The 57,095-nt window shown below is 69.9% G+C and carries 47 protein-coding genes and 10 pseudogenes (2 of these 57 running past the window's edge); 32 read left to right on the top strand and 25 right to left on the bottom strand.

From position 1 onward, the window contains the following. On the bottom strand, positions 1-12 hold the 5' portion of the coding sequence (locus OG802_RS00625; RefSeq protein WP_329406063.1) for a glycoside hydrolase family 127 protein. The gene continues 2,004 nt to the left of window position 1, outside the view; 12 of the gene's 2,016 nt are visible here — the first part of the coding sequence; the start codon lies at positions 10-12; its stop codon lies off the left edge, out of view. Between the two features lie 259 nt (positions 13-271). Between OG802_RS00625 and OG802_RS00620 the strand changes: the two genes are divergently transcribed. Then, positions 272-1,291, top strand: a complete 1,020-nt coding sequence (locus OG802_RS00620; RefSeq protein WP_329406062.1) for a LacI family DNA-binding transcriptional regulator — start codon at positions 272-274, stop codon at positions 1,289-1,291. Between the two features lie 163 nt (positions 1,292-1,454). On the opposite strand, the gene OG802_RS00615 is transcribed toward OG802_RS00620, so the two are convergent. The 3 genes from OG802_RS00615 to OG802_RS00605 all read right to left on the bottom strand — a co-directional run bounded on the left by OG802_RS00615 (position 1,455) and on the right by OG802_RS00605 (position 4,187). Further along, entirely contained in the window at positions 1,455-1,880 is a 426-nt protein-coding gene (locus OG802_RS00615; protein WP_329406061.1) for a hypothetical protein, read from the bottom strand. A gap of 144 nt (positions 1,881-2,024) precedes the next feature. Beyond that, complete coding sequence (locus OG802_RS00610; RefSeq protein WP_329406059.1) at positions 2,025-2,456, bottom strand: cupin domain-containing protein; 432 nt, start codon at positions 2,454-2,456, stop codon at positions 2,025-2,027. 189 nt (positions 2,457-2,645) lie between these two features. Next, the gene (locus OG802_RS00605) at positions 2,646-4,187 is read right to left on the bottom strand and encodes an NlpC/P60 family protein (RefSeq protein WP_329406058.1); all 1,542 of its coding nucleotides are present in this window, start codon (positions 4,185-4,187) and stop codon (positions 2,646-2,648) included. Between the two features lie 374 nt (positions 4,188-4,561). Between OG802_RS00605 and OG802_RS00600 the strand changes: the two genes are divergently transcribed. Both OG802_RS00600 and OG802_RS00595 read left to right on the top strand, forming a co-directional pair. Next, positions 4,562-4,789: a DUF2945 domain-containing protein gene (locus OG802_RS00600; RefSeq protein WP_329406057.1), complete on the top strand. Its 228-nt coding sequence runs from the start codon at positions 4,562-4,564 to the stop codon at positions 4,787-4,789. Beyond that, a complete protein-coding gene (locus tag OG802_RS00595; protein ID WP_329406056.1) occupies positions 4,789-5,130 on the top strand; it encodes a DUF3140 domain-containing protein in 342 nt (113 codons plus the stop codon). The genes OG802_RS00600 and OG802_RS00595 overlap by 1 nt, the downstream gene beginning before the upstream one ends. A 345-nt stretch (positions 5,131-5,475) precedes the next feature. Here OG802_RS00595 and OG802_RS00590 read toward each other — a convergent pair whose 3' ends face one another. Continuing rightward, positions 5,476-6,390, bottom strand: a complete 915-nt coding sequence (locus OG802_RS00590) for an NADP-dependent oxidoreductase (protein WP_329416872.1) — start codon at positions 6,388-6,390, stop codon at positions 5,476-5,478. A 307-nt stretch (positions 6,391-6,697) separates the two neighbouring features. Between OG802_RS00590 and OG802_RS00585 the strand changes: the two genes are divergently transcribed. Together OG802_RS00585 and OG802_RS00580 are read left to right on the top strand one after the other, a co-directional pair. After that, positions 6,698-7,093 carry a hypothetical protein gene (locus OG802_RS00585; protein ID WP_329406055.1) on the top strand — a complete coding sequence of 132 codons (396 nt, stop codon included), beginning with the start codon at positions 6,698-6,700 and terminating at the stop codon, positions 7,091-7,093. A gap of 82 nt (positions 7,094-7,175) precedes the next feature. Continuing rightward, positions 7,176-7,400, top strand: coding sequence for a hypothetical protein (locus OG802_RS00580; RefSeq protein WP_329406053.1), 225 nt, complete (start codon positions 7,176-7,178; stop codon positions 7,398-7,400). 150 nt (positions 7,401-7,550) lie between these two features. On the opposite strand, the gene OG802_RS00575 is transcribed toward OG802_RS00580, so the two are convergent. The 4 genes from OG802_RS00575 to OG802_RS00560 all read right to left on the bottom strand — a co-directional run bounded on the left by OG802_RS00575 (position 7,551) and on the right by OG802_RS00560 (position 13,690). Next, positions 7,551-10,721 carry an NACHT domain-containing protein gene (locus OG802_RS00575; RefSeq protein WP_329406052.1) on the bottom strand — a complete coding sequence of 1,057 codons (3,171 nt, stop codon included), beginning with the start codon at positions 10,719-10,721 and terminating at the stop codon, positions 7,551-7,553. A 434-nt stretch (positions 10,722-11,155) separates the two neighbouring features. Beyond that, positions 11,156-11,635, bottom strand: coding sequence for a MarR family winged helix-turn-helix transcriptional regulator (locus OG802_RS00570; protein WP_329406050.1), 480 nt, complete (start codon positions 11,633-11,635; stop codon positions 11,156-11,158). A gap of 11 nt (positions 11,636-11,646) precedes the next feature. Then, the gene (locus OG802_RS00565) at positions 11,647-12,708 is read right to left on the bottom strand and encodes an alkene reductase (RefSeq protein ID WP_329406048.1); all 1,062 of its coding nucleotides are present in this window, start codon (positions 12,706-12,708) and stop codon (positions 11,647-11,649) included. A gap of 76 nt (positions 12,709-12,784) precedes the next feature. After that, positions 12,785-13,690, bottom strand: a complete 906-nt coding sequence (locus tag OG802_RS00560) for an NADP-dependent oxidoreductase (protein ID WP_329406047.1) — start codon at positions 13,688-13,690, stop codon at positions 12,785-12,787. Between the two features lie 235 nt (positions 13,691-13,925). Here OG802_RS00560 and OG802_RS00555 point away from each other — a divergent pair. The 5 genes and pseudogenes from OG802_RS00555 to OG802_RS00535 form a co-directional block, all read left to right on the top strand. Beyond that, positions 13,926-14,072: pseudogene (locus OG802_RS00555) on the top strand (mycothiol transferase); the annotation flags it as partial. A gap of 119 nt (positions 14,073-14,191) precedes the next feature. Beyond that, a complete protein-coding gene (locus tag OG802_RS00550; RefSeq protein WP_329406045.1) occupies positions 14,192-14,842 on the top strand; it encodes a hypothetical protein in 651 nt (216 codons plus the stop codon). 222 nt (positions 14,843-15,064) lie between these two features. After that, positions 15,065-15,302: pseudogene (locus OG802_RS00545) on the top strand (hypothetical protein); the annotation flags it as partial. 600 nt (positions 15,303-15,902) lie between these two features. Continuing rightward, positions 15,903-17,336 (top strand): glycoside hydrolase family 43 protein, encoded by a 1,434-nt coding sequence (locus OG802_RS00540; RefSeq protein ID WP_329416870.1) that lies wholly within the window; start codon positions 15,903-15,905, stop codon positions 17,334-17,336. A gap of 321 nt (positions 17,337-17,657) precedes the next feature. Further along, on the top strand, positions 17,658-19,214 hold the full coding sequence (locus OG802_RS00535; RefSeq protein WP_329406044.1) for an alpha-L-arabinofuranosidase B: 1,557 nt from the start codon (positions 17,658-17,660) through the stop codon (positions 19,212-19,214). 161 nt (positions 19,215-19,375) lie between these two features. Here the strand turns inward: OG802_RS00535 and OG802_RS00530 are convergent, their stop codons facing one another. After that, on the bottom strand, positions 19,376-19,768 hold the full coding sequence (locus tag OG802_RS00530) for a hypothetical protein (protein WP_329406043.1): 393 nt from the start codon (positions 19,766-19,768) through the stop codon (positions 19,376-19,378). 454 nt (positions 19,769-20,222) lie between these two features. Here OG802_RS00530 and uppS point away from each other — a divergent pair, with 454 nt between their 5' ends. Further along, positions 20,223-21,029, top strand: coding sequence for a polyprenyl diphosphate synthase (uppS, locus tag OG802_RS00525; protein ID WP_443055150.1), 807 nt, complete (start codon positions 20,223-20,225; stop codon positions 21,027-21,029). Further along, a complete protein-coding gene (locus tag OG802_RS00520; protein WP_329406041.1) occupies positions 21,026-22,462 on the top strand; it encodes an oxygenase MpaB family protein in 1,437 nt (478 codons plus the stop codon). Before uppS ends, OG802_RS00520 begins: the two co-directional genes overlap by 4 nt. Positions 22,463-22,512: 50 nt before the next feature. Here the strand turns inward: OG802_RS00520 and OG802_RS00515 are convergent, their stop codons facing one another. After that, entirely contained in the window at positions 22,513-23,253 is a 741-nt protein-coding gene (locus OG802_RS00515) for a class I SAM-dependent DNA methyltransferase (protein ID WP_329406040.1), read from the bottom strand. Between the two features lie 291 nt (positions 23,254-23,544). On the opposite strand from OG802_RS00515, the gene OG802_RS00510 reads away from it, so the two are divergent. Beyond that, on the top strand, positions 23,545-24,150 hold the full coding sequence (locus tag OG802_RS00510; protein WP_329406039.1) for a dihydrofolate reductase family protein: 606 nt from the start codon (positions 23,545-23,547) through the stop codon (positions 24,148-24,150). A gap of 523 nt (positions 24,151-24,673) precedes the next feature. Here the strand turns inward: OG802_RS00510 and OG802_RS00505 are convergent. Both OG802_RS00505 and OG802_RS00500 read right to left on the bottom strand, forming a co-directional pair. Then, positions 24,674-24,805 (bottom strand): annotated as a pseudogene (locus tag OG802_RS00505) (ADP-ribosylglycohydrolase family protein); the annotation flags it as partial. 207 nt (positions 24,806-25,012) lie between these two features. Beyond that, a complete protein-coding gene (locus tag OG802_RS00500; protein ID WP_329406038.1) occupies positions 25,013-25,396 on the bottom strand; it encodes a hypothetical protein in 384 nt (127 codons plus the stop codon). A gap of 72 nt (positions 25,397-25,468) precedes the next feature. Here OG802_RS00500 and OG802_RS00495 point away from each other — a divergent pair. Continuing rightward, positions 25,469-25,863, top strand: a pseudogene (locus tag OG802_RS00495) (transposase); the annotation flags it as partial. A 171-nt stretch (positions 25,864-26,034) separates the two neighbouring features. On the opposite strand, the gene OG802_RS00490 reads toward OG802_RS00495, so the two are convergent. Then, positions 26,035-26,568, bottom strand: coding sequence for a MarR family winged helix-turn-helix transcriptional regulator (locus tag OG802_RS00490; protein WP_329406037.1), 534 nt, complete (start codon positions 26,566-26,568; stop codon positions 26,035-26,037). A 137-nt stretch (positions 26,569-26,705) separates the two neighbouring features. Between OG802_RS00490 and OG802_RS00485 the strand changes: the two genes are divergently transcribed. Beyond that, complete coding sequence (locus tag OG802_RS00485; protein ID WP_329406036.1) at positions 26,706-27,056, top strand: DoxX family protein; 351 nt, start codon at positions 26,706-26,708, stop codon at positions 27,054-27,056. A gap of 302 nt (positions 27,057-27,358) precedes the next feature. Here OG802_RS00485 and OG802_RS00480 read toward each other — a convergent pair whose 3' ends face one another. Together OG802_RS00480 and OG802_RS00475 are read right to left on the bottom strand one after the other, a co-directional pair. Further along, positions 27,359-28,051 (bottom strand): response regulator transcription factor, encoded by a 693-nt coding sequence (locus OG802_RS00480; RefSeq protein WP_329406034.1) that lies wholly within the window; start codon positions 28,049-28,051, stop codon positions 27,359-27,361. Then, a complete protein-coding gene (locus OG802_RS00475) occupies positions 28,048-29,358 on the bottom strand; it encodes a sensor histidine kinase (RefSeq protein ID WP_329406033.1) in 1,311 nt (436 codons plus the stop codon). Before OG802_RS00475 ends, OG802_RS00480 begins: the two co-directional genes overlap by 4 nt. Before the next feature lie 228 nt (positions 29,359-29,586). On the opposite strand from OG802_RS00475, the gene OG802_RS00470 reads away from it, so the two are divergent. The 8 genes and pseudogenes from OG802_RS00470 to OG802_RS00435 form a co-directional block, all read left to right on the top strand. Beyond that, entirely contained in the window at positions 29,587-30,294 is a 708-nt protein-coding gene (locus OG802_RS00470) for an ABC transporter ATP-binding protein (RefSeq protein WP_329406032.1), read from the top strand. Then, entirely contained in the window at positions 30,291-32,639 is a 2,349-nt protein-coding gene (locus OG802_RS00465; RefSeq protein WP_329406030.1) for an ABC transporter permease, read from the top strand. Before OG802_RS00470 ends, OG802_RS00465 begins: the two co-directional genes overlap by 4 nt. A 231-nt stretch (positions 32,640-32,870) precedes the next feature. Beyond that, on the top strand, positions 32,871-33,464 hold the full coding sequence (locus OG802_RS00460; protein ID WP_329406029.1) for a TetR/AcrR family transcriptional regulator: 594 nt from the start codon (positions 32,871-32,873) through the stop codon (positions 33,462-33,464). 107 nt (positions 33,465-33,571) lie between these two features. Further along, the gene (locus OG802_RS00455) at positions 33,572-34,309 is read left to right on the top strand and encodes an NADPH-dependent F420 reductase (protein WP_329406028.1); all 738 of its coding nucleotides are present in this window, start codon (positions 33,572-33,574) and stop codon (positions 34,307-34,309) included. Beyond that, positions 34,306-34,830 (top strand): annotated as a pseudogene (locus OG802_RS00450) (NADPH-dependent F420 reductase); the annotation flags it as partial. The gene OG802_RS00455 and the pseudogene OG802_RS00450, both read left to right, overlap by 4 nt. 503 nt (positions 34,831-35,333) lie before the next feature. Beyond that, positions 35,334-36,314, top strand: coding sequence for a GlxA family transcriptional regulator (locus OG802_RS00445; RefSeq protein WP_329406027.1), 981 nt, complete (start codon positions 35,334-35,336; stop codon positions 36,312-36,314). A 765-nt stretch (positions 36,315-37,079) separates the two neighbouring features. Beyond that, positions 37,080-38,549: a non-reducing end alpha-L-arabinofuranosidase family hydrolase gene (locus OG802_RS00440; RefSeq protein WP_329406026.1), complete on the top strand. Its 1,470-nt coding sequence runs from the start codon at positions 37,080-37,082 to the stop codon at positions 38,547-38,549. Positions 38,550-38,586: 37 nt separating this feature from the next. After that, positions 38,587-38,760: pseudogene (locus OG802_RS00435) on the top strand (transposase); the annotation flags it as partial. Between the two features lie 56 nt (positions 38,761-38,816). On the opposite strand, the gene OG802_RS00430 reads toward OG802_RS00435, so the two are convergent. From OG802_RS00430 to OG802_RS00405, 6 genes and pseudogenes are all read right to left on the bottom strand, one after another. Further along, positions 38,817-39,113 carry a barstar family protein gene (locus OG802_RS00430; RefSeq protein ID WP_329406025.1) on the bottom strand — a complete coding sequence of 99 codons (297 nt, stop codon included), beginning with the start codon at positions 39,111-39,113 and terminating at the stop codon, positions 38,817-38,819. Positions 39,114-39,147: 34 nt separating this feature from the next. Then, on the bottom strand, positions 39,148-39,780 hold the full coding sequence (locus tag OG802_RS00425) for an NAD(P)/FAD-dependent oxidoreductase (RefSeq protein WP_329416868.1): 633 nt from the start codon (positions 39,778-39,780) through the stop codon (positions 39,148-39,150). Between the two features lie 49 nt (positions 39,781-39,829). Then, positions 39,830-39,979: pseudogene (locus OG802_RS00420) on the bottom strand (NAD(P)/FAD-dependent oxidoreductase); the annotation flags it as partial. Positions 39,980-40,001: 22 nt separating this feature from the next. Further along, positions 40,002-40,175 (bottom strand): rubredoxin, encoded by a 174-nt coding sequence (locus OG802_RS00415; protein ID WP_329406024.1) that lies wholly within the window; start codon positions 40,173-40,175, stop codon positions 40,002-40,004. Then, positions 40,172-40,333 carry a rubredoxin gene (locus tag OG802_RS00410; protein WP_329406023.1) on the bottom strand — a complete coding sequence of 54 codons (162 nt, stop codon included), beginning with the start codon at positions 40,331-40,333 and terminating at the stop codon, positions 40,172-40,174. The genes OG802_RS00415 and OG802_RS00410 overlap by 4 nt, the downstream gene beginning before the upstream one ends. 200 nt (positions 40,334-40,533) lie before the next feature. After that, a pseudogene (locus tag OG802_RS00405) lies at positions 40,534-41,022 on the bottom strand (alkane 1-monooxygenase); the annotation flags it as partial. Between the two features lie 363 nt (positions 41,023-41,385). On the opposite strand from OG802_RS00405, the gene OG802_RS00400 reads away from it, so the two are divergent. The 5 genes and pseudogenes from OG802_RS00400 to OG802_RS00380 all read left to right on the top strand — a co-directional run bounded on the left by OG802_RS00400 (position 41,386) and on the right by OG802_RS00380 (position 45,492). Then, positions 41,386-42,384, top strand: a complete 999-nt coding sequence (locus tag OG802_RS00400) for a YdcF family protein (RefSeq protein ID WP_329406022.1) — start codon at positions 41,386-41,388, stop codon at positions 42,382-42,384. A gap of 44 nt (positions 42,385-42,428) precedes the next feature. Then, a pseudogene (locus OG802_RS00395) lies at positions 42,429-42,677 on the top strand (ACR3 family arsenite efflux transporter); the annotation flags it as partial. 360 nt (positions 42,678-43,037) lie between these two features. Then, positions 43,038-43,733: a GAF and ANTAR domain-containing protein gene (locus OG802_RS00390; RefSeq protein ID WP_329416867.1), complete on the top strand. Its 696-nt coding sequence runs from the start codon at positions 43,038-43,040 to the stop codon at positions 43,731-43,733. A gap of 414 nt (positions 43,734-44,147) precedes the next feature. Further along, positions 44,148-44,936 (top strand): ArsR/SmtB family transcription factor, encoded by a 789-nt coding sequence (locus OG802_RS00385; RefSeq protein WP_329416866.1) that lies wholly within the window; start codon positions 44,148-44,150, stop codon positions 44,934-44,936. Between the two features lie 58 nt (positions 44,937-44,994). After that, positions 44,995-45,492 (top strand): hypothetical protein, encoded by a 498-nt coding sequence (locus OG802_RS00380; RefSeq protein ID WP_329406021.1) that lies wholly within the window; start codon positions 44,995-44,997, stop codon positions 45,490-45,492. Positions 45,493-45,528: 36 nt separating this feature from the next. Here the strand turns inward: OG802_RS00380 and OG802_RS00375 are convergent, their stop codons facing one another. The 3 genes and pseudogenes from OG802_RS00375 to OG802_RS00365 all read right to left on the bottom strand — a co-directional run. After that, entirely contained in the window at positions 45,529-46,098 is a 570-nt protein-coding gene (locus OG802_RS00375) for a hypothetical protein (protein ID WP_329406020.1), read from the bottom strand. Next, the gene (locus tag OG802_RS00370) at positions 46,095-46,340 is read right to left on the bottom strand and encodes a hypothetical protein (protein WP_329406019.1); all 246 of its coding nucleotides are present in this window, start codon (positions 46,338-46,340) and stop codon (positions 46,095-46,097) included. The genes OG802_RS00375 and OG802_RS00370 overlap by 4 nt, the downstream gene beginning before the upstream one ends. A 204-nt stretch (positions 46,341-46,544) precedes the next feature. After that, positions 46,545-46,754, bottom strand: a pseudogene (locus tag OG802_RS00365) (urease accessory UreF family protein); the annotation flags it as partial. 490 nt (positions 46,755-47,244) lie between these two features. On the opposite strand from OG802_RS00365, the gene OG802_RS00360 reads away from it, so the two are divergent. The 4 genes from OG802_RS00360 to OG802_RS00345 form a co-directional block, all read left to right on the top strand. Next, a complete protein-coding gene (locus tag OG802_RS00360) occupies positions 47,245-48,507 on the top strand; it encodes a glycosyltransferase (RefSeq protein ID WP_329406018.1) in 1,263 nt (420 codons plus the stop codon). 369 nt (positions 48,508-48,876) lie between these two features. After that, a complete protein-coding gene (locus OG802_RS00355; RefSeq protein WP_329406017.1) occupies positions 48,877-49,950 on the top strand; it encodes an NAD-dependent epimerase/dehydratase family protein in 1,074 nt (357 codons plus the stop codon). Between the two features lie 306 nt (positions 49,951-50,256). Then, entirely contained in the window at positions 50,257-51,588 is a 1,332-nt protein-coding gene (locus OG802_RS00350) for an SDR family oxidoreductase (protein ID WP_329406016.1), read from the top strand. A 95-nt stretch (positions 51,589-51,683) separates the two neighbouring features. Next, positions 51,684-57,095, top strand: the 5' portion of a protein-coding gene (locus OG802_RS00345) for an SDR family NAD(P)-dependent oxidoreductase (RefSeq protein ID WP_329406015.1). 2,034 nt of this gene lie beyond the right edge of the window; the window shows 5,412 of its 7,446 coding nt (coding positions 1-5,412); it begins with the start codon at positions 51,684-51,686; its stop codon lies off the right edge, out of view.

Below are 57,095 nucleotides of genomic sequence, written 5' to 3'. Positions count from 1 at the left end.
TGGGCGGGGCATGGCTCTCCGAAGAGGTAGAGGGGGAAGCGGGCGGGGCCGGCTCACGGGGGTGTCGTGGCGTCCCGGGCAGACCGGGCGGGCGGTGTTCGCCTCTCGGACCCACTTGGGAAATCGTTTTTCTGCCGGAAACGTAAGGAGCGGACGGGTGTGAGTCAAGGGGGCTGCGCCAAGTATTTGCTGTTTCCCCGTCAGGGCTGTTCAGGGGGCGCGAACAGTGCCACTATGTGCGCCCCGACGTCATCTAGGAAAAGGATTGCGCGTGACCGCCGTTCCAGAGTCTCCTCCAGCCGGGCGGGCGAAGCTCGCCGACGTCGCCCAGCTGGCCGGCGTCAGCCTCGGAACGGCCTCCAAAGCGCTGAACGGCAACGGCAGGATGCGGCCCGAGACACGGCAGCGTGTGCTGGCCGCCGTCAAGGCGCTCGACTTCCGCCCCAACCAGCATGCGCAGAGCCTGCACACCGGCCGCAGCTGGACCGTGGGGCTGATGACCACCGACGGCATCGGCCGGTTCAGCACCCCGGTGCTCCTCGGCGCCGAGGACGCGCTCGGCGCCGGGAAGATCTCCGTGCTCCTGTGCGACACCCGCGGCGACGCGATCCGCGAGGAGCACCACCTGCGCAACCTCACGGACCGGCGGGTCGACGGCATCATCGTGACCGGCCGGCGCACCGACCCGAGGCCGCCCCTCACCGGCATCGATCCGGTCCCGACGGTCTACGCCCTCTCGCCGTCCACCGACCCGGACGACATCTCCGTCGTCTCCGACGACCTGAGCGGGGCCCGGCTGGCCGTCGAGCATCTGCTGGCCACCGGCCGCACACGGATCGCGCACATCACCGGCCCGGCACACCACGCGGCCGCCCGCGACCGCGCCCGCCACACCGTCGAACTGCTCGAACGCGCCTCGCTCGCACTCTCCTCCGGCCGTGTCCACTTCGGCGAGTGGAGCGAGGCATGGGGGCGCCGCGCCGCCGAGGCGGTCCTGCGCACGGCACCGGACACGGACGCCTTCTTCTGCGGCAACGACCAGATCGCCAGGGGCGTCGCCGACACCCTGCGCGAGCACGGCCTGGACGTGCCCGGCCGGATCGCCATCGTGGGCTACGACAACTGGGACGTCATGGCCCTGGCCTGCCGACCGCCCCTCACCACCATCGACACCGACCTCACCGAGATCGGCCGGCAGGCCGCCCTGCGGTTGCTGGACGCCATCGGCTCCCACCCGGAACCGGGCCTGCACACCGTGCCCTGCCGCCTCGTCGTACGCGAATCCAGCTGACCGCCACCGCCGCCCACCCCACACACCGGGCCGCACGCGCGCCGTGCGGTCCCGGCCGGACGGCGGGAGCCGCCGCTGACGGGCCCCGGAGCCGCCCCGGCGGCGGGAAAGCCGGTGAGATCTCGACGGAGACCGCACTTGACCGAGGGCTTTCCGACCCGCCCTATTCGTCCAGGAACTGACAGGCCCCGCTCGGAGCGCCGATCGACACGGTCCCGTCGTGGATTCGCCACTCGCTCATGCCGTCGCACTCGTGGCTGACGAGGAACGACCCGGTGATCAGGTCACCGTCGGCGTCAGAAGCCGGAAGCCCTGCCACACGGTGCAGGCGCTCCAGGAGCCAGTCGACGGACGGCGCACGCATCTCCGCCCCGAAGAAGACCCAGTTGGTGAAGTTGTACTGCCTGGCGGGAAAGGCCCAGCCACCGCTGTACGTCCGATCGGGATCGTCTGCCTCGACGATCTTCTTGACCTGGACGAGCTGGAGGTCGTCGCACTCCAGCCAGCCCCTGATCCGGACGAACACACCCACGACGACCGCCTCCCGCCCCCGCTCCAGGCGCCGTTCGCCGCACGCCGACTCCGGCACCGTCGAACCGTGGACGCGGTCGGATCGATCAAGCAAAGCGTTTCACGGGCATCGTTTCGCTGGCCAATAGGTGGGCGCCGAGGCCGTCGGGGGGACGGCGGGCGTTCGTGGTGTTGCGAGCCTCGGGGAGTCAGGGCCGTGGCGTCACAGCATCTCGAAGTCCTGGTACTCGAATCCCGGAGCGACGATGCAGGACACCAGGACCGGCTCGTCAGCGGCTGGTTGTGCGGTCTGCCAGACCCCGGCGGGCACGAGGAGCTGCGGTTGCTGCCCGCTTGCGACGTCCGGGCCCAGCGACGCGACGGTCGCCTCCTGCGGAGCGGCCGCGTTTCCGCCGAGTCGCAGGGTCAGCGGGCCGCCCCGGTGCCACAGCCACAGTTCGTCCGACCGCACCCGGTGCCAACGGGAGACTTCGCCGGGGTGCAGGAGGAAGTAGATGCCGGTGGCGAAGGCGCGGGGTCCCGCGTAGCCGTCCGGGACCGCCGTGGGTCCGGTCCGCCAGGTCTGCCGGAACCATCCGCCTTCGACATGCGGCTCCAAGCCCAGCAGGCCGACCAGCTCGGAAATCTCGTCCATGAGCAGCCATCATGCCCGCAAGGCCCGAGACCGGTGTCGAAATCCTCGCAACGGGCTGTGGTTCCGCTGCGCCTGCGGGGAGGGCGGAGTGGCAGGCGGACCGCCGATGGTTGGCCTTCGGCCTTCGGCCTTCGGCCTTCGGCCTCGATGCCGGCGGTCCGCTGGGTGTCGTCTACTGCTGCCGGTGGGTCAGAACCAGTCGGTGCAGACGACGGTGTCGCTGTCTCCCGGGCTGCCGCAGGCCCGCATGACCACGTTGTGGTCGTTCCATTCGGTGGTGAACACGTCCGAACCGCCCGTGATCTTGGTGAAGCCGAGCTGGTCCCAGGACTGCCCGCCGGTGAGGCTGCGGTCGACCCACACCTCGTCGCCGGACGTGCCGCCGGTGATCCGTCCCCAGGCGCACTCGGTGGTGTCGCTGTAGCGCAGTTCGATCAGCCGGCCCGCGATCGACACCGAGCGCGGTGAGCGGGCGCCCGTGCCGTCGGGAGCGCCCCCGTCGGTGCAGCCCGCGGTGGTGGTGCCTCCGCCGAGCGCGCCGCCGGCGCAGTCGGGAATTCCCGGCAGTACCGCCGGGCCCTTGAGGTAGATGTTGGTGATCCAGCCGTTGTAGTCGGGCAGGTAGGACCAGACCGTGTTGACCAGGCCCTCCGCGTTGACGGTGTCGCCGTGCTGCTGGCAGGAGACGCGAACCGTGGTCTCGCCGCCGATCGTCTGACGCACGGCGGCGGCGAGCGTGGGCTGGGACCGCACGTTCACTCCGTCGCCCCAGGTGGTGAACTGCCCGTTGGAGCCGCCCCCGCCGACCGGGCCTCCACTCAGGCAGTCGGGCACGCCGGGCAGCGCGGCCGGCCCACGCACGTAGATGTTGGTGATCCAGGCGTCGTACCCGGGCAGATAGGACCACAGGTCGTTCGTGATCCCCTCGGCGGTGACGGACTCGCCGTGGATCTGGCAGGAGATCTTCACCTGGGTCGGGCCCGGGAAGGTGTGCTGCACCGTCGATCCCCGACGCGGCTCGTTCCCGGCCCGGACCCATTCGCCCCACGTGCTGAAGAGCTGGCCGGGAAGGCCTGAGTTGTCCGGCGTGGCCGAGTCCGAGCTCTCGCTCGGCCTGATCGCTCCGACGTAGATGCTGCTGGAGTGCGAGCTGAAGTCGGCGACCTGGAGCGGGTGCTGGGACTCCGCCGCTTCCACGATCTTCCCGTCGCCGAGGTAGATCGCGGTGTGGGTGGTGCTCATCCACACGAGGACCCGGCTGGCCTTCCAGAACAGCACGTCGCCGGGCTTGAGGTGGGCGGTGCCGTCGCTGCCCCCGAAGCGGACCGGCCAGTAGCGGTCGAACACGTCGGACGTCGTTCCGGGACCGAGGACGTCGCGTCCGGTGGCCACCGACCATGCCCAGCGGGTCAGGCCCGAGCAGTCGAAGCCGACGACATTGCCGTCGTTCCACGCCTCGTCACCGCCGCCGTCGGGGGTTCCGTGCGTCTTGCCGGGGACGGGACCGTGTCCGCCTCCCCACGAGTACATGGTGCCGGCCGCCACCTCGTCGCAGGCCGCTTTCACGGCGAGCGCCCCCTGGACGCTGGTCTCCCCGTACGCCCGGCAGTCGCCCGCGGCGTGCGCGGGGGCCGCGGGCAGGACCGCCAGTCCCAGGGCCAGCAACGCGCAGGCCAGCAGCGACCGAAGCAGCCCCGGCCAGGCCGGCCCGGCGCGCAAATGTCCGTTCATGGTCTTCTCCCCCTTCGGCGGGAAACCCGCCGCCGTGCGTGCGGAGTTGCTCCGCACCGCCGACGTCAAAACTAGCCGATGGTCGGGACATGCCAACCCGGGAAGGCGACGGCAATCCGCGGCCCGCGCCGGAAGGGTGGCCGTCGACCGGGTCCGCCGGGGCCCGGTCGTGTCGCGCGCCCGGCATGACGGGGACGCAGCCGGTCTCCCGACGACCGCAGCCCTACCCCGCCCCATCCCACCTCGGCCGTCCGCAGATGCGGGAAGAGGGCGTCGGCGCGAGTCTGGGGACCAGGACATCGCCGGACGGTCGCCCTGCGGGCACCCCCTGTCCGTGCCCGAGCGCCGTCGGCATCCCTTGCGAGGAGGACGCCATGCCCGAGAAGGACGACCTGAGCAAAGGCGACGAGGTGACGTGGAGAAGCCACGGCCAGAACGTCACCGGAAAGATCAAGAAGAAGATCACCGGTCGCACGGAGGCCGCGGGCCGTACCGTCGACGCGTCGCCCGAGGAGCCGCAGTACGAGGTCGAGAGCGACAAGTCCGGCCGCTCGGCCGTGCACAAGCCCGGTGCGCTGCGCAAGAAGGGCCGTCGCTCCTGATGGCCGGCGGCGAGCGCAAGGACGACCGTGACGGTACGGTCCGCGAGTTCCATGAGGCCGTCAACATGACCGCCGGTGAGCTGGAGAAGTGGCTGGCGACCGACGAGTCCGCGAGCGTAGGGCAGAGCGACGGCGGTGAAAGCGTCGGACACTCCTCCGGACGCCGCATCGTCGGACTCCTGCGCACCCGGAAAGCGGACCTCACCGACGACGACCTCGCGCACATGCGCAAGGTCGTCGGCTACGTCCACCGCCACGTCGCGCAGCGGCCCGCCGGAGACGTCACCGCCACCCGCTGGCGCTACTCCCTCATGAACTGGGGCCACGACCCCGAGAAGTGAGGGCGTCGAACGACGGCGGCAAGCGATCCGCGGCCCACCGGACCGGACCGGACCGGACCGGACCGGACCGTGAGCCGCGTACCGGGCCCGACCGGGCCAAAGGACGGATGACCGGACGCCGGGGGGTCGGACGCGCCGGGCAGCTGCGCACACCGCTGAGGCCCGACGGGCTGGTTCGCGGTCACCCGGCGGGTGCCTGCCGGCTCTGCTCCTTGCCGGGGTCCCCACGGTGTGCGCGCACGCGACGAACAGCTCGGGCGTCCGTCGCGGACGGTGCTCGGCGGTTGCGACGCGGTGGGGTCGGGCATGGTGTCGCTCCCTGGCCCGGAGGTCGAGGGCGACCGGTCAGCCGACGGTGAGGACGATCTTGCCGCGGTTGTGGCCGGCGTCGCTGGCCTGCTGCGCCTTGGCGGCGTCGGCCAGCGGATAGGCGGCGCTGATCGTGGTCACCAGTGTGCCGTCGGCGACCTTGCGGGCCAGCTCGGCCAGTCGCGCGGCGGAGCGGCGCTGTGGGCCCTCCGCGAAGACGACGCCGAGTTCGCGGGCGCGGAAGTCGGCGGTGGTGACGATGCGGTCGGTGCCGCCGCGCAGGGTGATGGAGTCCTCCAGTGCACCCTTGCCCGCGGCGTCGAAGACGGCGTCGACGCCTCGGGGGGCGAGTTCGCGGACCCGCTGGACCAGGTTGTCGCCGTAGACCAGCGCGGTCGCGCCGAGCGAGGTGACGTACTCCTGGTTCGCGGCCGAGGCGGTGCCGATGACGCGGGCGCCGCGTGCGACGGCGAGCTGGACGGCGATGGTGCCGAGTGCGCCGGACGCTCCGTGGATCAGCAGGGTTTCACCGGAGGTGACGCCGAGCAGGTCCAGCACACGTTCGGCGCCGTCGCTCGCCACCGGCAGGACGGCGGCGTGCGTCCAGTCCAGCCCGGCCGGCTTGGGAGCGAGGACGGCTGCGGAGGCAAGGGCGTACTGGGCGTAGGAGCCGGTGTCCGACCAGCCCAGGACCTCGTCGCCCGCCTTGAGGTGGTCGACGCCCTCACCGACGGCGTCGACGACACCCGCGATCTCGCCGCCGGGGACGGCGGGCAGCGTGGTGGGGAAGATGGCCTGCATGGCGCCGGAGCGGATCTTGCCGTCCACCGGGTTGACGCCGACGGCCCGTACGCGCACGCGGACCTGGCCGGAGCCGGGCTGGGGAACGTCGATCTGCGCCTCGTGCAGGACCTCGGTACCGCCGAACGCGTCGAAGACGATGGCCTTCATCACGGTGCTCTCCTGGGGTGGGATGCCGCGCCGGCCACTTCTGTGGCCAGCCACATAAAAGTAGCACCGATTGTGTGGCTAGCCAAGTAATTGCGTCGGTGGCCCTCGCGCACACGCAGCCAATGTGGACGCCTGCCCGCCGGCAGCCGCGCGGCGAGGGCGGCGGCCCACGGTCGGGACCCGGCCGGCTGGGGAGCCCCGACCGGGCCCTGACCAGGCCGGATGCCGATGCCGCGGGCAGGGTGCGATGATCCTTTCCTCTCCGGTATGCCTGCCGGGCCGCACTGACGAGGACTGCGAGGGACCGATGACGCTGAGTGTGGGCCAGCGGGTACGCCTGGCCGCGGAGCTGCGGCTGGCCGGCACGGTGAGCTCGACGGAGGACGTTCCCGCCGAATCAGGTGTCGCGGGCACCTCGGTCGCCCTGGCGGCAGGCGTCGAGGGCACGGTCGAGCGGGTGGACGAGCATCACCGCCGGCAGAGCCACGAGGTCCGCGAGTACCTGCGCCTCAAGTCGCTCCTCGACGACTTCGGCTCCCAGATGCCGCCGGAGAGCAGAAGACAACTGCGGGATCAGGTGGGCGCCTTGGAGGAGCACTGGATCGCCCATCAGCGGCGGATGTTCCGCGTCACGGTCCGTGTCCGCCTCGACAACGGATTCGTCCTCGACGACGCCCCCGAGGAAGCTTTCGCCTCGGTCTGACGATGATCAAACACAAGCCGGCCAGGGGCGGCGCGGCAGCTGACGACTCAGCCGCGCGCCGAGCCTGACAAGGAGGATGCACATGGCAAAAGCGGTACGGGCCTCACTGGGCGAGATGCAGATCACCTGCCAGGTCTGCAAGAGCGATCTCTTCCGCGAACGGGGGGTGAAACTCAACAGCACGGGAGGGGAGTTGTTCAACCTGGCCTGGGCGGACGAAACCGCCACCGGATTGATCTGTCTGCGCTGCGGTTTCGTGCACCTCTTCGTCAACCGGAACATACAGCTGCATCACGTCAAGGTCTGAAACGGCGCCGCGGCCGGCCGGGCGCTGGGGAGAGGTCCTCGCGTGCGCGTGGGAAACGCGCGGGGCATGGCCGTTCCCGGCTCCACGGGCCGGGCTCCCGAGGTCGCCGACCGACTCTCTCGCCGGCCGCAGGCCCGCCGGCCCGACGGCTCACTCCGGTGGCCCGGCGGCCGGATCGTGGTGGCGCGCGATCAGGGCCCGGTCCTCCGCCGACAGGAGAGCGTGCACCCAGGGCCGGTGGGATGCCAGCGTGTGGGAAAGCGCATCGAAGACGGTCACCGGCAAGGGGTGTGTCCTCCCGCTGTCACCGGACATGAGCTGGATGAGCTGTCCCAGAAACCGCAAGGCGTCGTCGTATGCGTCGCCGGGGACTCGTCCCCTGTCGAGGCCGAAGGCCGTGAGGAGGGCGTGCACGGCGGACACCAACTGGGGGTGGCGCATGTCCATCAGCAGTCGCGTTCCCCGGAGCGCCCGCGCGTACAGATCGCCGAGTTCCCCGTCGCTCATGGCCGTGCGGTCGGCCAGCAGCAGTTCGAGCAGGTCGTGGGCGAGCGACGAGGCCGGAGCACCGTCGACCGGACTGAACACGGTCACGGCCTGGCCGAGCCACCGGAACACCGGGTCCAGGGCATGCCGCATCACCGAGTCGTTGGTCCCGCCGGACACGGCCGTTTTGTGCCACAGCTCGTCCCAGTACGACCGTGACCAGCCTGTGCCTCCGCTGCCTCGCGGGTAGCGGAAGTGCCAGTTCATGTCGAGGGGCTGCGGTGGGGCGCCCGGCCCGGAGCGAAGCGACATCTCCAGGGACCGGCGCTCGCCGTCCCACGTGTGACGCACGTCGAAGGACAGAGCGAAGTCCGTCCACTGGCTCTCGTTCATCGCCGAACGCCACAGCAGGCAGTGCCGGTGCCAGGCGCCCGGCGGGTCCGCGGAGCCCGGGAACAGCTCGGCGGCGGAGCAGCGCTCGGCGAGCAGCACCGTCAGGAGCACGAGGTTGGAACCGTACAGGCCGTGGCGTGTCGTGGTGCGCAGCAGGGCGGGCCGGTAGGCCGGGTGCTGGTCACCGGTACGCGTGCTGTGCTGGGTCAGGACCTGGACGAGAATCCGAGTGAGCCGGTGCCGTTCGGCCATGGGCAGCTTGCCGGTCAGCGACCGGGCGAAGCGCAGCATCTGCCGGGACGCCAGGGAGGTGTAGGAAAGCAGTGCGTAGGCGAGGTCGTCGTCGATGCGGGTGTCCCCGAGGGAGAGCGCGGGGCGGGGTGCGAGCAGGTCGGTGAGCAGGTGCAGGGTGAGGCGTACGGCCAGATACTCGCCGAAGGTCGCGTGCAGGAACTCGTAGCTGGCGAGTACCTGGCCGTCCCGCACCGACTGGGCTCGCTGGACGAAGAAGAAGCGGCCGAGCGCCGTTTCGGCGGCGGTGAGCGGGGTGCGGAACCCCGAGGGTGGCACCGGCTGCCTGCCGAGTACGGCGGTGAGGTCCTGCTCGAGTTCGTCCGCCGACACCCACTGGCGGCCCCGGTTCAGCTGGGCGAAGGCCACGAGCGACAGGCGTTGCAGTTCCTGCTCGACGAGGGCGGCCGTGTCCTCGTCGGAGACGGCGTGGAGTGTCGTCTTGCCGATCTCGCGCCGGGCGAAGGAGGACAGCAGTTGCTCGTACAGCTCGGTGACGTCGAAGTCGTCGTCGCCACGCCGCAGAGCACCCTCGGCAGCGTCGTACAGCGCGAGCATCGTCAACAGCAGTGGCTGAGAGGCGAGTTCGGCGTGCCGTTCGAGGTGCTGCCAGGTGAGCGGGCCGCGGCCGTGCGCCGAGAGCCCGGCCGTGTTGGCCTCGTTCCACACGGTCAGCCAGGTCGTGGTCTGCTCGGCGCGGAAGGGCTCCAGGCGCAGGACGACCATGCCGGCGGGGTATCGGGCGCGGTCGGCCACGGAGGTCCGGCTGGTCACCAGGGCCAGCACGGGCCGCCCCTGATCCGCCTCACGCCGCTGGAACTGGGACACGCGCTCCAGGAAGTTGGTCTGGTGGACGCCGGTCGTCTGCAACAACTCGTCGAAGCCGTCCAGGAGCAGAACAGGAGTACTGCCGCCTGCCGCGCGCACCAGTTCCGGCCAGCTGACGCGTTCGCCGGTGGAAGCACGGATCGCCTGTTCGATCTGGTCCTGCAGTTCGTCCTCCACCCGGACGTCCCGCAACGGCACCCGCACGGGGAGATAACCGACGGAGGGGAGCCGTGCGGCGAGCACCCGGGTCAGGGCGGATTTGCCGGCGCCGGGCTGGCCCAGGATCAGCAGGGGCGCCTCGGCGAGCTGAGGAGAGGTGAGCGCCCCGGCCAGGTAGCGGGTGAGGTCCCGGCGGAGGGGCAGTCGCCTCCACCACTCGTGGTCGGCCGGTGCGGCCTGCGCGGAGACGGCACTGACGCGGAAGTCCGGGTCGAGGTAGAGGTCCTGAAGGCTGGGGATCCTGATGCCGTCCGGCGCCGACGCGGCGTCCAGCACCGGGTGGGCGAGCGCCGCCCGGTGAGCGCGCGCCAGCGCGGAGGCCACGTCGACCGGCGGGCGCAGCGCCTCGGCCGTGCGGCTGAGGAGAGTCTCGATTCCCGACAGGGCACGGCTGACGTCCGTGTGGATCGCCTGCTGCGCCACATGCGTGACCCAGAATCCGAATTCGGGCGCCTCTTTGGCTAGCTCGACGTACAGGCTCCGGTACCGGTCATGAGCCGCGCGCGGCAGGTCGTCCATGAGAGCCGCATGGGCCCGAAGACGCCGCGACGCGTCCATGTGCTCCCAAAGAGCAAGGCCTTCCACGAAGGCGTGGAACCTGCGGGCGTAGTCCGCGTAACTCGCGAGCAGCATCGCGGTGAGCGCCGAGTCCGGTAGGTGCGGTGCCGGACAGGGCAGGTCCGTGGCGAGCAGCAGCGACACCAGGTCCGACGTCTGCGGGACCGAGCCCGACTCGGCCCGGACGAGCGCGAGTTGCTCGTCCCGGGTCAAGCGCACCTCGGCAAGGGCGAACGGAAGCTCCACCTCCTCCATCGCCTCGAAGAAGGCCACCACGACGATGACCGTGTGCGCCGCGCGCAGCACGTCGGTCCGCTCCGCACGCCCCTGGGTACGGTCCAGACGGGCGCCGACGCCGCGGATCGCGTCGCGTCCGAGGCCGAGGAGGCGTCCGTTGGCGTCGGCCATGCCGATCACCGTGCCGCTGACCCCGCCGGTCGCCAGATTCAACGCCCCACCGAGCGCCCGATCCAACGCCGCCAGCCGCGGCGGCTCGGCGCCGAGAAGCACCAGAGCGTCGGCGAACGCCAGGAGTCTGCGTGCCACGATGTCCCTCACTCCGCATCTCTACAGGCCCGGCCGAGGCCGACGCTACCGCGCGCCGGCAGTCCCGTCAGATGATTCGAAGGATGCGGAGGACCGCGCAGCGGGGTGATCGGCATCGGCTGTGGCGACGCGCGCTCCCGCGAGTGACGACCGCCGAGCCGGTGCCTCCGGGCGCGCTTCCACCGGGACAGCTCGCGCCGGCCCCTGTCCCTGAGGCCGCCCTCCCCCCGGTCTCGCCGACGTACCGGGGTGAGCGGCGGGGCCCCGACACATCCGGCGAGGTCGGCTCACCGGACTCCTCCGACAGGCGGGGAGCCTGGCTCCGCTCAGCACCGGTCTTCGTCAGCCGAGTGCTCTGCTGCACTGTCCCCTTCGCAGGAAGGCCGGAAACCATGCGCACTCCAGGCCGGAACCGGGGTGCGAGCCCGGGGCAGTTACTCGGACTCTTCTTGCGGAAGAGCGCGGCCGTTGATCGCGTCGGCGATGGCGTAGGCGGTGCGGACGAAGGATTGCGCCTGCTGCGCCGACAGGTTCAGCGCGGAGATCTCCTCCAGGGCCCGCCACATGGCTGCCAGGGGCTCTCGCAGGGCACGGCCCTTGTCGGTGAGGTGGACGACCATGACGCGCCGGTCGTGTTCGGCCGGCTCGCGGACGAGCAGGCCGGCGTCCTGCATGCGGCGCAGGGACTTGGAGACGGTGGAGTGGTCCAGGCCGACGCTTTCGAGCAGCTCGGACTGGGTCTGGCCGTCCCGGTCCAGCAGTTGCATCAGCAGCAGTTCCTGTCCGGGGTGCAGGTCCATCTCGCGGAGCATGGCGGCGGCGCGGGCGCGGTGAGCGCGGGCGAGCTGGAAGATCGCGTAGCTCATCGGCCCCTCGCTGGCCGTGGTGGGGGTGCGGGGTGTGGGGGCGGGCATGGTTCGGCTCCTCAGACGGAGTAGGTGGGGTAGTCGGTGTAGCCGGCCACTCCGCCGCCGTAGAAGGTCGCCGGGTCGGGGGTGTTCAGCGGCGCGTCAGAGCGTAGCCGCTCGACCAGGTCCGGGTTGGCGAGCGCGAGGGCGCCGACGGAGACGAGGTCGGCCGTGCCGTGGTCGACGTCCTTGGCGCGGGTGGGCAGGTCGGTGCCGGCCCGGTTGAGGATCAGCGTGGTCGGCCACAGCTCACGCAGGGTGCCCAGCAGCTCCTCGTCGCCCGCGTGCATCACGTGGAGATAGGCGAGGCCGAGCGGGCTGAGGGCGCGCAGGAGCGCCGGATACAGCTCGGCGGTGTCGGACTCGGCCATGTCGTTGTACGGATTGCCGGGGGAGATGCGCAGGCCGGTGCGCTCGGCGCCGATCTCGTCGGCCACGGCGGCGGCCACCTCGACGGCGAAGCGGACGCGGCCCTCGAGGGAACCGCCGTAGTGGTCGGTGCGTTGGTTGGTGCTGTCGGACAGGAACTGGTGCACCAGGTAGCCGTTGGCGCCGTGGATCTCCGCGCCGTCGGCGCCTGCCGCGACGGCAGCCGCCGCGGCGCGGCGGAAGTCGTCGACGGTCGCCCCGACCTCCTGCGTCGACAGAGCCCGGGGTGTCGGCATCTCCTGGGGCCCGGACGCGGTGAACATCTGGCCCTGCGGCCGGATCGCCGAGGGGGCGACCGGCTGGCGCCCGTGGGGGGTGTTGTCGGGGTGGGCGATGCGTCCGGTGTGCATCAGCTGGATGACGATCCGGCCGTCGGCCGCGTGCACGGCGTCGGTGACCTTGCGCCACCCGGCGATCTGCTCGTCATTGTGGATGCCGGGGGTCAGGAGGTAGCCCTGGCCGTCGGCGTTCGGCTGGGTTCCCTCGGTGATGATGAGCGCGTGCGAGGCCCGCTGGGCGTAGTACTCGGCGTTCAGCTCGGTCGGTACTCCTTCGGGTGTGGAGCGGTCACGGGTCATGGGGGCCATGACCAGGCGGTGCGGCAGGGAGAGGGCACCGACGGTGGTCGGCGTCCACAGGGCGTTCAGCATGAATGGTCCTTCGATGCGGTGATGAAGAGGTGATGATCGGGAAAGGGCGGCGTGGCGGGAGGAGAGGCGGGTGCGATCAGTCGAGGGTGAGGACGAGCTTGCCCCGGACGTGCCCGGCGTCGCTGACCTGCTGGGCCGTGGCGGCCTGGCCGAGCGGGTAGGCGGTGACGGTGGTGACGAGCTTGCCGGTCGCGGCATCCTGCGCCAGGGCGGTCAGGCGGGTGGCCGAGCGTTCCTGGCCACCGCTGGAGAAGGTGACGCCGAGCTGGTGCGCGCGGAAGTCGGCGATGGTGACGATGCGCTCGGTGCCGCCGCGCAGGGCGATGGAGTCCTCCAGGGCTCCCTTTCCGGCCAGGTCGAACACCGCGTCCACGCCGTCGGGGGCGAGTGCCCGGACCCGCTCGACCAGGCCCTCGCCGTAGACGGTCGCGGTGGCGCCGAGCGAGGTGAGGTAGTCCTGGTTGGCGGGGCCGGCGGTGGCGATGACGCGCGCTCCACGGGCCGTGGCGAGCTGGACCGCCAGGGTTCCGACCGCTCCGGCCGCGCCGTGCATCAGCACCGTCTCCCCTGCGGCGACGCCCAGCAGGTTCAGGACCCGCTCGGCCGTCTCGCCCGCCACCGGCAGCGCGACCGCATGCCGCCAGTCGAGGCCGGCGGGCTTGGGGGCCACGGTGGTGGCCAGCGCGTACTCGGCGTACGAGCCGGTGTCCGACCAGCCCAGCACCTCATCGCCCACCTGCACGTCCCGCACGCCCTCACCCAGGGCGTCCACCACGCCGGTGAGCTCGGCACCGGGTACGGAGGGCAGCGGTGTGGGGAACGCGGCCTGCATCGCCCCGGAGCGGATCTTGCCGTCCAGCGCGTTCAGCCCGGCCGCCTCGACGCGGACGCGGACCTGCCCGGGGCCGGGCTGCGGGATCTCGATGTCCGCCTCGTGCAGCACTTCCGTGCCGCCGAAGCGGTCGAACAGGATGGCTTTCATGACGACTCCTCTCGTGCCCCCACCCGTTTAGGTGGCTGGACACATAACTACCGTAACAGCGAACAGGTGGCTAGCCAAGTATTTGCCGCGGTGCGGGCCGCGCAAGATCGGCAGTGCGGGATCGTCCGCCGGAGTTCCTCACTGTCGGCGGGGCGCCGGGGCCGGCCTGAACCTCGGCCAGGGCGTTCCCGTCCCTCGGGGTGTGCCGTAGTTCTCCGCCGACGTCGAGGGGTGGTCGGTGCGGTGGGTGCTGCTGCACCGGATCGAGGAGACCGCACGCCACGGCGGCCCGCCCAGCCACGCCGACATCATCCGCGAGAGCCTGGACGGCGCCATCCTGCACCCGCTGGTGGCCGCCGCCGAGCAGCGGTCCGACCCGTAGTTCGAGTTCTGGAAGCCCGCCGCGCCCGCCGGCTGGGGGATTACGGCCCGTCAGAAGCAGTGCCGCATCGGTCCGGATATGGTCGAGGCGCCCTTGCGGACCGGTTCTACGCTGGAGGCATGGCCACCGATCCCTTGCTGAGACAAGGCCCGGACTCGACGGATCTGGTCCTGCGCGCCGGCCCGGTCGGGCCGGCGTGGAACGCGCTGACCTCGGCGGGGCCGGCGCTGTTCACTCCGCTCGTCCTGGGCGTGCCGACTCTGCTCGTGGCCTTCTGGATGGCGCTGGCCGGGGCGCGGGCGTCGACCGTGTTGGTGGTGGTGGGGGTGATCGTCGGGCTGGAGTACCTGATCGGCTGGCCGGCGCTGGCCTTTTCGCGGGCCCGGGACATCCTCCGGGTGGAGTTCGCGCCGGCCGGGGTGCCCGCGTCCCTGCGGTTGGTCCGGGCCGCCGGACCGGACGACTGGCTGCCCGTCGACACCTTGCGCGAGGTGCGGCTGACGCACAAGGTGGTGGAGCCGTACCAGGGGGACTACAAGCCGGCCGTCTCCACGCTCGCCCTGGAACTCGTCTTGCAGGCGGCCCGGGAGCGGCTCGAGCTCCCCTTCGGCGGCGACCCGCAGCGGCTCGTCGACGCGCTGGAGGCCCTGCTCGGCCCGGCTGGGGTCGCGGTGGAGCTGCGCACCGAGCGCAGCACGCGCGCTCGTCCGCAGCCCAACTCCACCTGGACCTCCGGCGGTTCGGCCTCGGCCGGCTCGGGTGGCGGCTGATCGCGGGCTGCCCGTGGCCGCCTCCCGGCCGGGGAGCGTCCGTCGATGCGGCCGGCCGGCAGGCGGTGCTGGGCAGCCTCCCGCACGTCGTTCGAACCCGGCGGGTGCCCCTTTATCGGCCCGGATCCCGCTGACCCCTCCGGCTACTTCGCCGGTACGCAGCTCCTCCGACCCTGAACTCCCGCAGCAACGTGCGCAGCTGCGCGGCGTGCCGGGCGGCCCACCGGGCTGGTCGTCCCGCACCGCCGCGAATGCGGTCAGACCGACTCCCGGCCTGGGAGGAGGAACGCAACGCCTCTCACGGCAAGATCCGTGACCGCATCGTGCACGTCTTCGCCCGGCTGGCGGGCTGGAGATCCTCCGCCACTGCCGCCTGAAAGGTGACGGCGTCCATCGCGCCGTGCGCGGCGGCGCCCGTCTGCCGGTCAGGTTCGATGATCCTGAGCGTCGGATGTATTGACGCGTCGCGTTTCCCGGACTTAACCTCTGCCCGATCTTACGAACAGTGTTCGATATGTCGCACAGCGTGCTCACTCGGAGAGCAGGTTGGCTACGAAACCTCCCCCCGGCCGGACACCGGGACGGAACGCCGCCGGGCACGACAGCAGTCGGCATCAAGAGGTGGCGACTCGGTGCCCGACCGCTGACATCACCGCACCCCGAAGGCGATGGCGGCCGAGACCGGACCGCAGAGAACAGGAGCCCCCCAGACAGAACGCCGGGACGCCGAAGCGGCGCCCCCGAAGCGCCTCTCCGGGCGGCGACGAACCACAGACCGTCCGCCCGGCCCGTGCCACGACCGCCCCACCAGGGCGACAGTCGTGACGTCACCGCGGAAGCCGCCCGACCGGCTCGCGTGCCTGGGTCCCGCCGTCATCACGGTGACACGCACCCCACACCCTCACCCAGGGCGAGACACCTTTTGCCGGACCTGCACCCGGCTCGTGCACAGAGCCGCCCCGTCTCGCCCACACCCGGACCGAACTCCCTTCGCCCCGCTCTCCCGTTCCCCCCGACGTTGGCACCTGCACAACGACAGGAGATCCGCATGTCCGCCCACATGTCCGCGCTTCGCGGCCGGCTGACGGTGATATTGATCGCCGCATGCCTCCTCTTCGCCGGCCAGACCCTGACCACACCCCAACGGGCCGACGCAGCCGATCCGGGCTACCTGATGGTGCACTTCACCGGTGAGGGGGCGACCAACCAGCAGATGTACCTCTCGCACAGCACCGACGGCGTGCGCTGGAACGACCTGAACGGCGGCGGGATGGTCCTGCGCTCCACGGTCGGCACGAAGGGGGTGCGCGACCCCGCATTGGTGAGATCCCCTGACGGCAGCAAGTACTGGATCATCGCGACCGACCTGTGCATCGGTTGCGGGCAGGACTGGAACACCGCCATCGACAACGGCAGCCGCAACCTGGTGGTGTGGGAGTCGACGGACCTGGTCACCTGGTCGCAGCCGTGGCTGCTCAACGTCGCGGGCGCCATACCCGACGGGCGCAACGCCTGGGCGCCCGAGGCGATTTTCGACCGCGAGACCAACGACTACGTCCTGTACTGGGCGACGAACGTGCCCCTCGAGGGCAAGACGAAGCACCGCATCTACTACGCCCGCACCAGCGACTTCCGCACCGTCACCACCCCGCAGACCTACATCGAGCGACCCGGCACGCAGGAGATCATCGACACCCAGATCATCGAGATACCGGCCGGAGTGGGCGACTACCGCTACGTGCGGGCCTCCGGTGACGGTCAGATCACCCTCGAGGGCAGCGACTCCATCCTCGGAACCTGGACCCGGCTCGGCGACCTCTCCGGCGTCGGCCTGACCGGGGCGATGGTCGAGGGCCCGATGTGGATGAAGTTCAACGGCACCGACAAGTGGGCCCTCTACCTCGACCAGTACGCCTCCAGCGGCGGCTACATGCCGGTCCTGACGACCGACCCGTCCGATCCCGCCTCCTACCAGAAGCAGGCCTCGGGAAGCTACAACATGGGCGGCACGAAGAAGCGCCACGGCTGGATCATGAACCTGACCGCCGCCGAGGAGAGCCGCGTCCTCGCCCGCTGGCCCAACACGCCCGCCCAGAGGATCCAGTCGTACAACTTCCAGGACCGGTACGTGCGCCAGACCGCCTTCGACGTGCGCATCGATCCCGGCGTGAGCCCCGCAGAGGACGCCCAGTTCCGGCTGCGCCCCGGCCTGGTCGGCACCGGCACCGTCTCCTTCGAGTCGGTGAACCATCCCGGCTACTTCCTGCGCCACTTCGACTTCGACTTCCAGCTCGCCCACAACGACGGCACCACCCAGTTCGCCGCCGACGCCACCTTCCGCAAGGTCGCCGGCCTCGCCGACGCCGGCTGGTCGTCGTTCCGGTCGTACAACTACCCCGACCGCTACATCCGCCACTACGCCTACGAGCTGCGCCTCGACCCGATCACCACCGCGACGGGACGCGGCGACGCCACCTTCCGCGTGACGAGCTGACCCGACGCCGACCGTTCCCCCTCTCGTTGGCGACGACGGCGTGAAGGCGGGCGGGGGAGAGGGACGCGAGCTTCTGTCCCGGGTCCCATGACGGACCCTCAACTCATCGCCCCCGCCCGTCGCTCACCGGATCGGATCCGAGTCCGGATCCGACGAGGTCCGGATCCGACGAACAACCAGACTCCGGGCCCGGTGCCGAAGACGGCCGAAGCCGCACCGGGCCCGGGAGGCGTCGACGCACCCCGCACCGTCCGCACAGCCTGACATCCGGGTTCGTCGACACCTCACCACCTCACATCCCGCCTCGTGAAGGAGTTCTTCATGATCAAGCAACCGTGGCTACGCGGCGTCCGACGGGCGCTCCTCGCCGCCGGCGCCACCGCCGCGCTCGCCGCCGGCCTGCTCACCGTCACGGCGACCACCTCGCAGGCCGCGACCCAGGGGCCGTGCGACATCTACGCCGCAGGCGGCACCCCCTGCGTCGCCGCGCACAGCACCACCCGCGCCCTGTACGGGGCGTACACCGGCCCGCTGTACCAGGTCAGGCGCGCCTCCGACAGCACGACCAAGGACATCGTCCCGCTGACCGCCGGAGGCGTGGCCGACGCCGCCGCGCAGGACTCCTTCTGCGCGAACACGAGCTGCGTCATCACCGTCATCTACGACCAGTCCCCCAAAGGCAACCACCTCACCCAGGCACCCGCGGGCGGAGCCGCCGGCGGGCCCGACAACCTCGCCAACGCCGTCGAGGCGCCGGTGACCGTGGGCGGGCACAAGGCGTACGGCGTCTACGTCGCCCCCGGCACCGGCTACCGGAACAACAACACCAACGGCATCGCCACCGGCGACCAGCCCGAGGGCATGTACGCCATCTTCAACGGCAAGCACTTCAACGGCGGCTGCTGCTTCGACTACGGCAACGCCGAGACCAACAACCTGGACACCGGCAACGGCCACATGGAGGCCCTCTACTTCGGCAACAACAAGGGATGGGGCTGGGGCAGCGGCAACGGTCCCTGGGTCATGGCCGACCTGGAGAACGGTCTCTTCTCCGGGGTCAACCGCGGATTCAACGCCAATGACCCCAGCGCCGACAACCGGTTCCTGACCGCCATGCTCAAGGGCGGCGCGAACCAGTGGGCCCTGCGCGGCGGCGACGCCCAGTCGGGCGGCCTGTCCAGCTTCTACAACGGAATACGCCCCACCGCCGGCGGCTACAACCCGATGCACAAGGAAGGCGCGATCATCCTCGGCATCGGCGGTGACAACAGCAAGTGGGCCCAGGGCACCTTCTACGAAGGCGTCATGACCTCGGGCTATCCCTCTGACGCCACCGAGAACGCCGTACAGGCCAACATCACCGCCGCGGGCTACTCCGGCGGCTCGACCGGCACCGGCTCACTGACCCCCGGCTCCCGGATCTCCCTGAAGGCCACCACCTCGCCCTGCTGCACCTCGCACTACCTCCGCCACAACGACGCCGACACCAAGGTCGTCATCTCCAACATCACCTCCGCCAGCCCGGCCGCCGACAAGGCCGACGCCACCTGGATCGTCCGCGCCGGCCTCGCCAACACCTCCTGCCTGTCCTTCGAGTCCGTCGACAAGCCCGGCCAGTTCCTGCGCCACTTCAACTACCAGCTCAATCTGAACTTCGACGACGGCGGCAGCGCGTTCGCGAAGGACGCCACCTTCTGCCCCACCGCGGGCAACAGCGGCGTCGGCACGTCCTTCCAGTCCGTCAACTTCCCGACCAAGTACCTCCGCCACTACAACTACACGGTCTACGTCGCCGGCAACGGCGGCACCAACGCCTGGGACTCCACGACGTCGTGGGCCCAGGACACCAGCTGGCTCACCGCTTCTCCCTGGAGCTGACGAGGGACCGAACCCGTGGGCGCCTCCGGACGGGGCCGCGCACGGGTCCGGGCGCGTCCCGCGAACCGCGAACCGCGGGCCAGGGAAACGCGCCCAGCACCACCCGACCCACGGCAAACCGGCCGCCTCCGCACCGTCGCCTGGGAGCGTGCGAGGGCCCGTCAGGCGGCACTTCGGTCGTGGTAGCGGCGGACGATCTCGTCGAACGCGGCTCGGCCGGCGTCATCGAGACGGTAGGTGTCACGTCGGGGGAGGGGCGGGCGGGTGCAGCCCGGCCCGTGGACGCGGCCGTCGGAGTGCTTCCAGGACGGGCAGCACGGCGTGAGCGTCGGGGCCTGCCCACCGGCCCCCGACTGTGCCGCGCGCTGTGCCATGGTCCGCGCGCGGTGGTGCGCGCCTCGGCACACGCCGTCGGCGGCGAGCAAACTGGGCGCGGCCCACACGACGAGGATCCCGAGCAGCCACTTGTGGTGGGCGAAAAGCCAGGCCGCGGCCGCCACTTGGGCGAGGGCCAGGGTGCGGCAGGCGCGGGCAAGGGCGAGGTGTCGCGTCACGGGTGGCTCCCGGTGGGGTGGGCTGTTCCTCTGCGGATGCCCCGTTCCGCCCGCGTCAGCCCCGCAGGCCCCCTTCTCCACGTCCTTGAAAATCTCTCCGGGCTTTGGGTCCACGACGAGCGGCGTGTGGTCGTCGAGGACCGAAACGCCGAATGGCGGCTGACGACGCCGATCCCCTCGCGTCGTGTCCGGCGAGCCTGGAGCACGCTGGTGACGTCGGCGGTACACGGCGGTGCGCGACGCGAAGGTGCCCCGATGACGGTGCACCCGTTCATCGAGGCGGAGAAGCGGGCCCTTCCGCCGCTCCCGAACGCGCGCACCAAGGGTGAATTCACGAGATGTGCGGACCGTGCGCAAGTGAACGCTGCCACTCTGCCGTTGATGACCGGAAGACGGTGGCGGGGTCCCTGCCGCTACGGAACGAGCGTCCGCGCAGGAGGCTGAGAGGGCGGGAATGACAGCTCAGCGGTCCACGACGGAAGGGCTGACATCCCCTCTCTCCACTCACGCTGCAAGGCCGGGGCCGGGGCCGGGGCTGGGGGCGCTGGTGCCGCGGCACGTGGCGTGTGTGATGGACGGAAACGGCCGCTGGGCAGCGCGGCGGTCGCTGCCCCGGACAGCCGGTCACCGCGCGGCGGAGACGACCGTGATCGACGTCATCGAAGCGGCACGGTCGGCCGGCGTCGGATGGCTGAGCCTGTTCGCGTTCTCCACCGAGAACTGGAGCCGCCCGGACACCGAGATCGCATTCCTCATGCACCTGGTACGCCGGGTGGTGCGCAAGCACGCCCCGCTTCTGCACGCCCGCGGCATCCGCTGCCGCTTCCTCGGCATGACCGATCCCCGCATCCCTGCCGGACTGGCCGGGGACATCGCCGACTTGATGACGCTGACCGACCGGAACCGGCAGATGACGCTGACCGTCGCCTTCGACCACGGCGGCCGCCGGGACATCGTCGAGGCCGCACGCTCCCTGATCCGCAGCGGCGTGCCGGCCGAGGCCGTGACCGAAGAGAGCTTCGCCTCCCACCTCCCGTTCGCCGACACCCCGGATGTCGACCTGGTCATCCGCACCTCGGGCGAGCAGCGCATCTCCAACTTCATGCTCTGGCAGGTCGCCTACGCCGAATGGCTGTTCCCGCCGATGCTGTGGCCCGACTTCCGCGCACCGGACTTTCTGCAGTGCCTTGATGCCTATCGCCGGCGCGAGCGCCGCTTCGGCGGCGTACTGCCGATCCAGAACGGAGAGACCCGACCATGACCCTCACCGACGACGAGCCCCTGTTCGGTCCCGGCTCGCAGTTCCACAGCTTTTTCAACGACCCGCGGTGGGCGTTGGCCATGGTCCGGGCGACCGTGCTGGAGGCCGCGCACCCGCAGATCGGCGCCGCCCTGGTCGACAACTCCACGTTCGTCGCCCACCCCTGGCGGCGGCTGCGCAACACCTTCCTGAGCATGCAGCGCATGTTCGGCGCCGACGAGCACACGCGGCAGCGGGAGGCGGCACGGCTCAACCGCCTGCACGCACGCCTGCGCAGCAGCGGCGCGGACAGCCGGCCCTACGATGCGATGGACCCGGGTGTGCGCGCCTGGGTGGTGGCGACCCTGTTCGAAAGCGCCGTCACCATGTGCCGGCTCAGCGGGCAGCCCCTCGAGCCCAAGGCCATGGAACGACTGTATGCCGAGTTCCAGGCGTTCCTGGCCGCCATGGGCGACGAGGCCGGGCACCTGCCGCCCACGCTCGAGGAGTTCTGGCCCTACTACGACCGGACGGTCGCCGAGGAGTTGGAGAACACCGAGGCGATGCGGGTCATCCTCTACAAGCTCTTCGACCACCTCCCGGCGCCGCCGGTGCTGAACGGCTTTCCCGCCCTGTGGGCGACCGGCCGGGCCCTCGCCGGGCCCGTCATCGGAGCGATCACCGTGGCCTCCCTGCCGGAGGCGTTCCGCCGCCGGGCCGGCCTGCCCGAGATCGCCGGAGTCGAGACCCTCATGCAGGGCGCCTACCTGGCCGCCGGTCTGGCCCGGTTCCTTCCCGAGGGTTGGATCAAGGCCGACGGCATCGCCGAGGTGCTGTCGCTGTCCCCGCACAGCGACGATCCCCGCGCGCGGACGGTCGCCGCGGTGCGGGAACAGATGAAGCGGGTCGGCGCCCTCATCCGCCTCATCACCCCGCTGCCCCCGGAGCCCGAACCGGCGGCCCCGGACAGCGGGGCGCAGCGCAACGCGCGGGAGTTCTTCACTGAAGTCCTCGACCAGACCGGGGACGGCTATCTCACCTGGCCCGATCTCGCCGCCATGGCGCGGGAGCTGTCCAGCCGACTCGACCTGGACGAGCCCGAGGAGACCCGGCTCTACAACGCCTACGCCGACTGGTGGCGCGAACTCCAGGCCGCCCTCGACACCGATGGCGACGGCCGTGTCAGCGCCGCCGAGTACGCCGCCGCTGTCCCCTCCATGGCCGGTCCCGCGCTGATCCGGGTCGCCGAGGTCCTCTTCGACGTCACCGACAAGGACGGCAACCAGACCATCGACGCCGACGAGTACCGGGCGCTGTTCCGCACCGCATTCCAGCGCGACGCCACCAGCACCACCGCGACGTGCAGCCGCAGCGCCTTCATCAACGACTTCCTGTCCTTCATGTCCGGACGCCGGCGCGGCACTCACTACGACCCCCTGCTCGCCGAAGCCTGAGGGGTTGCACAGCAGGCACGGCCTACGCCGACGGCCCCCGGTGGCCGGTCTCAGGCCGGCTTGCGCCACACGGAGACGTGCTTCGCGGAGTCCTGGGTGAACGGCGACCCGTCCCAGTCCGCGACGCGACGTTCCCTCTCGAGGCCGGCGATCCGTGCCATCAGGTCGAGCTCTGCCGGCCAGGCGTACCGGTGCCGGGAGGCGCCGCGGCGGTAGCGGCCGTCGTCGCCGTCGAGAGTGAGGTGGTGCGAGACGAGGATCTGCTCGACGAGGTCGAAGGTGTCGAAGCCGAGATGCTGCTCGGAGACGTCGAACGGCACCGCGACCTGGCCGGGCGGCAGGAACCGCAGCGGCGGCACACCCAGCTCGATGACGAATCGGCCGCCGGGCTCCAGATGCCGTGCGGCGTTGCGGAAGCACTCGACCTGCTCGTCCTGGGTGAGCAGGTTCGTGATGGTGTTGTAGACGAGATAGACGAGGGTGAACTCACCGGGAACGACGGTGGTGGCCATGTCCCCGATGACCACCGGGAGCGCGTCCTCGTCGATCTTGCGCCGCAGCACCGCTGCCATGTGCTCGGACAGTTCGATGCCCACTACCGGCACGCCGCGTTCGCGGAGCGGGACTCCCACTCGTCCGGTTCCGATGGCGAACTCCAGCGCCCGGCCGTCTCCGGCCAGCTCCGCGAGGAAGGCGAGAGTCGGTCCGAGAACGGCAGGCGAGGACAGTTCGGTCTCCTCGGCGTCGTAACGGTCGGCGGTCGCACGGGTCCACAGTTCACTGCTCGTCACGGACGGCCACTCTGCCGTTGCCGAAGGGAGCTGTCGACGCATTTACGGTCTGTGCGGTCCGGCAGGCGCGGCAGGCGGGCGGCGAGGCGGCCGGTCACCAGGTCCAGCAGGTCGGCCCGGCCGGCGGATGGTGCGCCCGGCGCCGGGCCGGGCGGATCCGGACCGCATCGCCGTTTCGCCGACCTGATCGACTGCACCGGCTTGGCTTGCCTCGTTGCTCCACGGCGTGGCCGATGAGTTGGTGGCTCCCGGCCGGTCCAAGCTGGTGACACCTCAGGAAAGGACGCGGTCATGTCGGAGCTTCTCGTCGATTTCATCACCTCCCTCGACGGCCATGCCTCGGGAGAGGGATGGCCCGGGTTCTGGGGTCTGGAGGGCCCGGAGTATCTCGCGTGGCTGGGCGACCAGCCCCAGGCCACCTACTTGATGGGGGCGAACACCTACCGCCTGATGTCGGGCTTCGCCGCAGGCGAAGTCCCGAAGGGCCAAGACGAGTTCAGGCCTGAAGAAGAGGCGTCCGTCGACCAGCTCACGCAGGCGTCCAAGGTGGTGTTCTCCTCCTCCATCGAGGAGCCACTGACATGGGCGAACTCCACGCTCGTGCGCGACGACGCCGTTGACGCCGTCCGCGCCATGAAGTCGAGTGGCTCGGGGCTGCTCAGCACGATCGGCAGTCTCAGGCTGTGCCGGTCGCTGCTGCGAGCCGGCCTCGTCGACCGCTTCCGGGTCGTGATGTTCCCGGTGATCACCGGGGCCACGGGCGAGGAACGCATCTACGACGGCTATCCGGACGTCGCCCTCGAAATGATCGAACACCGCACCTTCGACGGCCGCATCCAGTTGGTTGAGTACAAGCCCCGCGTGCTCGAGCACCCGCCGCTCGGCGTCCCTGCGTGAGGCCGCCCCCCCGTCCGCCGGTATGGACGGCAGCTCGGAGCACCACGCGCCGATCGCGACCCTGGCCCGGCACTACGCCTGAGGCGTAGACGGGCGGGCAGGTCGGGGGCGCGCTCCCGCAGCAGCGCCCTCTCCCGGCCGCGTCGCCGGCGCGCGTAGAGCCTGCCCTGGCGATCACCGGGTAGGGCCTCGGCAATACTTTGACCGGAATCGGGGGAAGGGGAAGGGCGAATCCGTGGACAGTGACCTGCGACGTGCGGCGGTCGTGACGCTTGGCGAACTCGGGCGAGGCGATGACTGGCGTGACCGGGCGGATGCCGGTCACAGCCTGGCGCAGTTCGCCGAGATGCCGGAGGCCGTAGAGCTACTGCTGGGCCTTGTGCTCGACCGAGGTGACACCTTCGTCACCCGGCGGACCGCGGAGGGCTTGCTTCGGCGAAAGGACAGGATCGGACTGACGATCGTCGCGTCCGCACTGGCAGTCGCCAACGACAACCACGCCGACTACATCCACACCGCGATCGTCGCCACCGGCACCGGGCACGGGAAACCGCGCGGAGAACGCTCCCGAGGGGCCAAACTCGAAGGGGGCGCCCAGGGCGTCGCCCACCGCTGAGCCGACGACCGCGCCGGCCGCTCGCTGAATCCGCTTCATTCGCGCAGGTTATCCGCGCCACGCCGACGGCTGTCCTGTCCCGGATAGGTATGGGCAGGGCGAGGACCCTGACCTGCGGTGCCCAGAGTTGAGCGGGACACGAGAGCGGCCAATGTCCCACTCGACCATAGGCAGGACGATGAGTCGCTCACGGCGCCAGCGGTAGCCGAGGAGCTGTCCCGTAAGCGGGTTCTGCGGTCGGGGGCTTCAGAGGAAGGCCAGCGGGACGTCCTTCTCGATGCAGAGCAGCAGCACGCCCGCCAGCCGGCGGGCGGGCTCGATGTGCTGCCGGAGGAGTTGGTCGTCGCCCTCTTGTGTCCACTGGTCGGTGATGGCCTCCAGCCGGACCAGGATCGACGCGCACTCGTCAGGCGAGAGGTCGTTACCTCCGACATCCGGATGATCGAGGAGTGGCTCCAGGGCGGTGGACACCTCACTCCACGGGCGCTCGCCGCCGAAGCCTCGCATCTCGGAGAGGACGAACCCCTCGGTCTCGGCCAGACGCCGCCGGAACGCGGCAAAGCCACTGTAGGACCAGGAAACATCCGGACTCTTGTTGTCTCCATCGCCCGGGAAAAGAACCAGCCCCATGCGCCCTCCCTGCTTGCCGAGCACACAGGATCGGGGACGCTGGGCAGCGTCTGCAACTGAGATGATCTTGGTTTGGCTGGTGTGATCAGGGCGTCGGAGCCGTCTTGGACAGCCCCGTTCACCGGGCTGAGCCCGCGGCAGTTCGGCAAGCTGGTGACCGCGCTGCGACGCGGGGGTGCAGATGCAGTCCGCAAAGGGCCGGCCGCGGAGCCTTCCGCTGGAGGACCGGGCCCTACTGGGACACCGTGCTCATCGTCGACGGCACCCTGGTCCCCACCCGCGACCACGCCATCGCCGAGCGGTCGAAGAACCACCGGTACTCGACCAACCACCAGGTCGTCATCGACGCCGACACCCGTCTGGTCGTCGTGGTAGGCCGGCCACTCGCCGGGGACCGCAACGACTGCAAGGCGTGGGAGGAATCCGGCGCCAAAGCCGCCGTCGGCAAGACGCTCACTGGACGTGACAGACTTCCCCGTCCCCTCGGTGCCGGCGGCGCGCTGGGAGCTGCGGCAGCTGGCCCGCGCCCAGGAAGCTGTCAAGGCAGCGTGATTCGACCGGTACGACGAGGCCGGGAAGCGTCTCGACGGCGGCTCGGTCCGACGGTCATGGACTGTCGCCCGGGCAGGTCCATGTGTTCAGCAGTCGGTGGCTGGCGGGGCGTCACAGGCGCTGTGGCGGGTGGTGCGGACACGGGCCAGGAGGGAGTGCAGGGTGGCGCGCTCCCGCGGGGTGAGGTCGGCGAAGAGCTCGTCCTCGACGTATCTGATGGCGGCGTCGAGTTTGGTGAGGGCGGCCGTGCCCGCTTCGGTGATCTCGACGATGTGACGACGGCGGTCGGCTGGATCACGGCGCCGTCGCACCAGATCGCGGTCCTCCAGCGCGTTGAGGAGAGCGACCAGGACGCTGGGGTCGACGTCCAGCCGCGCACCGAGGTCGCGCTGGCCGAGCTGACCGCCGTCGAGGTGCATCAGCACGACGGCGTGGCGGGGCGTGACCCCGGAGGCGGTGAGTGCCTCTCGGATCCAGCCTTCGGCGGCGCCACCATGCCACGCCAGGAGCAGGGCGAGGCGGGAGTCGGGACCGGTGGATGCGGGCGTGGCGTCGCCGCTGGGGGAGCCGACGGGAGCGCTGGTGGCGGGGGCGGTGTCCCCGGATCGTTCGCTGGCCATGGTCCGACCGTAGCAAGAGGAAAAATAGTCTGTTGCAATCAATCATTGAACCACTTACATTATTCGCCCGGGGTGCATCGCTTGCCGCCCTGCACTCCTGGACCGATCGACGGTCCCCTTCCCCCTCTGGAGTTCCCGTGTTCATCGCCTATGTCGTCGTCGCTGTTCTGCTGTCCCTGCTGCTCTTCTTCTCTGCCCGTGGCGACATCGTCCGCGACCCGAAGATCACGGAGGGGCTCAAGGCGGTCGGGGTGCCCGACAACTGGTTCGTGCCGCTCGCCCTGGTCAAGATCGCGGGTGGTCTGGGGCTGCTCGTCGGCATCGCCTATCGCCCGCTGGGCATCGCGGCGGCGATCGGCGTCGTCCTGTACTTCCTGGGCGCCGTGATCACGCATGTCCGTGCAGGCGACAAGAAGGGAATCGCCACCCCGGCCGTCATCATGCTCGTCTCCGTGGCGCCGCTGCTGCTGGGTCTCGCCACGGTCTGACCGTGCTCCACGATCACCATCAGACCGGCCCACGCTCCACCGCAGGGCCTCGGCTGGCAGGAGGGAGCGGGTGCGTTCCAGGCGGCTACTGACGTGGTTGCTCGGCCTCCCCGCGAAGTCGCGAGGGGCGAGTGGGACACATCCCTCGGTGCGCGGGGTCGGCAGTGTTCTGCTGCCTCGCCAGGAGACTGCCGACCGCCGGTTCGCAGGCGGCGAGAACGCGCAATTCTGGCCGTGGCTCATCCAAGGGAACGAGTACCGGCCGGGGATGTCCCAACGTCTTGGCTTCGGTCTATGTCTGATCAGTGGGACTGCTGGGCGGCCTCGCCTGTCCTGACGCTGACCAGACCTGTCTCGTAGGCGACGATGACGGCCTGGACACGGTCACGGAGTCCGAGCTTGGCGAGGATGCGGGCGACGTGCGTCTTGACGGTCGTCTCGGCCAGGCGAAGGCGGGTAGCGAGTTCGGCATTGCTCAGCCCTCGGGCCAGAAGGCCGAAAACTTCCAGTTCGCGCGGGGTGAGCGAAGCGAGGTCGCGATGGAGGGCGGCAGATTCGCCGCCGGGCTGGGCGAACCTCTGCACGAGGCGGCGGGTGATGGCGGGCGCAAGCAGGGCGTCGCCGGTGCGGACCGTGCGGACTGCCGAAACCAGATGCTCGGGGGTGACGTCCTTGAGGAGAAAGCCGCTGGCTCCCGCGGACAACGCCGCGTAGACGTACCGGTCCAGGTCGAACGTGGTCAGGATGACGACTCGGGGTTCACCGGGGGCGCCCGTGAGGATGCGGCGGGTGGCCTCCAGACCGTCCATCTCGGGCATCCGGACGTCCATCAGAACCACGTCGGGCCGGGTGCGGCGGACCGCATCGACGGCTTCGGCTCCGTTGGTCGCCTCGGCGACGACATCGATGCCGTCGGCGCCGAGGATCATCCGGAACCCGGTACGGACCAGGGTCTGGTCGTCGGCCACGAGCACTCGCGGCGGCTGCTCGGTCACGGTGCCCCCAGGGGGATGAGCGCTTCCACGCGGTACCCGCCGGTCAGGCGCCGGCCGGCGTGCAGGGTTCCGTCGTAGACGGCGAGGCGCTCACGCAGGCCGATCAGGCCCCGGCCGTTCCCGGCGGCCGCGTCGGCACCCGGGTGTCCACCGGTGTCGGTGACTTCCACCCGGAGCCGGGCCGGGCCGTATTCGACGGTGACGGCGGCCGTGGCGCCGGACGCGTGCTTCACCGTGTTGGTGAGCGCCTCCTGGACCACGCGGTAGGCGGCGAGTTCAAGGCCGGGCGGCAGGGGGCAGGGCGGTCCCGTCACGGTCACCCCTACCGTCAGCCCGGCGTCCCGGACCCGCCCGACCAGCGATTCCAGCTGGTCCAGGCCGGGCTGCGGGGCTAGCTCCGCAGCCGTGCCGGTCACGTCCGGATCTTCGTCCGTCCCCTCACCTCGGTCGGCCATGGTGAGCAGTCCCATGACGTGGCGCAGTTCGGTCATGGCAGCACGCCCACCGGCCTCGACGGCGAGCAGCGCCTCTCCTGCCTGCTCGGGGGAGGTCTTCATGATCTTGCGGGCGGCGCCCGCCTGGATGACCATCACGCTGACGTTGTGCGTGACGACGTCGTGCAACTCGCGGGCGATCCTCGCGCGTTCGTGCTCGACCGCCCGGCGCAGCGCCTCGGCCTGTTCGCGTTCCAGGGCGGAGAGCCGGGTGCGGCCCTCGTCGGTCCGGAGCTTCCAGGTGCGCAGCCCGAGGGCGGCTCCTGCCATCGGGACCAGGATCAGCAGGGCGATGTACTCGTTGGGGATGATCGGTGTCACCGAGTTTCCCGAGGTGCCCACCAGGAGGACCGATACCGGCAGCGCCGCCAGGGTCGCCACCCGGTAGGGGCTGTGGACCGCGGCGCTGTAGACGGCGATCACGAACGCGTAGAAGGTCAGCCGCCTGACGCTCTGCGGTGTCGCCAGTACCGCGGCCGTCACGATGCACAGCACCGCGAGCGGAAAGCGGCGGCGCAGTGCCAGGGCGCTCGATGCGACGACCGCAAGGGTCACCATGAAGGCCATGCCGCCCGGGCCGGCCGGGCGCGGCACGACGTGCTCCACGCCGGGTGCGATCTCCCGCACCACGACGTTGTCCGCGTTGTCGATGCCGTAATAGACCGTGGTGACGCCGAGCGCCAGCGCCACCAGGACGTCGAACTGCCAGGCACGACGGCCGAGTCGCAGCGGTGGACCAGTGGGGCGCCTGGCGTCGCGCACCGCCTCGCCGACCGCGGCCTGAAGCCGCTCCAGCATCGTACGCACGTTCATCACCGGTTCATTGTCGCCGCCGCCGCAGCCGCAGGAGTCCGCCTCAGCGGCCGTTCCCGACGCCCGGCGTACATCGGGCGTCTACATCGCAAGGATGACGTTCCGGCAGATGATCCCGATGCGGTACGGCAAAGGGTCCGGGCGGGTGACGCGCGCCGGCGGGGCGCGCTCCTAGCGTTCCGGGAGCCAAACGCCCGATCTGGCGCCCCGTATCGAAGGAGCCCGTTCATGACCACGCCGGTGATCGAACTGTGCGAGGTGAGCCGCCGTTACGACGACGGCCCGCCCGCTCTGCACGAGGCGTCGCTGACCGTACGGCCCGGCGAGGCCGTCGCGGTCCTCGGCCCGTCCGGCAGCGGCAAGTCCACGCTGCTCAATCTGGTCGCGGGCCTGGACCGGCCCGATGCGGGGTCCGTCACCGTGGACGGCGTGCGGGTGGACCGTCTCGGCGAGGCCGGAGCGGCCCGCTACCGGCGGTCGAAGATCGGCATGGTCTTCCAGTTCTTCAACCTCCTCGACGACCTGACCGTCACCGACAACGTCGTGCTGCCCGCACGGCTCGCGGGCATGGCACGTGGCGAGGCGGACCGCCGGGCGGCGCAGCTCCTGGAAGCCCTCGGCGTCAACCGGCACGCCCGCACCTACCCGGGGCGGCTGTCCGGCGGCGAGCGGCAGCGCGTCGCGGTGGCACGGGCCCTGATGAACCGGCCTCCGCTGCTCCTGGCCGACGAGCCGACCGGGGCCCTGGACACGGCCGCCGGACAGGACGTCAGCCGACTGCTCGCCGACCTCAACGCCGAGGGCCAGACGATCGTCGTCGTCACCCACGACCTGGCTCTGGCCCGGTCCTGCACGAACCGCACAGTCAGGATCGCCGACGGCCGGATCACCGAGGCCCTCATCTCGCCCGCAGCCGCCCCGGAGGCCGTCCGATGAGCGCCCTCGCTACGGTGGTGCGCTCGGGGGTGGGCCGGCGCCGCGTGCAGACGCTGGTGATCGGGCTCGCCACCATGATGGCGGTGGCCGCCTCCGTCCTCGGCGGATCGCTGCTGGTGGTCTCCGGAGCGCCCTTCGCCGACGCCTTCGCCGAGCAGCGCGGGGCGCACCTGTCCGTCGAGTTCGACGCGGGCCGGGTCGGCGCCGGGCGGCTGTCGGCGTCCGCGGACGCCGAAGGGGTGAGCGGTGCGGCGGGGCCGTTCCGCACGGCCACGGTCGCCCCAAGGACGGACGGGGCGGGCGACGGGTGGCCGATGACCGTGGTCGGGCGGGGGGACCCCGGCCGGGACGTGGACGAGGTGGCGCTCCTTGACGGGCGGTGGCCCACGCGTTCCGGTGAGATCGCGTTGTCCGCCGGCTCCTCGCTCATCCCGACCCTGGGCACGAAGCTCACCTTCCCCAGGGTGTCCGGCACTCCGACACTGACGGTGGTCGGCGTGGCCAGGTCGGTGACACAGACCGCCGACGCGTGGGTGGTGCCGTCCCAGATGCCGGCGCTCACGGCGCCCGGCAGCGGCGGCTACCAGATGCTCTACCGCTTCACCGACGCGGGCACCGCCGCGCAGATCACCGCCGACGGCGAGGCCGTGACGAGGAACCTGCCGCAGGGGGCCGTCCTCGGCAAGCAATCCTGGCTCACCGTCAAGAAGAACGCCGAGCGCGACACCGCCCTCTATGTCCCGTTCCTCATCGCGTTCGGGGCCCTCGGCCTGGTCATGTCGGTGTTCATCGTCGGCAACGTCGTCGCCACGGCCGTCGGCGCGGGGACCCGCCGCATCGGCATCCTCAAGGCCATCGGCTTCACCCCGGCCCGGATCGTACGGGCCTACGTCAGCCAGGCGCTGGTCCCGGCCGCGGTCGGCACGGCCTTCGGTGTCCTCGCCGGCCACCTGCTCGCCGTCCCCGTACTGGCCGAGACAGAGGAGGTCTACGGCTCCTCCTCCCTGACCATCGCCCGCTGGGTCGATGTGGCGGTGATCGGCGGGGTGCTCGGCCTGGTCGCCGCCACCGCGTGGGCGAGTGCCTGGCGGGCCGGTCGGCTGCGTACGGTCGACGCGCTCGCCGTCGGGCGCAGTACGTCGACGAGGCGGGGCCGGTGGGCGGCGCGCCTGGCCGGCCGGCTGCCGCTGCCGCAGCCGGTCGCGCTCGGCCTGGCCAGGCCCTTCGCACGGCCCGCCCGCGCGCTGGCCATGGGCACGGCAGTGCTGTTCGGCACCATTGCCGTCACGTTCACCGTGGGGATGACGACCTCGCTCGGCGAGGTGATGAAGGCCAAGGCCCACGACGCCGCCGATGTCACCGTGCCTGCCCCCATGCCGGACTTCGGCCCGCAAGGCCCCGCCGCCGAGAAGAAGCCCCGGGCCGACCCTGCCGCGGTGGCCGCGGCCATCGAGTCCGGTGCCGGAACCGCGAAGCACTACAGCGCCGCGACGGTACGGGCGACCGTGTCCGGCGCGACCGGCACCGTCGACGTGGTGGCCTTCACCGGCGACGCCTCCTGGGGCGGCTACACGATGGTTTCGGGCCGCTGGATCGACAAGCCCGGCGAGGCCGTCGTTCCGACCCCCTTTCTGGTGGCCACCGGCACCCGCATCGGCGACACCGTCACCGTGAACGGGCTGGCCCAGCCGGTCACCGTCCGGATCGTCGGCGAGGTCCTCGACCCTCGTAACGACGGCATGCAGATCTTCACCGACGCGACGACCCTCGCGGCCGCGCACCCCGACCTCACCGAGGCGAGCCATCACATCACGGTCACCTCGGGCACCGATGTCACCCGTTACGTCGACGCGCTGAACAAGGACCTGGCGCCGCTGGGCACCACCGCTCAGGCCGGCGGGCTCGGCAGGGGCAGCGACGTGGTCGCCACGCTCAACTCGCTGTCCGCGCTCCTCACGCTGATGCTCGTCGCTGTGGCCGCGCTCGGCGTGCTCAACGGCGTACTGCTCGACACCCGCGAGCGCGTCCGCGACATCGGAGTCCACAAGGCGCTCGGCATGACCCCCCGGCAGACCGTCGCGATGGTCCTCACCTCCGTCGTCCTGACCGGTCTGGTCGCGGGCTCGCTGGGCGTACCGCTCGGCGTGACCCTGCACAGCTGGGTCCTGCCCGCGATGGGCGACAGCGCGGGACTCCGTCTCCCCGAGTCCGTCATCGCCGTCTACCGCGCGGCCGAACTGCTCCCGCTCGCACTCGGCGGCCTGCTCATCGCCGCCCTGGGCGCACTCCTGCCCGCAAGCTGGGCTGCCAGGGCACGAACCGCCACGGCCCTGCGCACTGAATAGAAGGTCATGCTGAAGGCTGGTGCCCCTGCCCCCAGCCTTCAGCCCCAGCCGGTTGCCCAGTCACTGCCCGAGTCCGCCAGCCGTCCACGCCAGAGCTGCACCGTCCGGTGCCTCAGTCGTGACCGGGGCCGCCGGTTTGACCGGATGCCGCCTCCGTTTTACTCTCGAATCTGTACGGAGGCAGCATCCGTTTTGATGCGGCCGCAGGATCACGGCAGGCAGGAGGGGTGTATGAGCGCCGGTGAGCAGCGTGGACGCAAGCCCCGTGCGGACGTCCAGCGCAACCGTGCGGCCCTCCTGGAGACCGCGCAGCGTCACTTCCTGGAGCACGGGGTGGGTACGTCCCTGGAGGCGGTGGCCAAGGAGGCGGGCGTGGGGCCCGGCACCCTGTACCGGCATTTCCCCACCCGGGAGGCGCTGCTGGCGGCTGTGCTGCAGACGCGCTCCGAGGAGCTGGTGGCCCGCCAGGCGCTGATCGATCAGCTCGGTGACCCGGTCGAGGCGCTGGAGCAGTGGCTGCGGGCGATGGAGGAGTACTTCAGCGCCTTCAGCGGGCTGCCTGACCCGCTCATGGCCGCGGCCAGGGCGCAGGAGCCGGACAACCCCCTCACGATCCCCTGCCACATCCTCATCTCCGCCACCGATCAGTACGTGCGAGCCGCGCAGCTCGCGGGGCGCGTGCGCGCGTCGGTGCGGGGCAACGACCTGTTCCTCGCGGCCTGTTCCGTTGCCTGGATCAAGGGCACCGGCACCGAGGCAGAGTCGCTCGACCGGCTCCGCACGCTCATCGCGAGCGGCTACCGCCGGCAGGACGCCCAGGCGTAATCCGCCGGGCCCCCGGCCCGGCCCCGCCCCCGACGCCAGGCGGACCACCACACGGCCATCACCTCGCGCTGCCCGCAGGGGCGGCACAACCCCTTAAGGGACAAATCATGAAAATCACTGTCATAGGCGCTGGCGCCATCGGCGGGAATCTCGCTGCCGAGCTCAGCGCGGCCGGTCACGACGTCCAGGTGGCCGGAGCCCGCGGCCCCAGGGCCGTCCCGGCGGAGGTGCTGGAGTCCGGGGCCCGCGCGGTGGAACTCGCCGACGCCGTCCAGGAGCGGGACGTCATCGTCCTGGCGATCCCGTTCGGGGTGGCGGGCCGGCTGGCCAACCTGTTCGCGTCGGTGCCCGACGAGACGGTGGTCATCGACACCTCGAACTACTACCCCGGCATGCTCAGCGAGCCGATCGAGGCCGTGGACAACGGCCAGGTGGAGAGCGTGTACACGGCCGAGCTGATCGGCCGCCCCGTGGTCAAGGCGTGGAACGCCGCGCTGGCCGAAACCCAGCGGACCAAGGGCGTCCCGGCCGGAACGCCCGGCCGCCTCGCCATCCCCGTCGCCGGCGACTTCGAGGAGGCGCGGAAGGCGGCCATGAGCCTGGTGGACGACACCGGCTTCGATCCCTACGACGCCGGCGCCCTGTCCGACTCCTGGCGCCAGCAGCCCAACAGCCCCGCCTACTGCACCGAGTTGACCCTCGACGAGCTGCCGGCAGCCCTGGCCGCGGCCGACCGCGCCAAGGACGCGGCCATCCGCGACAGCCTGCCGGAACGCTTGGCCGCCCTCGGTGCCAACCCCACCGCCGACGACGTCGTCGAGATGAACCGCGCCGCCCACCGCTGAACCACCCGACACGGCTCTCGCGCGGGCACGGCACAAGAGCGGCAGCGCCAACAGGTCGCGAACACACACGACGAACACGAAGAACACGAAGAACGGCGCTCACTTCGGCAAGGCCGCCATCACCCACTCACCGCCGTGTCCGCGGTCCGCCGCAGCCCCGGTCGCGCCGCGGGTGCCACGCTCCGGAACTCCGGTCACCGACACCGCAGTTCCGTTCTGGACAAGGGAGTTTCACCATGAGGATCGGCATTCTCGGCACCGGGAACATCGGCAAGACGCTGATCAGGCGGTTGAGCGCGGCCGGGCACGACGTGAAGGCGGCCAATTCACGCGGCCCGGAGACGATCGAGGCGGACGTGCTGTCCTCGGGCGGACGAGCGGTGACCGCGGTGGAAGCCGTGGCGGACGTCGAGGCCGTGATCCTCTCCCTTCCCTTCGACCGCATTGCTCAGGTCGCACCGCTGATCGCCACGGTGCCGGCCGACACGGTCGTCATCGACACCTCGAACTACTTCCCGCATCGGGACAGCGGAATCGCGGCGATCGAGGCCGGCCAGGCCGAGAGCGTGTGGGCTGCCAAGCAGCTGGGCCGGTCCATCGTCAAGGCGTGGAACTCGATCGGAGCGGAGTCGTTCGCGGGCAGGAACAAGCCGGCGGGGAGTGCGGACCGCATCGCGCTGCCCGTCGCAGCCGACAGTCCGCGAGAGCGTGACCTGGCCATGGCACTCGTTGAGGACACCGGGTTCGACGCCTTTGATGCGGGCCCGCTCGCGGAATCGTGGCGTCAACAACCGGGCGCACCCGCCTACTGCACGGATCTCACCCGTCAGGAGCTGCCGGACGCACTGGCGGCGGCCGACGCGGCACGATCACCGAAGCGGCGCGACCTCGAGCTCGCCGTGGTCCAGGAACGCTTCGGGGCGGGCGGGCAACCAGACGCGGACTACCTTGTCCGCCTGAACCGCGCAATTGCGCGCGGAGGCAGGGGAGTGGCCGGAGAGCCACCTGTCGTACTATTCGGGCCATGCCGCACCGTGTTGCCGTTCTCGCCCTCGACGGAGTCCTGCCGCTGGACCTGGGCATCCCCGCCCGGGTGTTCAACGAGGCCTGCGAACCGGACGGCACCCGCCTGTACTCCGTCAGCACCTGCTCCCTCGGTGGCCGGCCGGTGCGCACGCACGAGGACTACCGGCTCGTCGTCGACCACGACGAGTCGCTGCTGGACACCGCGGACACCGTCGTACTCGCCACCCAGGAGCCCAGCCGGCACCTGCTCGCCACCGGCACGCTCCCCGGCGAACTGGCCGCGGCGCTGGGGCGGATAGGACCGCGGACCCGCGTCGTCAGCCTGTGCACCTCGGCCTTCCTGCTCGCGGCGGCCGGTCTGCTGGACGGCCGGCGGGCCACCACGCACTGGGCGCTGTGTGACGCGCTGGCACGGCTGTTCCCCGACATCGAGGTCGATCCGGACGTGCTGTTCGTCGACAACGGACGCATTTTGACGTCCGCAGGCGGAGCGGCCGGCATCGACCTGTGCCTGCACCTGGTCCGTTTGGACCACGGGGCGGCGGTGGCCTCGGCCGCCGCGCGGCGCTGCGTGGTGGCACCGTGGCGCGAGGGCGGGCAGGCGCAGTTCATCGAGCACCCCGTTCCGCAGGACACCGACTTCTCCACGTCGGCGACCCGGCAGTGGGCGCTGGACCGACTGGCCGAGCAGGTCACGTTGGAGGACATGGCTCGGCACGCGCACATGAGCGTGCGCACCTTCACCCGGCGGTTCCGCAGCGAGGTGGGCACCAGCCCGCTGAAGTGGCTGGCACAGCGGCGGCTGGCGCACGCGCGCCTGCTGCTGGAGTCCACCGACCTGACGGTCGCGCGGGTCGCCACCGCCTGCGGCTTCGGCGACCCCGTCGCCCTGCGCAAACACTTCCACACGTACGTGGGCCTTTCGCCACTGGCCTATCGTCGCGCCCACCGCGCACGGGAACCGATGACGGAACGCTGACAGCGCCGGTCGCTCAGGTCGGCTCCACGAGAGGGCATCCCGTGTCAACGCACAAAGACCTGGAAGACCTCCCGCGACCTGGCCCATGCAGCCAAGAAGGCGTGACCGCAAACCGCGGGTGCGGACGCCGACGATTCCCCCGCGGTGTGGTCGGTGGCGTGGTGCCGGTCGGCGAGGCGGGCAGCCACCGCCCGGTCCAGGGCGTCGCCGTCAACAGCCCCCGGAACACGCCCGATCGCCGCCGACTACGGTGCGCGCCCGCGCGGCCGGGCCGTCCTCGACGCCGCCCGCACGGACGCCCGTGAACGGGCCCCCGAGGCCCCCGCGCCCGCTCGGCGAGTTCTCGACGCTCCCCGCTTGGCAGACAGCCGCCGCAGGCACACGTCGACGGGACCAGCGTCAGTGAGTGCCACGGGTCCCGCCGCGAGCGCGGGTCGGGCGCCGAGCGGAACCAGAGACTCGGGTGAGCGACCTGGGCGGGGTCCGTAATGACCGCCCAGCCCGGGCCCGCCCCGCTACTTGCCCCTCACGCCAAAGGCCCGTAGAGCCACGGAATTTGAAGCTGCCTGGTTTCAGTCTGCGAACGTTTCTGCCCGCGATTTTCGCGCGAGGTATTGACGCTGATCACCGGAACCCTATTATCCAGTTTGCTCGATACTTCGACCTTTGTTCGGCATGACGAACACAAGGGCCGCACCACACCGGCAACCGGACAGCCCCGACGGGGCGAACCGGAGTCGCTTGCTCAAGGATGACGAGGTCCTTATGCACAGACGTAGTTTCAGTCTCAGACGCCCGTCCGCGGTGCTCGCCGCCGCGGCCGCGGCCCTGGCCGCGTTGGCGGCGCTGCTCGTCGCCAGTCCGGCGCAGGCTGCCGCCACCGGAGAGGTGCGCGGTGTCGATTCCGGCAAGTGTCTCGACGTGTCGGGCTTCAGCCAGGCCGACGGCGCGAACGTGCAGATCTGGGACTGCCACGGTGGGATCAACCAGCAGTGGACGTCGACGGACAGCAACCAGCTGACCGTGTACGGCAACAAGTGCCTGGATGTCCGGGACGGCGGTACCGCGAACGGAACCCCGGTGCAGATCGGGTCGTGCAACGGCAGTGACAACCAGCAGTGGCGGGTGAACGCCGACGGCACGATCGTCGGCGTGCGGTCCGGGCTGTGCCTGGAGGTTGCGGGCTGGGGTAAGACCAACGGCACGGCGGCGCAGATCTGGTCGTGCCACGGCGGCACCAACCAGAAGTGGACCGGCCTGGCCGGGGCGAGCAACTCGTGTGCTCTTCCGTCGACGTACCGCTGGACCTCGACCGGTCCGTTGGCGCAGCCGAAGGCGGGGTGGTCCGCGCTGAAGGACTTCACCAGCGTCGTCTACAACGGCAAGCACGTCGTCTACGCCACGTCGCACAACAACCTCGCCGGTAACGACGGTCGCTGGGGACTGGCGACCTTCAGCCCCTTCACGAACTGGTCCGACATGGCCACCGCCACCCAGACCACGATCCCCTTCGACGGCATCGCGCCGACGCTGCTCTACTTCGCCCCGAAGAACCTCTGGGTGCTCGCCTACAACGGGGGTTGGCCCTACAGCTTCTCCTACCGCACCTCGACCGACCCCACCAACCCCAACGGCTGGGGCCCGCAGCAGGATCTCTTCACGACCACCCTCCCGGACGTGGTGAATCCCGACGGCACGACCCGGAAGAGGGGTCCCCTCGACGTGACCCTGATCGGCGACGACACGAACATGTACATGTTCTTCGCCGACGATGAGGGCGGCATCTACCGCGCCAGCATGCCCATCGGCAACTTCCCGGGCACCTTCGGTTCGTTCACGAAGATCATGAGCGAATCGTCGCTCGACCTGTTCGAGGCGCCGGAGGTCTACAAGGTCCAGGGCCAGAACCAGTACCTCATGATGGTCGAGGCCCAGAACTACACGGGGTACGGTCGCTACTTCCGCGCGTTCACGGCCACCAGCCTCAACGGCACCTGGACACCGTCACCGCAGGCCAACACCGTGACCAGCCCCTTCGCCGGCAGTGCCAACAGCGGCGCGGCCTGGACCAGGGACATCAGCCACGGCGATCTGGTTCGCACCAACCCCGACCAGACCAAGACCATCGACCCCTGCAATCTGCAGTTCCTCTACCAGGGGCGCGACCCCAGCACCGACGGCGGGGACTACGGCCTCCTGCCGTACCGGCCGGGAGTGCTGACACTGCAGCGCTAGAGCGTGTCTCTTTGGTGGGTTGATCAGTTGATCGGATATGCCTGTCCGGTTAGTGATCATCGATGCGATGTGGGACCGGATCGAGCCGCTGATGCCGGCCGATCCGGTCCGGGGACGAAGGTGGGCCGACCACCGCAGAACCCTGGAAGCCATCGCGTGGAAGTACCGCACCTGCTCACCTTGGCGTGACCTGCCGGAGGAACTCGGGCCCACCTTGCTGCCATTCTCATCTGGACCCGGCGCTGAGCAAGGCGTCCGAAGGATTCGTCAGGCCACCCCGTGCACGATGAGCCGGTTCTGCTCTCCGTCAAAGATGCTGGCCAGGACTTTGGCCTCCCGCAGGCTCCCACCGAAGAGACCCCGCCGGTCGACGTGCACGATCAGAATGTCGTGGCTGTCGATTACCTCAGAGATGCCCCGAGTCTCGATCGTGTCCGACCACGCGTCCAGGTTCCGGCCGAACCACTCCGGCAGCCCGCATGGCTCACTCACCGCGTCCCAGAAGTCGTTGAGTGTCTCGATCAGTCGACCACGCAGGTCAACGACCAGCTCGCTATCCGTCATCGCAGCAGACTAACCAGCCCGCACCAGGAGGCACTCACCGGTCAAAGAGACGGGCTCTAGCTGGTGGCGTGACACAGGTCCGGCTCCGGTCTCTGGAAGCGCCCGTGGCGTCGACGACGATGCCGTCCCCCACGGCCAAGCCCGCCCGGGCGGCCAGTTCGGCGTCGGACCGTATGCCGCAGGCGACCAGTACCGTGTGGGCCTGCCGGCTCCTTCCGTCCCGGGCGGTCGCCACGAGCGCGCCGCCCCGCGGGGCGAGTCCCGTGAGCGTGACGCCGGTGTGCACCCGGGTGCCGTGGCTCCGGTGAAGCCGCAGGACGGCGCGGCGCAGCGGGGCGGGCAGCGACCGCCGCAAGGGCTCCGCGCCGGATTCCAGGACGGTGACCCCGATGCCCTTCGAGCGGGCGCTCGCCGCGACCTCCAGGCCGAGTGGTCCCGCACCGATGACCAGCAGCGGGCCGCCGGACTCCAGGTCGGCGCGGAGTGCGGGCACGTCACCGAGGCCGCGCAGGGTGTGGACGTGGTCGTGCCCGGCGGCGTACGGCAGGCGGCGCGCGCGTCCTCCGGTGGCCAGCAGCAGCCGGTCGTACGGCACTCGGCTTCCGTCGGAGCACTCCAGGACGCCGTCGGCGATGCCCGTGGCCTTGGTGCCGGCGTGCCGTTCGATGCTGCCCAGTTCCTCCCCGGCCGTCTGCGGTTTCAGACGGAGTTGTTCGGGCGTCAGGCGGCCCTGAAAGGAGGTCCTTGGACAGCGGTGGCCGTCGGTGGGGGGTGGGGTCGTCGCCGATCAGGAGGAGGCGGCCGGCGAAGCCCTCCTGGCGCAGGGTGAGCGCCGCGGTCGCGCCGGCGATGCCGGTGCCGACCACGGCGACGGTGCGCGGCGCGGTCTCAGGCACGGGAGGCCTCGACCATCCGGAAGTCGGCCTTGGCTGCTCCGCAGTCGGCGCGGGACCAGTCGTCCGGGATGTCGTCCCAGCGGGTGCCGGGGGCGATGCCCTCGTAGGGCCAGCCCTGCGCCTCGTCGTAGACGAAACCGCACACCAGGCATTCCCAGATCTTCATGGCAGCTCCTCGAAGTCGATCTTCTCGCGGACCCCGCAGTCCGGGCAGGGCCAGTCTTCGGGTATGTCCGTCCAGGACGCTTTGGCGGGGAAGCCCTCGGGTGGGGCGCCCGCCCGTTCCTCGTACACGTAGCCGCACGGGCACGCGTAGCGGCCCATGTGCGGCTCCCGTGGCGGGTGAAGAGTCCGGCTCCGGTGCGCGGGTGGACGTTGGCCCGGGTGAGGTCACCGTCGTAGTGGGCGAGGAGTCTGGGGTCCATGACCCGGCGCCACAGCGGCGGCACGACGGCGAGCAGGATCATGCCGGCGTAGCCGGTGGGCAGTTGAGGGGACTCCTCGAAATGGCGCAGGGCCTGGTAGCGGCGGGTGGGGTTGGCGTGATGATCGCTGTGCCGTTGCAGGTGGTAGAGGAAGACGTTGGAGGCGATGTCGTCGCTGTTCCAGCTGTGCTGCGGGGTGCAGCGTTCGTAGCGGCCCGAGGCGGTCCTTTGGCGCAGCAGTCCGTAGTGCTCGAGGTAGTTGACGATCTCCAGCAGACAGAAGCCGATGACTGCCTGGACGGCCAGATACGGCAGCACGTCCACGCCGAACGCGGCGGTGAGCGCGGCGAAGAGGACCGCTGACATCGCCCACGCGCCGAGCACGTCGTTGTGCGGGGTGTACGGGCTCCTGCCCAGCCGCCTGAGCCGCTGCTTCTCCAGGTGCCAGGCCGAGCGGGCGCTGCCGTGGACCGAGCGGGGCAGGAACCGCCAGAAGGACTGGCCGAGGCGGGAGCTCGCGGGATCCTCGGGAGTGGCGACCCGGACGTGGTGGCCGCGGTTGTGCTCGATGGAAATGTCCCGCGGCAACCGCCACGCTGCCTGGCACAACCACCGCGCCTCGCAGATAGCAGGCGGGTACGCACGGGCGGTCGCCGGGTCACCGCGCGGGCCGGGACGTGGTTCAGATTTTGGGCGTCGCCTACAGCGACCGCGACGTGCTGGAGTTCTTGCGCCAGGTCGGAGTGTCCCGCGGTATTCGGTCGAGCTGAATCGCCCGTAAGTCCAGGACTGTTCGCCGACATGGGGCTATGAGGCGCCCGCGTTCGGCGCACTCCAGCAGGTCTGGGATGATGGCCGGCAGTTGTGCGTGCCGTCCGGATCCCGGGGCGGCGAGAGACGGGCGGGCACAAGCAGGGGCCTGGCGGGCGGGGGAGCGGAGCGGTGCGGCACATGCCGGAGTACCCGGAATATCTCGCCGCGGTCGCCTTCGCGGCGGGCGGCGCCGTCAGCGCACTGCTGGCGCCGCACCGGTTCTCCGCCGCTGTCCTGTTCTGTCTCGCGGTGACCTCTGCCGGGCTGGGTGTGGCCGGGCACGGTGCGGCAGCTCACCCGGCCGTCGTCACCGTCCTCGCCGTCGCCGCCCTGCTCCTGGCGCTCGCGGTGGGCCTGCTGCTGGTGGCCGACGGCGTTCTTCTGGTCCGGCGCTACGGACCGCAGGCCGCCCTGCTGACGACCGGGGCTGCCGGCTGCGCGGTGCTGGCGGTGCTCGGCCTTGACGCGGTCTTCCATGCGGTCGGCGGCGAGGTGTTCGGCACCCTGGTGGTCGCTGTGAACGCGGCCGCGGGATACCTCACCCTGCTCTTCCTGGTCTTCGCCGGCTATGTGTTCGTCCGGGGCCGCGGCGCCCCTCCACCGGAAACCACCCATGTCATCGTGCTGGGCGCAGGGCTCGACGGCGACCGGCCCGGTCCGCTGTTGACCCGCAGGCTGGAGCGCGCCCTCGCTCTCGGTGGCGCCCGCGTACCGGACATGCCTGGTGTGGTCTTCGTCGTCTCGGGCGGCCAGGGTGACGACGAGGTCCGCTCCGAGGCGGAGGCGATGGCCGACTATCTGCGCGAACGCGGAGTGCCCGCCGACCGGATCGTGTGCGAGGACCGCTCCGTCAACACCGGGGAGAACCTCCGCTTCAGCGTGGCCCTCATGGACGGCACCGCTCCCGGCCGCCGTGCCACGGTGGTCACCAGCGGCTTCCACGTCTACCGCACGACCCTGCTGGCCCGCCGCGTCGGCGTGCCTGTGCACGTCGTGGGCGCGCCGACGTCCCCCGCCTACTGGCTGGCCGCGACCCTGCGCGAATTCGCCGCCGTCCTGTGGATGGACCGCCTCCTCTTGATCGGACTCAGCCTGCTGCTGGCGGTGCCGGTGGCGACGGCTGTCTTCGCGCGCTGAAGCGCCGGCCGCTGCCCCCGCCGGAGTTTCGTGGCCGCCGCACCGGCACCTTCCTGCTCGGCAAGGGCCTCGGGCTGGCCTACGACCGCACCGCGACGCTGGCATTCACCGCGGCGGCCAATACCTTCGAGCCGGCCATCGCGGTCGCCATCGCCGCCTTCGGCGTCACCTGCGGCCAGGCTCTGTCCGGCGTCGTCGGCCCGCTCATCGAGGCGCCGGTGCTGATCGGCCTGGTCCACGTCGCTCTCGCCTGGCGGGGGAAGTTCGCCGCCGACGCGGTGACGACGGCCCCACATCACGATTCCTGCCTGGTGTCGGACAACGACTGCGGTTGCGTCGTCACGGTGTGGGTGTGTCCCCTCGACGTGCCCTGCCAGCGCTGTGCTCACCGAAGAAGGAAGGGCGTCGGCGAAGTCTGTCCTGATCCGACCGACACTGTCCCGGGGGGCATGAACATGGCGGAGCCATCTCCGATCGTGCAGGTCCTGCTCCGACCCAGGTCGTGATGAGCGACCCGATGCCCCGCCTGGCAGTTCGCCTCGTGCGCGCGTGGTGCGGGCCCGATCCGTGCGACCACGGTCGAGTAGCGTGGATGGGGCACGTGCCGTCTGCGGTGGGGCGACGGAACCGGCGGAAGGAGGCGGGTGGTGGAGTTGGAGTGGCGTGATTTCGCCGAGGCCATGGCCGAGCTCGCGCGGAACCTGCTCGCGCAGGACTCGGTGCAAGGGACGCTGGAGGAGATTGCCGCGTCGGCCGTGAGACTGGTAGACGGCTGTGACGCGGCCGGGATCCTGGCGGTGCGCAAGGGAAGGTCCGTCACCCTGGCTTCATGCGGAGACATGGTCAAAGAATCCGACCGTCTCCAGGGGGAACTGGCCGAAGGACCGTGCTTCGATCTCGCCCGCCGGGCCGCAGACGGGGAGCGCGTATTCCGGATCGCGGACATGACACGGCCCCAGCGCGCCTGGCCGCGGTTCGCCGAGGCGGCCGCCGAGCTGGGCATCGGCAGCATGACCGGCGTACTGCTGTACACCCACGACCAGGACTTCGGTGCCCTGAACCTGTACGCCCGCCGGCCGGGGACGTTCGGGAAGGACATTGAGACGGCCGGTTGGCTGTTGGCCTCCCACGCCGCAGTTGCCCTGGCCGACGCTCACGCGGTCGACCAGCTCGAGGAGGCCATGAAGTCCCGGCACGCCATCGGCGAGGCCATGGGGATCCTCAGGGAACGCCACCACCTGAGCGAAGAGGAAGCGTTCAACGTGCTGCGCCGAATCTCCCAGCACCACAACGTCAAACTGCGCGACATCGCCCAGATGGTCCGAGACGAACGCACCGATCAATCGTGATATCCGCCCCGAGCTGTCTCCTCGGCCCCCGGTGACGGGACAGGGCCGTCCGACAGCCGGACCTGACACATCCGCCCGATGAGGTCCGCCCGCCGCATGCCCGATGTGGCCCTCACCCCACGGGGCGGGCACCGCCCGGGGATGGACGGCAACGCCGGTGGCGGACTTCCAGCGTGCCTGCGAGACTCTCGGACTCCCTCACCGGGAGCGACGGCACTGTTTCCAGGGCACGGCTCACCGGCACGCAGATCGCGGACGGCTTGGCGAGCGACCCCCTCCAGAGCGCCAGTCTCCGAAGCCGACCGCACAGATGACATGGGGCGGGTGCATCGAGCGTGGTCTGTGCCTGCGGGCCGTTGACAATAGGCAGGTGAATACCTGCATAATGTGGGTGTGAACCTCGAAGCAGCAGCGATCGACTCGGTGTTCAAGGCGCTCGCCGATCCCACCCGGCGGCTCCTGCTCGACCGGCTGCGCGAGCACAACGGACAGACGCTGCGTGAACTGTGCGAGCGTCTTGACATGGCGCGCCAGTCGGCGACGCAGCACCTGGACGTCCTCGTGCGGGCCAACCTCGTCACCGTCGTGCGGCGCGGGCGGGAGCGGCTTCACTACCTGAACCCGGCCCCGATCCACGAGATCGACGAGCGCTGGATCTCCGGATTCGACAAAGTCCGCCTGCAAGCGATCAGCGCCATCAAACACCAGGCAGAGGAGTACGCCATGACCAACGCACCCCCGACGGTGCCGGACTACGTCTATGTCACCTACATCCACGCCGGTGCCGAGCAGGTGTGGCAGGCCCTTACCGACGCCGACCTGACGGCCCGCTACTGGGGACACGCGAACGTCTCGGACTGGCAGCCTGGATCCGCCTGGGAGCACCGGCGAGCCGACGGCTCGGGCAAGACCGACGTGGTGGGTCGCGTCCTGGAAGCCATGCCCCCGACCCGGCTGGTCATCACCTTCGACGACGCCCCCGATGCCCCGTCGCCGGGAGAGCCCTCGGTGGTCACCTTCCTCGTCGAGCCGCACCAGGACATCGTCCGCCTCACCGTGACCCACGAGAGGCTCCCCAACCGCGAAATGCTGGACGGCATCTCGGCCGGCTGGCCGGCCGTGCTGGCCAACCTCAAGTCGCTGCTGGAGACCGGCGAGGTCCTGCCGCAAGCGCCCTGGGAGATGACCCGCGCCCACACCTGAGCCGCACCTCTCAGGCCTCGGTCCATTCCGTATACGCCCGCACAGGCAGGTGCCACACATGCAGGACGCCGGCTCACTCCAGGACGCCTACCGAGCACTGCTCGACGCCGCCGCCACCGTGGCCGGCGCCGACGACCCCGACCCTGTCCCACCGGACGGCGAGTGGAACGCCGACGAGATCCTCGCGCACGTCTCTCTGGTCAGCGCGGCCACCATCGCCGCCGTCGCAGGCATCGCAGCCGGGGCCAACACGACGTACGACAACCGGATCGCCCTCGACACCTGGACCATCCGGCACGCCATCACGCACGCCGGAGGCAACGCCGGTCTGCAGGACCGCATCCGCGGACAAGCAGCCGCCCTGGGCGCACTCACCGCACGTGCGGCGCTCAGCGACGCCGAACTCGGCACCCTGGTGCCCGCCCGGCTCCTGTCCCACGACACCCTCCTCGTCGATCAGCCGATGGCGCTGCGCGACATCGTCACCGGACTGGCGCAGGCAGAACTGCCCGGCCACACGGATCAGCTCCTTGCCCTCCTCTCCGGGCGGCCATGACCGAGTCCCGGCGGTGACCATGACAGGTCGCCTCTCCTACCCTGCCGACGCAAGGCTGCGCTTCGCCGCAGAGGAGATATGACGTCGGGTGATCTTGGCGATCTCGTCCCAAAAGGGCTTGGCGGTGAGGTAGGTGCCGAGTGCGGCGAGAACGCCCAGGGACACGTCGACGCTGAGGCGCCCCTGCTCGGCCCAGTAGACGTCCTGCAGATCCAGCAACAGAGCGAACTCGTCGGTGATCAGGGCAGCTCCGGCACCGTACGCCGCAGCGACCGCTGGGTGGCCCACGGCCCTGTCGTCACCGCGTACGGCGACCAGGCCGACACAGGCGAGGGTCGCGATACCGAAGTTGTAGTGGTGCAGGTGTTCGCCGCCGGCGGAGACGTTGCCCCAGGGGAGCCACCCGCCCCGGATGCCATGGGTGATCAGGCGTACCGTTCCCCACGTCGCGCCGAAAGACCCCCACGTGACGATCAGCGACTGCTTGGTCGGGGTGAGGTTCCGATCTGCGGCCTCGCGCCATCGCTCCACCAGCCGCGGTCGGTCGGACGAGCGTCCCACGGCCAGGCCCGCCCGGTGGGGCCCTCCGTTGGTGCGCCCGCTCACGCCCGCCGCTTCCCGCGTTCGGCGTCGGTCGGCACACCGGCGAGGCTTGTACCGACCGCGGCTGCCACCTTCTCCATACAGCGCGGGCAGTAATCCTCGCGCTCCAGCGCGGCCTCGAGTGTGAGGGTCGGCCGGCCGGTCAACGGCTTGCCGCACAGAGCGCTGCCGCCGCGTTCGAGAACATGCCAACACCGTCCCGAGCCGGTCACCGTTGTCGTTCGTTCGGCGCGCATGTGATGCATCAGCCACCTCCCGCACGCATGGGTCGCGCTTCACCCATCATGAGACAGTGCATTCGTCCGAACGGCGTCCTGGACTCGCCGAACGGGTGAATCACCGCAGCCAGGCGCGCACGTTGTGCAGACCTGCCGCCCGCAAGTGGCCCGGCATTGCGCCGGACCGGGCCGTGGCCGGACTTCTGATCAGGGTCTCCGACGAACACCCCCGAAGGTGGCGCGGGCGGCGCGCATCATCTGTCGGCCGGGCCTGCGGGCGACGGTGCGCAGTGCGGGGGCGGGGGTGCGTGCGTCGGCAGCGGCGTCGAGCAGCAGCGGGTCGTATCCGGCTGCGGCTGCGGCGGCCAGGGCGGCCGTCGTCAGACCGGTGGTGTGCAGGCGCCCGCGGTAGAACGCCTCCAGGCTGTCGGTGTCGTGGACGGCCTTGGGAGCACATCCTCGGGGTCGGCCGCGACCTGGTCGCTGCTGTGGACGTAGATGGCCTCCACTTCACCACCATCCACCCGGTCGGAACAGTCACCGGCAGAGCATGGAGTCGAGAACCCAAAAGACCAAAAAGGCCAAGTAAACAGTTAATAGCTTGATGCAATTGATCTGGGCGGCTCATCACGTATGGAATATCTGTTCTGACTCACCCCTTAGAGGTAGCCGAGGCGTAACGCATCATGCAGTGGCTCCATAATCAAATTCAATGAGCCCCGCAAGGACATAATTGTTTCGCTCAGAATGACCGCTGTGCACGAGAGGCCGGGATGACTGCCCACCCGACGGATCTGTTACGGCGCTCGTATGCCCTGCCTTTCTGTACCACTACCGACTACGACAGTTACAGCTACAGGCCGCCGCCACGTGCCCACCGCCGAAAAGCGTGACAAGGAGAGCGATGCCGCCCAGAATTACCATCGTTTCGGTGGGACTTCGCGGAGACACCCAGCCGCTTGCCGCTCTGGGAGTGGGTCTGCAGCGCAGGGGTTTCGCCGTTCACATGATCGGTGCCCCCCGATACGCCCATACACTGGCCGGAACCGGCGTGGAATTCAGTGCTCTAGAACCGGACTTCGAATCGTTGCTCCTGACGCCCGACGGGCAGCGATGGTTGTCTTCAGGAGAGAACTCGCTGTCGTTCGCGCGGTGGATGCGACAGGTGGTCGGATCCGCCTTGGATCGTTTGCTGAACGGAATCTCCACAGCGGCGCAGCCCAGTGACTGCGTCATCTACTCCACTTTTGCACTGCCTGCGGAAAGTCTCGCCGAACGTTGGGGAGTCCCTTCGTTCCTGGCTTCGTGCATGCCGGCCCACCCAACGCGCGCATTTCCCGCTATCGGCTTCCGTCGGCCCTTGGGGCCGATCGGGAACGTGCTAAGTCTGAGCGTCAGCGAGCAGGTCTTGTGGCAGGTATTCCGCACACGCATCAACTCATGGCGAAAGAGCCGCCTTGACCTTCCTTCATGGCCATTCACGGGTCCATTGGCGCAGCGGCGTCGGGAAATGCGGCCCACGCTCTACTGTTACAGCCCTTCGGTTCTTCCCGCTCCCCATGACTGGCCGTCGACGGCTCACGTGACGGGGTATTGGCAGTTCGATCCCCCTCGCGGGTGGGCACCTCCCTCCGCGCTGTCGGCATTCCTCAACGCTGCCGGGCCACCGGTCGTGTACGTCGGTTTCGGCAGCATGGTCACCGATGCCCCCCAGCGCCGCTACGAGATGGTCCGCAGTTCACTTCTCAAGGCTGGTGTACGCGGAATCCTGCTCGGCGATCCGGAGACGATGCCCTCCGACGATCTCCTGCAGGTGGTGTCGAGCATTCCTCACACATGGCTCTTTCCGCGTATCTCCGCTGCCGTCCACCACGGAGGACCCAGCACTGTAGGCGCCGGCCTGACAGCGGGGTTGCCTGCGGTCACCTGTCCACACTTCATTGACCAGCCCTTTTGGGCAGCGCGCGTGCACGCCTTGGGGGCTGGACCTCGCCCGCTGCCCGCGTCACGCCTGACGTCTCTCAAGCTGGCCGTAGCCATCGAGCAAGCGGTGACTGATCGGACCATGCGCCACAGAGCTGAGCAGCTCGGCCAGCGTCTGCGCCAGGAGTCCGGCATCCAGGTGGCCTGCGACATCGTGGAGCGCTCCCTGGACGCCCCGAGGGCTTTGGCGGTCGGCCGAGAAGGGGACTAAAGGCACACCGAAGGCTGTCAACCTGTTCAGGTCGGCACCCTCTCAACGGGACCCGGTCGCTGCGGAGAAGCCCTCACCATCCGTACCGCATGGTCCTGGGGCGAAGACGAAGGTCAGGTTGAATCAACACCATACGGTCCGGGTAAGCAGGCGAAAGACGGCCGTATGGCGTCAAGGTTCATTTGGCGCCTCTGGCTGGATGGCACGGCCTACGAGCGTCGAAAAGACAAACCACAACCACGCGGTATTGGCGGTCCATTTGCCGATTGGCTGGGGCCAACCAGGACAATTCCTTGACCCAATCCATCGCATATGTGAGGGCAGTCGGGAATGACAGCAGTGACTGGATGAACGGCAGATGCTGCGGATGTGTCGAGAACCTGGCGGCTCACCCGCCATCGGGTTCCGGCAGGTGAAATGCAAGAGGAAGGCAACGCAATGCCCGGAGTATTCATCACCGGTGTCGCTGGATTTTTGGGTAGCCATATCGCGCAGCGGTTTCGTGACCTGGGATGGGAGGTGTGCGGGATTGATAATTTGTCGGGAGGGCGAGTATCGAACGTCCCGGAAGGTGTTAGGTTTGAGGTCGCCGACTGCCTGGACCGAGGCGCTTATCTGCCGCTGATGGCCGGCTCGGTTCTCGTTTACCACTGCGCCTCTGCAGCGTACGACGGCCTAAGTGTCTTCTCGCCCGCGCTGGTTTTCAAGAACACCGCCCAAGCCACCGTCGATGTGGCGAGCGCCGCGATCGCTTCAGGCGTGGAGCGATTCGTCTACTGCTCCTCCATGGCTCGGTACGGCGCTCTGAGAGCTCCGTTCACCGAGGATATGGAGCCACGGCCGGTTAATCCATACGGCATGGCGAAGCGCGTATCCGAGCAGGTCGTCCAGAACCTTTTCGAGACACATGGGGGTACGTACTCGATCGCAGTACCGCACAACATCATCGGACCGCGCCAGCGTTATGACGATCCGTACCGAAACGTCGCGTCGATCATGATCAATCGCATGCTTCGCGGCCTTCAACCGATCATCTACGGGGACGGTTCGCACCTACGTTGCTTCAGCTTCATCCAGGACGTGTTGTTCTGCCTCGAACGGATGGGCACAACCGCGGAAACCGCCGGCGAGACGATCAATATTGGGCCGGATGAAGAGGCCGTTTCGATCCTGGAGTTGGCGGAACGGATCGCGGACCTGCTCGGCTTTCCCCTCGATCCGATCTTCGTGCCGGACCGGCCCTTGGAAGTCCGCGTAGCGACATGCAGTGCGGACAAGGCGCGCAAGCTGCTGGGGTACAAGACGTCCACGTCATTGAACGATGGCTTGCGCAGCCTCATCTCGTGGATCGAAGGCCAGGGGACGGCCGAGTTCAGCTACGGCTGGGAAATCGAGATCCAGAACGATGCAACACCGGTCACCTGGCTGAACAAGCTTATCTGACATGGCGCATGGAAGGGATCTCACTGACGCTGAGGGGCGTTGATCCGAGTCCCAGCGTTGATGTGGAAAGGCTCTTGGCGGCGCGGACGACGGAGAAGGGCATGGCGCCGGGGGAGCGCGGGTGGGAGTGATCGCGATGTCCGTCAATCCGGGCTTCATGGCCCTCGCGGCATTCAGCGAGGTTGAGCGCGCCGCTGGTGCCGTCGGCGCACTCGCCGCGCTCGGCTCGCCGTTTCGAGCGCCGTGGGTTTCCTTGACGACCACGTCGGAGGGACCAGTGAGCTTGTGGACTTGACGCTGGGACGCATGGAAGTGAGATTCCGCCGCGCCTTGCGCTTTTCAACAGACCGGGCGTGCGCCGACTCCGGGCCGACGCCGATGGTGGAGCCCTGTTGCCAGACGAGCACAGAGAAGGAAAGAAAATACTGCAAGTCACATTACAGTAATTTTGTGAATACGCTGAGTTACGCCATTCTTGATACCGTGACCTTGCTGATTACCGGAGCTACAGGTTTCCTGGGCTCAAGAGCGCTGTATGAACTGCTGACGACGTGCGGGCATGACGCCGTGGTCCTGGGGCGCGGTTCACCTGCCTCGTTGCGGGCAAGGGTGCTGGCGGTGCTGGAGGCGGTATCGGGGCGGTCGCTGCGTGATGAGGAGCGAGCCAGGCTGCGTTGCGTCAGCGGTGATGTGACGTCTCCCTATCTTGGGCTGGCCCCGGCGCTGTACAGGAGTCTCGCGGCTCAATGCCGAGCGGTATGGCACTGCGCAGGCGATATCGCTCTGGCAGGAGAGCGGGAACGATTGTTCGCCGTGAATGCCCGGGGCACCGCCGAGATGCTGACTTTTACCGACCAGACGGATCCGTCGTGCCGATTGGTGCACATGAGCACTATGGCCGTCGCCGGCGGAATGCCCACCGGAGTGGTTCTTGAAGACCACCTCAGCGACGCGTACGACTTCGAGACGAATTATGACTGGTCGAAGTATGAGGCGGAGAAACTGGTGAGACAGTGGGCCCAGCGGCGTGGCCGGGATGCGATCGTCCTCCGGCCGAGCGTGGTCACCAGCGATCAGAAACTCGGGGCGGGAGCACCGTCCCACCCGCTGGGGGTATTGGGACAACTCATCGACACCATCGCACGCACCGGAGGGCCTGGGATTCCCGCCTCCGCGGAGCGTAGCCCCGCCGTGGGCGTGCGGCTGCGGCTGCCGGTTCCGCCGGACGTGACGTTCAACCTCGTTCCCGATGCGTACGCGGTGAAGGCCATGCTGCGTGTGGCCCATGACAGTGCTCCGGTCACCGGCGTGCGCGCCTTTCACATCGTTCATCCGGTGGAGACGTCGGCGCGGCAGATCGCGTCGGCGATCGAGGCTCTTCACCCCGGCCTGTCCGTGTCCCTGGTCGATGAGGTCGTCGATCCCACCCCGGCCGAGAGCTTCGTTGCTGCCTCGCTCCCCGGGTTTTTGAACTTTCGGCATCGGCGGACCTATGACCGGACGAACACCCTGGCAGTGACGCCCGGCTTGGCCGACCCAACCCCGATCGATCATTCCTATCTAGTGCGTGCGCTCACGCCCTCAGACAGTCGCGAGGACGCGTACGTGCCGCGCAGCCAGCACCCGGTCGCCTCGTAAAGCGTCCGGAGCCGCGGTCGTCGGCGCTCGATCCGGCACATTCCTCTCCCTCTCTTCGTCGTGTCCGCTTGCCAGTCTGGAGCTGTCCGTTGTCCGTGCCTGTTTCCCTGCTCTCCGACGACGCTGTTGCGGTGGTCGGTGCCGCCTGTCGTCTCCCCGGTGACATCCATGGCCTCGATGACCTGTGGGGCGTTCTCGCCACCGGTCGGGACGTGGTGGGCGAAGTGCCACCGGATCGTTTCCTGGCTGAGGACTTCGTTGACGCAAGCAGGCGCCGACCGGGTTGGTCGTACACGGCTGCCGGTGGCTTCCTGCGGGACATCACCGGTTTCGACGCCTCGTTCTTCACCGGAATTTCTCCCCGGGAAGCATCCCAAATGGACCCGCAGCAGCGGCTGCTCCTGGAGCTGGCCGTCGAGGCGCTGGACGACGCCGGTATCGACTGGGGACGGTTGGAGGGCTCGGACACGGCCGTGTTCGTAGGCTGTTCCAGCCGTGACTACGGCGACCTGCAGGCGTGCGCGCCCGAGTCCGGCAACGCTTACAGCGTCTCTGGGGTGGCCGGGGCCATCGCCGCCAACCGGCTGTCGCACTGCTTCGACTGGCACGGCCAGAGCGTCACCGTGGACACGGCGTGTTCATCGGCGTTGACCGCGCTGCACCAAGCGTGCGAGGAGGTCCGCTCGGGTCGCGCACGGATGGCCGTGGCCGGCGGTGCCAACGTATTGATCAACCCGCGGCTGTTCGCCGGGTTCTCTGCCGCGTCGATGCTGTCACCGACCGGTCGGTGTCGGCCGTTCTCGGCCCGTGCCGACGGTTTCGTACGGGCCGAGGGCGGCGGCCTGGTGCTGCTGAAGCGGCTGTCCGACGCTCGGGCCGACGGCGACCGCATCCACGGGGTGATCGTTGCCACCGGCGTCAACAATGACGGTCGCACTCCCGGACTGGCCCTGCCCAGCAGCGCGGCACAGCAGGCGTTGCTGACCCGCCTCTACGAGGGCGCCGGCCTGGTGGCGGACGACGTGGCGTATCTGGAGGCGCACGGAACGGGCACGCAGGTGGGAGATCCTCTGGAGTGTGAGGCGATCGGGCGGGCGCTCGGCGTGGGGCGCAGCCGGGGCCCGCTGCCGGTCGGCTCGGTCAAGAGCAACATCGGACACATGGAAGCCGCCTCCGGTATGGCGGGTCTGCTGAAGGCACTGCTGGTGCTGAAGCACCGGCAGATCCCGGCGACGCTGCATGCCGAGGAACTCAATCAGAAGATCGACTTCGAGCAGTTGGGGCTGCGGCCCGTTACACGGACGGAGCCTTTGGGGGCGGTGGGGCTGGCGCTGGCGGGGGTGAACTCCTTCGGGTTCGGTGGCGCCAACGCCCACGCGGTGCTGGCCGGAGCCGACCTTGTCGGGCTGGCCAGGACACCGACCGATGCTCATCTGGGGGGTCCGCTGCCGGTGGTGGTCTCCGCACGCACCGCAGCCGCTTTGAAGGACGCTGCCGAAGCGCTGGGCCAGCACTTGCAGTTCACGGCGGCCGAGGGCTTTTACGATCTCGCCTATACCTCGGCTGTGCGACGCCGACGGCACGAGCACCGAGCCGGTGTGGTGGCCCAGACTCCGCAAGAGGCCGCTGAGGCGTTGTTGCGGCTGGCCGCTGGGGAGGACGACAGCCCCGCCGCGGTGACGATGGGCGGTCAGCACGGTGGGACGGCGTTCGTCTTCAGCGGCAATGGATCACAGTGGGCCGGTATGGGAGCCGATCTGCTGGAACGGGAGCCGGTCTTCGCCGCCGCGGTCCGGGCGGTCGATGCCGAGCTATACCCGCAGCTGGGTTGGTCGGTGGTCGAGGAGATGGCCGCCGGGTGCCCCCGCCTTGCCCGCACGGAGGTGGCCCAGCCTCTGCTGTTCGCCGTACAGCTGGGCGTGGTGCGGCTTCTGGCAGAGCACGGCGTCCAGCCGGACACAGTGGTCGGTCACAGCGTCGGCGAGATCGCCGCAGCGCATGTCAGCGGCAGCCTGAGTCTGGCTCAGGCATGCCAGGTGGTCGCCGTCCGCAGCAAGGCCCAGGGCGCGACCGCCGGCAACGGTCGTATGGCGGCCGTGGGCCTGAGCCGGGAAGAAGCCGTCAAGGAGCTGGCCAGCCACCACGGGCGGCTGGAGGTGGCCGGCGTCAACAGCGACCGTGACGTGACCATCGCCGGACGCCCCGACGCGCTGGCCGAGCTCGGACGGCAACTGGAAGCCAGGGAAGTCTTCTTCCGCGAACTGGATCTGGACTACGCCTTCCACAGCAGCGCCATGGACGGCATCCGCGGCGAGGTGACCGACGCCCTGGCCTCGTTGCGGCCGGCTCAGCACCGCACCCGGTTCGCCTCCACCGTCACCGGTGGCCTGCTGGACGGCACACACCTGGATGCCGCGTACTGGTGGCGCAACGTCCGCATGCCGGTTCTGTTCGCCGACGCCGTGCGAGCGCTGACCGAGGCGGGCTGCACCCGATTCGTGGAAATCGGTCCGCACGCGGTGCTGGCCGCCTATCTGCGGCGCCTTGCCCCCGACGGCACAGTGGTGCCGTCAATGCGCCGCGGTCAGGACGGCCCCTCGGCGGTACGCCGGGCGGCCGCCACACTGCTCGCTGCGGATGCCACCCCCAGCGCCCGTTGCTTTCCCCGACCGGGCAGGGTGGTCTCTCTGCCAGGCTACAGCTGGCAACATGAGCGCCATTACCACGGCAGCGCCGACTCGTGGGCGTCCGTGCCGCAGGACAAGGCGCTGGCGCACCCCCTGCTGGGACGCCGGGCCGCCGTCGCGGAGCCGGCCTGGCACCAGACGGTCAGCGACCGGCGGCTGCCCTGGCTGGCCGATCACCAAGTCGACGGCACGGTCGTCATGCCCGCCACCGCATATGCGGAAGCGGCTCTCGCAGCCGGCCGCCAGACCTGGGGAGCGGCCTGTGAGGTGACCGACCTCGACATCGTCCGCCCCCTGACACTGCCCCGCCCGGAAGACCCCACCGAAGTTGCCGTGCAGACCTCCCTGTCCCTGGAGGACGGCATCGTCTGCTTCGCGTCCCGCACGGGATCCGCAGGAGAGTGGACGCTGCACGCGCGGGCCCGGGTACGGCGAATGATCTCGCCCCCGCCTGCCCTCGAGAACAGCGGCACCTGCCCCCCGCATGGCGCACTGACGATCGAAGCGTCCGTCCACTACGCGCACACGGACCGGGCCGGGCTGGCATACGGACCGTCCTTCCAAGTACTGACCGGCCTGTGGCTGGGCGAAGGGGAAGCCGGATCGCAATACCGGCTGCCCGAGAACCTGGCGGGAGCCTGCGCAGGCTACGAGGCGCATCCCGTCATCCTCGACGGTGCGCTGCAGACGGCTGCGCCGTTGCTCGCGCAGGCCGCAGACGCCCGGATGTTCCTGCCCATCGGTTTCGAAAGCCTGCGTGTCTGGCAGCCTCCCCGGGCCACGGGACGGATCCATGTGCGTCTGCGTCACCTCTCCGGCGCTGATGCACTTGTCGACGTCACCGTGACGGGTCCGGACGGTGAGATCGCCGCACGACTGACCGGATGCCGCCTGCGCGCGGTCAGTACCGGCACGTCGAGTTCCCTGCAGGAGCTGGCCACCGTACTGCGGGCCTCTCCCTGGCCCGGCCCACAAGGGGCAGATGCCGTGGCGCTGCCCGCACCGGCCGGCCTCGCCGCCGCTACGGCCGCGGAGCGAGTCCTACTGGAACAGGACCAGGTCGACGACTATCCCCTCTTCGCCCGTCTGTCCAAGAAGGCCGCCAGTCACTGGGCCACGGCGGCCTTCGCCACGCTCACCGGCGGAGCACAGGAGTTCAGCTGCTCCGAGCTCGTAGCCACCCACCAGGTCCGCCCGCACTTCCTGGCCTATACACGGCTCATGGCCGAGATGGCCGCACACCACGGGTTGCTGGAAGAGGTATCCGGCGAGGTGCGGGAAACGGGGAACGAGCGCTGGCGGTTCACCGGTGTCCCGGCCGATCCGTGCGCACAGACGCGGGTGTTGGCTGACCGCTGCCCTCAGTGGATCACCGCTATCGCCCTTCACGCCCGCTTCCACACGCATCTGATCGAGGTCCTGACCGGCGCGACCGATATCAGGGAGCTGGTGTTCAACGAGGCCGACCGCCGCCTCGCCGAAGCGTTTTACGGTGATACTCCCCAGATGCGGCTATACGCCCGCTTCGCGGGTAGCCTGCTTCAGTACATCAGCGCCCAGTGGCCCACCGGCCGCCCGTTGAGGGTTCTGGAGGTGGGCGCGGGGACGGGAAGCCTCGCTGCGGCTCTCCTGCCCGCCCTCCCTCCGCACCTGGCCCGATATACGTTCAGCGACATCTCGGCGTCGTTCTTCCCGCGCGCGCAGAGCCGCTTCCGCGGGTTCGACTTCGTCGACTACCGCGTGCTCGACCTGAACGAGGAACCCGCCGAGCAGGGTTTCGAACCGGGCAGCTATGACCTGGTGGTGGCGTCCAACGTGCTGCACGCCACCGCTGACCTGCGAGCGACGCTACGCCGTCTGGCCTCGCTGCTCGATCAGGGTGGGCAGCTGCTGGCCATCGAGAGTCATGACGAGGAGATGATCGCGCCCTACTTCGGGCTGCTGGAGGAGTACTGGTCCTGTGCCGACAGCGACCTGCGTACGAGTCCCCTCCTGCCGCGCGAGGAGTGGGGGCCCTTGCTGCGCCGGTGCGGCTTCGACAGCGTTGCGACCATCGGCAGCGCCTGCCCCGAGTCCGCCGCCGATTACTCCCTGCTCCTGGCCCGCCGCAACTCCGAGACGGCGGCGTGCCCTTCCCCCGCAGCGGAGCCGGCCGCCGCCTTGCCACGGGACGGCTGGAGCATCGTCGTCACGCGGGCATCGAACGGGGAGCCGGCCAGGGCCCTGGCCGAGGCGCTGGCCGAGGCGGGGGCCCGTCAAGTGGCGATCGTCACGTCGGCCGACGACCCGTGGACAGAGGCCGACACTCTCACGCTGAGCTCACGCGTCGTGCTGCTCGCCGACGACCTCGGCGGACCCCCGTCCGAGGCGGTCACCCGGACCGGCGGTCTGCTGAAGAACATCGCCGCGGCATGCGCGAACTCGACAAGCGAAGGGGCCGAGGTATGGGTGGTCACCGGTGCCACCGGGCTGTTCCCGGAACCGGAGGAGTCCGGCCAAGCCGCCTGCGCCGCAGTGTGGGGAATCGCCCGGACCCTCGCCAACGAGCATCCCTCGTTGGCGATCCGACGTGTCGCTCTCGTCCCGTCGGGTGACCGGCGAACGGACAGCGCCCGACTCGCAGCCGAGCTCACGCCCGCCCCCGGCGAGGAGGACGAGATCGTGCTCGGGCCGCGGGGACGCTTCGTGCCGCGGCTGCGGCCCCTCTCGGCCCCCAGCCGTATCGCCGGCGCTGGCGACCACTACCGGCTGCGGCTGCACCGGCCGGGCCGCGGACACCGGCTGTCCTGGACGTCTGTGGAACCGCAGACGCCGGGAGCC

Source organism: Streptomyces sp. NBC_00704 (assembly GCF_036226605.1).
In the GTDB taxonomy this organism is placed as follows: Bacteria; Actinomycetota; Actinomycetes; order Streptomycetales; family Streptomycetaceae; genus Streptomyces.
Note: the sequence above shows the minus strand (reverse complement) of the source record. Positions and strands in the feature narration are given on the sequence as shown.

Excerpts from the sequence above, each read along its gene's own strand:
- OG802_RS00610 (WP_329406059.1), bottom strand. The coding sequence starts at position 2,456 with ATGGACGAGATTTCCGAGCTGGTCGGCCTGCTGGGCTTGGAGCCGCAT.
- OG802_RS00605 (WP_329406058.1), bottom strand. The coding sequence starts at position 4,187 with ATGAACGGACATTTGCGCGCCGGGCCGGCCTGGCCGGGGCTGCTTCGG.
- OG802_RS00600 (WP_329406057.1), top strand. The coding sequence starts at position 4,562 with ATGCCCGAGAAGGACGACCTGAGCAAAGGCGACGAGGTGACGTGGAGA.
- OG802_RS00595 (WP_329406056.1), top strand. The coding sequence starts at position 4,789 with ATGGCCGGCGGCGAGCGCAAGGACGACCGTGACGGTACGGTCCGCGAG.
- OG802_RS00590 (WP_329416872.1), bottom strand. The coding sequence starts at position 6,390 with ATGAAGGCCATCGTCTTCGACGCGTTCGGCGGTACCGAGGTCCTGCAC.
- OG802_RS00585 (WP_329406055.1), top strand. The coding sequence starts at position 6,698 with ATGACGCTGAGTGTGGGCCAGCGGGTACGCCTGGCCGCGGAGCTGCGG.
- OG802_RS00580 (WP_329406053.1), top strand. The coding sequence starts at position 7,176 with ATGGCAAAAGCGGTACGGGCCTCACTGGGCGAGATGCAGATCACCTGC.
- OG802_RS00570 (WP_329406050.1), bottom strand. The coding sequence starts at position 11,635 with ATGCCCGCCCCCACACCCCGCACCCCCACCACGGCCAGCGAGGGGCCG.
- OG802_RS00565 (WP_329406048.1), bottom strand. The coding sequence starts at position 12,708 with ATGCTGAACGCCCTGTGGACGCCGACCACCGTCGGTGCCCTCTCCCTG.
- OG802_RS00560 (WP_329406047.1), bottom strand. The coding sequence starts at position 13,690 with ATGAAAGCCATCCTGTTCGACCGCTTCGGCGGCACGGAAGTGCTGCAC.
- OG802_RS00550 (WP_329406045.1), top strand. The coding sequence starts at position 14,192 with ATGGCCACCGATCCCTTGCTGAGACAAGGCCCGGACTCGACGGATCTG.
- OG802_RS00540 (WP_329416870.1), top strand. The coding sequence starts at position 15,903 with ATGTCCGCGCTTCGCGGCCGGCTGACGGTGATATTGATCGCCGCATGC.
- OG802_RS00535 (WP_329406044.1), top strand. The coding sequence starts at position 17,658 with ATGATCAAGCAACCGTGGCTACGCGGCGTCCGACGGGCGCTCCTCGCC.
- uppS (WP_443055150.1), top strand. The coding sequence starts at position 20,223 with ATGACAGCTCAGCGGTCCACGACGGAAGGGCTGACATCCCCTCTCTCC.
- OG802_RS00520 (WP_329406041.1), top strand. The coding sequence starts at position 21,026 with ATGACCCTCACCGACGACGAGCCCCTGTTCGGTCCCGGCTCGCAGTTC.
- OG802_RS00510 (WP_329406039.1), top strand. The coding sequence starts at position 23,545 with ATGTCGGAGCTTCTCGTCGATTTCATCACCTCCCTCGACGGCCATGCC.
- OG802_RS00500 (WP_329406038.1), bottom strand. The coding sequence starts at position 25,396 with ATGGGGCTGGTTCTTTTCCCGGGCGATGGAGACAACAAGAGTCCGGAT.
- OG802_RS00490 (WP_329406037.1), bottom strand. The coding sequence starts at position 26,568 with ATGGCCAGCGAACGATCCGGGGACACCGCCCCCGCCACCAGCGCTCCC.
- OG802_RS00475 (WP_329406033.1), bottom strand. The coding sequence starts at position 29,358 with ATGAACGTGCGTACGATGCTGGAGCGGCTTCAGGCCGCGGTCGGCGAG.
- OG802_RS00470 (WP_329406032.1), top strand. The coding sequence starts at position 29,587 with ATGACCACGCCGGTGATCGAACTGTGCGAGGTGAGCCGCCGTTACGAC.
- OG802_RS00465 (WP_329406030.1), top strand. The coding sequence starts at position 30,291 with ATGAGCGCCCTCGCTACGGTGGTGCGCTCGGGGGTGGGCCGGCGCCGC.
- OG802_RS00460 (WP_329406029.1), top strand. The coding sequence starts at position 32,871 with ATGAGCGCCGGTGAGCAGCGTGGACGCAAGCCCCGTGCGGACGTCCAG.
- OG802_RS00455 (WP_329406028.1), top strand. The coding sequence starts at position 33,572 with ATGAAAATCACTGTCATAGGCGCTGGCGCCATCGGCGGGAATCTCGCT.
- OG802_RS00445 (WP_329406027.1), top strand. The coding sequence starts at position 35,334 with ATGCCGCACCGTGTTGCCGTTCTCGCCCTCGACGGAGTCCTGCCGCTG.
- OG802_RS00440 (WP_329406026.1), top strand. The coding sequence starts at position 37,080 with ATGCACAGACGTAGTTTCAGTCTCAGACGCCCGTCCGCGGTGCTCGCC.
- OG802_RS00430 (WP_329406025.1), bottom strand. The coding sequence starts at position 39,113 with ATGACGGATAGCGAGCTGGTCGTTGACCTGCGTGGTCGACTGATCGAG.
- OG802_RS00415 (WP_329406024.1), bottom strand. The coding sequence starts at position 40,175 with ATGAAGATCTGGGAATGCCTGGTGTGCGGTTTCGTCTACGACGAGGCG.
- OG802_RS00410 (WP_329406023.1), bottom strand. The coding sequence starts at position 40,333 with ATGGGCCGCTACGCGTGCCCGTGCGGCTACGTGTACGAGGAACGGGCG.
- OG802_RS00400 (WP_329406022.1), top strand. The coding sequence starts at position 41,386 with ATGCCGGAGTACCCGGAATATCTCGCCGCGGTCGCCTTCGCGGCGGGC.
- OG802_RS00380 (WP_329406021.1), top strand. The coding sequence starts at position 44,995 with ATGCAGGACGCCGGCTCACTCCAGGACGCCTACCGAGCACTGCTCGAC.
- OG802_RS00370 (WP_329406019.1), bottom strand. The coding sequence starts at position 46,340 with ATGCATCACATGCGCGCCGAACGAACGACAACGGTGACCGGCTCGGGA.
- OG802_RS00350 (WP_329406016.1), top strand. The coding sequence starts at position 50,257 with ATGGAAGTGAGATTCCGCCGCGCCTTGCGCTTTTCAACAGACCGGGCG.